Annotated in this window: 56 protein-coding genes, 1 other RNA gene and 12 pseudogenes (2 of these 69 cut by a window edge); 36 read left to right on the plus strand and 33 right to left on the minus strand. The window is 37.5% G+C overall.

The genetic code is table 11. The features are described 5' to 3' along the window. The 6 genes and pseudogenes from sctI to AC01GB_RS12770 all read right to left on the minus strand — a co-directional run. A protein-coding gene (gene sctI / locus AC01GB_RS12745) for a type III secretion system inner rod subunit SctI (RefSeq protein WP_474452103.1) crosses the window boundary here: on the minus strand, positions 1–284 show its 5' portion. The gene continues 136 nt to the left of window position 1, outside the view; only the first 284 of its 420 coding nucleotides appear in the window; its start codon is at positions 282–284; the stop codon falls past the left edge of the window. A gap of 366 nt (positions 285–650) precedes the next feature. Beyond that, the gene (gene sctF, locus AC01GB_RS12750) at positions 651–833 is read right to left on the minus strand and encodes a type III secretion system needle filament subunit SctF (protein WP_474452104.1); all 183 of its coding nucleotides are present in this window, start codon (positions 831–833) and stop codon (positions 651–653) included. Positions 834–922: 89 nt separating this feature from the next. Further along, positions 923–1,099, minus strand: a complete 177-nt coding sequence (locus AC01GB_RS12755) for an EscE/YscE/SsaE family type III secretion system needle protein co-chaperone (protein ID WP_474452105.1) — start codon at positions 1,097–1,099, stop codon at positions 923–925. 3 nt (positions 1,100–1,102) lie between these two features. After that, positions 1,103–1,219, minus strand: coding sequence for a hypothetical protein (locus AC01GB_RS12760; RefSeq protein ID WP_474452106.1), 117 nt, complete (start codon positions 1,217–1,219; stop codon positions 1,103–1,105). A 53-nt stretch (positions 1,220–1,272) separates the two neighbouring features. Continuing rightward, the gene (locus AC01GB_RS12765; RefSeq protein ID WP_474452107.1) at positions 1,273–1,815 is read right to left on the minus strand and encodes an EscD/YscD/HrpQ family type III secretion system periplasmic domain-containing protein; all 543 of its coding nucleotides are present in this window, start codon (positions 1,813–1,815) and stop codon (positions 1,273–1,275) included. A 46-nt stretch (positions 1,816–1,861) separates the two neighbouring features. Continuing rightward, a pseudogene (locus AC01GB_RS12770) lies at positions 1,862–2,128 on the minus strand (DDE-type integrase/transposase/recombinase); the annotation flags it as partial. Here AC01GB_RS12770 and AC01GB_RS12775 point away from each other — a divergent pair. The 3 genes from AC01GB_RS12775 (at position 2,124) to AC01GB_RS12785 (ending at position 3,049) form a co-directional block, all read left to right on the plus strand. Beyond that, positions 2,124–2,417, plus strand: coding sequence for a CesT family type III secretion system chaperone (locus AC01GB_RS12775; RefSeq protein WP_474452108.1), 294 nt, complete (start codon positions 2,124–2,126; stop codon positions 2,415–2,417). The pseudogene AC01GB_RS12770 and the gene AC01GB_RS12775 overlap by 5 nt on opposite strands. An 84-nt stretch (positions 2,418–2,501) precedes the next feature. Further along, positions 2,502–2,657 carry a hypothetical protein gene (locus AC01GB_RS12780; protein WP_474452109.1) on the plus strand — a complete coding sequence of 52 codons (156 nt, stop codon included), beginning with the start codon at positions 2,502–2,504 and terminating at the stop codon, positions 2,655–2,657. Continuing rightward, the gene (locus AC01GB_RS12785) at positions 2,654–3,049 is read left to right on the plus strand and encodes a YscW family type III secretion system pilotin (protein WP_474452110.1); all 396 of its coding nucleotides are present in this window, start codon (positions 2,654–2,656) and stop codon (positions 3,047–3,049) included. The genes AC01GB_RS12780 and AC01GB_RS12785 overlap by 4 nt, the downstream gene beginning before the upstream one ends. On the opposite strand, the gene AC01GB_RS12790 is transcribed toward AC01GB_RS12785, so the two are convergent. Next, positions 3,006–3,485, minus strand: a complete 480-nt coding sequence (locus tag AC01GB_RS12790; RefSeq protein ID WP_474452112.1) for a GNAT family N-acetyltransferase — start codon at positions 3,483–3,485, stop codon at positions 3,006–3,008. The genes AC01GB_RS12785 and AC01GB_RS12790 overlap by 44 nt on opposite strands. 922 nt (positions 3,486–4,407) lie before the next feature. On the opposite strand from AC01GB_RS12790, the gene AC01GB_RS12795 reads away from it, so the two are divergent. From AC01GB_RS12795 to AC01GB_RS12805, 3 genes and pseudogenes are all read left to right on the plus strand, one after another. Next, positions 4,408–4,563 carry a bactofilin family protein gene (locus AC01GB_RS12795; RefSeq protein ID WP_474452113.1) on the plus strand — a complete coding sequence of 52 codons (156 nt, stop codon included), beginning with the start codon at positions 4,408–4,410 and terminating at the stop codon, positions 4,561–4,563. Between the two features lie 6 nt (positions 4,564–4,569). After that, positions 4,570–4,860: a bactofilin family protein gene (locus AC01GB_RS12800; protein WP_474452406.1), complete on the plus strand. Its 291-nt coding sequence runs from the start codon at positions 4,570–4,572 to the stop codon at positions 4,858–4,860. Positions 4,861–4,927: 67 nt separating this feature from the next. After that, positions 4,928–5,490: pseudogene (locus AC01GB_RS12805) on the plus strand (GNAT family N-acetyltransferase). 57 nt (positions 5,491–5,547) lie between these two features. Here the strand turns inward: AC01GB_RS12805 and AC01GB_RS12810 are convergent. After that, a complete protein-coding gene (locus AC01GB_RS12810) occupies positions 5,548–5,769 on the minus strand; it encodes a DUF465 domain-containing protein (RefSeq protein ID WP_032116497.1) in 222 nt (73 codons plus the stop codon). Between the two features lie 280 nt (positions 5,770–6,049). On the opposite strand from AC01GB_RS12810, the gene eco reads away from it, so the two are divergent. Then, complete coding sequence (gene eco, locus AC01GB_RS12815; RefSeq protein WP_474452114.1) at positions 6,050–6,532, plus strand: serine protease inhibitor ecotin; 483 nt, start codon at positions 6,050–6,052, stop codon at positions 6,530–6,532. Positions 6,533–6,593: 61 nt separating this feature from the next. Here eco and AC01GB_RS12820 read toward each other — a convergent pair. After that, a pseudogene (locus tag AC01GB_RS12820) lies at positions 6,594–7,039 on the minus strand (universal stress protein). A 401-nt stretch (positions 7,040–7,440) separates the two neighbouring features. Here AC01GB_RS12820 and AC01GB_RS12825 point away from each other — a divergent pair. After that, the gene (locus tag AC01GB_RS12825; RefSeq protein ID WP_474452115.1) at positions 7,441–8,367 is read left to right on the plus strand and encodes a cation diffusion facilitator family transporter; all 927 of its coding nucleotides are present in this window, start codon (positions 7,441–7,443) and stop codon (positions 8,365–8,367) included. Between the two features lie 257 nt (positions 8,368–8,624). After that, entirely contained in the window at positions 8,625–9,650 is a 1,026-nt protein-coding gene (gene galE, locus AC01GB_RS12830) for a UDP-glucose 4-epimerase GalE (protein ID WP_474452116.1), read from the plus strand. Between the two features lie 280 nt (positions 9,651–9,930). Here the strand turns inward: galE and AC01GB_RS12835 are convergent, their stop codons facing one another. Continuing rightward, complete coding sequence (locus tag AC01GB_RS12835; protein ID WP_474452117.1) at positions 9,931–11,076, minus strand: S8 family serine peptidase; 1,146 nt, start codon at positions 11,074–11,076, stop codon at positions 9,931–9,933. Between the two features lie 373 nt (positions 11,077–11,449). Between AC01GB_RS12835 and AC01GB_RS12840 the strand changes: the two genes are divergently transcribed. Then, positions 11,450–12,139 (plus strand): AMP-binding protein, encoded by a 690-nt coding sequence (locus AC01GB_RS12840; protein ID WP_474452118.1) that lies wholly within the window; start codon positions 11,450–11,452, stop codon positions 12,137–12,139. 1 nt (position 12,140) lies between these two features. Further along, positions 12,141–12,563 carry a hypothetical protein gene (locus AC01GB_RS12845; RefSeq protein WP_474452119.1) on the plus strand — a complete coding sequence of 141 codons (423 nt, stop codon included), beginning with the start codon at positions 12,141–12,143 and terminating at the stop codon, positions 12,561–12,563. Positions 12,564–13,594: 1,031 nt separating this feature from the next. On the opposite strand, the pseudogene AC01GB_RS12850 reads toward AC01GB_RS12845, so the two are convergent. The 6 genes and pseudogenes from AC01GB_RS12850 to hypA form a co-directional block, all read right to left on the minus strand. Further along, positions 13,595–14,241: pseudogene (locus tag AC01GB_RS12850) on the minus strand (sigma 54-interacting transcriptional regulator); the annotation flags it as partial. Between the two features lie 4 nt (positions 14,242–14,245). Continuing rightward, positions 14,246–14,386 (minus strand): annotated as a pseudogene (locus AC01GB_RS12855) (hydrogenase expression/formation protein HypE); the annotation flags it as partial. Next, positions 14,383–15,504, minus strand: a pseudogene (gene hypD / locus AC01GB_RS12860) (hydrogenase formation protein HypD). The pseudogenes AC01GB_RS12855 and hypD, both read right to left, overlap by 4 nt. Next, positions 15,504–15,782: a HypC/HybG/HupF family hydrogenase formation chaperone gene (locus AC01GB_RS12865; protein WP_474452121.1), complete on the minus strand. Its 279-nt coding sequence runs from the start codon at positions 15,780–15,782 to the stop codon at positions 15,504–15,506. Before AC01GB_RS12865 ends, hypD begins: the two are co-directional and overlap by 1 nt. Then, entirely contained in the window at positions 15,773–16,645 is an 873-nt protein-coding gene (hypB, locus tag AC01GB_RS12870; RefSeq protein ID WP_474452122.1) for a hydrogenase nickel incorporation protein HypB, read from the minus strand. Before hypB ends, AC01GB_RS12865 begins: the two co-directional genes overlap by 10 nt. A 9-nt stretch (positions 16,646–16,654) precedes the next feature. Continuing rightward, positions 16,655–16,999, minus strand: coding sequence for a hydrogenase maturation nickel metallochaperone HypA (gene hypA, locus AC01GB_RS12875; protein WP_474452123.1), 345 nt, complete (start codon positions 16,997–16,999; stop codon positions 16,655–16,657). Positions 17,000–17,338: 339 nt separating this feature from the next. Between hypA and AC01GB_RS12880 the strand changes: the two genes are divergently transcribed. The 4 genes and pseudogenes from AC01GB_RS12880 (at position 17,339) to AC01GB_RS12895 (ending at position 19,220) form a co-directional block, all read left to right on the plus strand. Then, positions 17,339–17,641 carry a hypothetical protein gene (locus tag AC01GB_RS12880; RefSeq protein ID WP_474452124.1) on the plus strand — a complete coding sequence of 101 codons (303 nt, stop codon included), beginning with the start codon at positions 17,339–17,341 and terminating at the stop codon, positions 17,639–17,641. Between the two features lie 92 nt (positions 17,642–17,733). Continuing rightward, a pseudogene (locus AC01GB_RS12885) lies at positions 17,734–18,303 on the plus strand (4Fe-4S dicluster domain-containing protein). 36 nt (positions 18,304–18,339) lie between these two features. Further along, complete coding sequence (locus AC01GB_RS12890) at positions 18,340–18,816, plus strand: hypothetical protein (RefSeq protein WP_474452125.1); 477 nt, start codon at positions 18,340–18,342, stop codon at positions 18,814–18,816. Next, complete coding sequence (locus AC01GB_RS12895; protein WP_474452126.1) at positions 18,810–19,220, plus strand: proton-conducting transporter transmembrane domain-containing protein; 411 nt, start codon at positions 18,810–18,812, stop codon at positions 19,218–19,220. The genes AC01GB_RS12890 and AC01GB_RS12895 overlap by 7 nt, the downstream gene beginning before the upstream one ends. Positions 19,221–19,335: 115 nt before the next feature. Here the strand turns inward: AC01GB_RS12895 and AC01GB_RS12900 are convergent, their stop codons facing one another. The 5 genes and pseudogenes from AC01GB_RS12900 to smpB form a co-directional block, all read right to left on the minus strand. Next, entirely contained in the window at positions 19,336–19,809 is a 474-nt protein-coding gene (locus tag AC01GB_RS12900) for a hypothetical protein (RefSeq protein WP_474452127.1), read from the minus strand. Positions 19,810–19,890: 81 nt separating this feature from the next. Continuing rightward, positions 19,891–20,232 (minus strand): hypothetical protein, encoded by a 342-nt coding sequence (locus AC01GB_RS12905; RefSeq protein WP_474452128.1) that lies wholly within the window; start codon positions 20,230–20,232, stop codon positions 19,891–19,893. 244 nt (positions 20,233–20,476) lie between these two features. Beyond that, a pseudogene (locus tag AC01GB_RS12910) lies at positions 20,477–21,489 on the minus strand (phage integrase central domain-containing protein); the annotation flags it as partial. 197 nt (positions 21,490–21,686) lie between these two features. Continuing rightward, positions 21,687–22,049, minus strand: a transfer-messenger RNA (tmRNA) gene (ssrA, locus tag AC01GB_RS12915). A 57-nt stretch (positions 22,050–22,106) separates the two neighbouring features. Then, positions 22,107–22,589, minus strand: a complete 483-nt coding sequence (smpB, locus tag AC01GB_RS12920) for an SsrA-binding protein SmpB (RefSeq protein WP_474452129.1) — start codon at positions 22,587–22,589, stop codon at positions 22,107–22,109. A 157-nt stretch (positions 22,590–22,746) separates the two neighbouring features. Here smpB and AC01GB_RS12925 point away from each other — a divergent pair, with 157 nt between their 5' ends. Both AC01GB_RS12925 and AC01GB_RS12930 read left to right on the plus strand, forming a co-directional pair. Beyond that, positions 22,747–23,181, plus strand: a complete 435-nt coding sequence (locus AC01GB_RS12925; protein ID WP_474452130.1) for a type II toxin-antitoxin system RatA family toxin — start codon at positions 22,747–22,749, stop codon at positions 23,179–23,181. Continuing rightward, on the plus strand, positions 23,174–23,464 hold the full coding sequence (locus AC01GB_RS12930) for an RnfH family protein (RefSeq protein ID WP_032114780.1): 291 nt from the start codon (positions 23,174–23,176) through the stop codon (positions 23,462–23,464). The genes AC01GB_RS12925 and AC01GB_RS12930 overlap by 8 nt, the downstream gene beginning before the upstream one ends. A gap of 99 nt (positions 23,465–23,563) precedes the next feature. On the opposite strand, the gene bamE is transcribed toward AC01GB_RS12930, so the two are convergent. The 3 genes from bamE to nadK form a co-directional block, all read right to left on the minus strand. After that, positions 23,564–23,923: an outer membrane protein assembly factor BamE gene (gene bamE, locus AC01GB_RS12935; protein WP_474452131.1), complete on the minus strand. Its 360-nt coding sequence runs from the start codon at positions 23,921–23,923 to the stop codon at positions 23,564–23,566. Between the two features lie 113 nt (positions 23,924–24,036). Continuing rightward, entirely contained in the window at positions 24,037–25,680 is a 1,644-nt protein-coding gene (gene recN / locus AC01GB_RS12940) for a DNA repair protein RecN (RefSeq protein WP_474452407.1), read from the minus strand. 104 nt (positions 25,681–25,784) lie between these two features. Continuing rightward, the gene (nadK, locus tag AC01GB_RS12945) at positions 25,785–26,684 is read right to left on the minus strand and encodes an NAD(+) kinase (RefSeq protein ID WP_474452132.1); all 900 of its coding nucleotides are present in this window, start codon (positions 26,682–26,684) and stop codon (positions 25,785–25,787) included. 107 nt (positions 26,685–26,791) lie between these two features. On the opposite strand from nadK, the gene grpE reads away from it, so the two are divergent. Next, positions 26,792–27,400, plus strand: a complete 609-nt coding sequence (grpE, locus tag AC01GB_RS12950; RefSeq protein ID WP_474452133.1) for a nucleotide exchange factor GrpE — start codon at positions 26,792–26,794, stop codon at positions 27,398–27,400. Between the two features lie 38 nt (positions 27,401–27,438). Here the strand turns inward: grpE and ung are convergent. Next, positions 27,439–28,123 (minus strand): annotated as a pseudogene (ung, locus tag AC01GB_RS12955) (uracil-DNA glycosylase). Between the two features lie 334 nt (positions 28,124–28,457). On the opposite strand from ung, the gene grcA reads away from it, so the two are divergent. Continuing rightward, on the plus strand, positions 28,458–28,841 hold the full coding sequence (gene grcA, locus AC01GB_RS12960; RefSeq protein ID WP_474452134.1) for an autonomous glycyl radical cofactor GrcA: 384 nt from the start codon (positions 28,458–28,460) through the stop codon (positions 28,839–28,841). Positions 28,842–28,906: 65 nt separating this feature from the next. Here the strand turns inward: grcA and srmB are convergent, their stop codons facing one another. Both srmB and nadB read right to left on the minus strand, forming a co-directional pair. Continuing rightward, positions 28,907–30,235, minus strand: coding sequence for an ATP-dependent RNA helicase SrmB (gene srmB / locus AC01GB_RS12965; RefSeq protein ID WP_474452135.1), 1,329 nt, complete (start codon positions 30,233–30,235; stop codon positions 28,907–28,909). A gap of 175 nt (positions 30,236–30,410) precedes the next feature. Next, complete coding sequence (nadB, locus tag AC01GB_RS12970) at positions 30,411–32,006, minus strand: L-aspartate oxidase (protein WP_474452136.1); 1,596 nt, start codon at positions 32,004–32,006, stop codon at positions 30,411–30,413. A 257-nt stretch (positions 32,007–32,263) separates the two neighbouring features. On the opposite strand from nadB, the pseudogene rpoE reads away from it, so the two are divergent. The 11 genes and pseudogenes from rpoE (at position 32,264) to acpS (ending at position 41,692) form a co-directional block, all read left to right on the plus strand. Beyond that, a pseudogene (gene rpoE / locus AC01GB_RS12975) lies at positions 32,264–32,844 on the plus strand (RNA polymerase sigma factor RpoE). A gap of 34 nt (positions 32,845–32,878) precedes the next feature. Next, the gene (gene rseA / locus AC01GB_RS12980; protein WP_474452137.1) at positions 32,879–33,505 is read left to right on the plus strand and encodes an anti-sigma-E factor RseA; all 627 of its coding nucleotides are present in this window, start codon (positions 32,879–32,881) and stop codon (positions 33,503–33,505) included. Positions 33,506–33,510: 5 nt separating this feature from the next. Further along, positions 33,511–34,476, plus strand: coding sequence for a sigma-E factor regulatory protein RseB (gene rseB, locus AC01GB_RS12985; RefSeq protein WP_474452138.1), 966 nt, complete (start codon positions 33,511–33,513; stop codon positions 34,474–34,476). Further along, positions 34,469–34,927, plus strand: a complete 459-nt coding sequence (rseC, locus tag AC01GB_RS12990; RefSeq protein WP_474452139.1) for a SoxR-reducing system protein RseC — start codon at positions 34,469–34,471, stop codon at positions 34,925–34,927. Before rseB ends, rseC begins: the two co-directional genes overlap by 8 nt. A 247-nt stretch (positions 34,928–35,174) precedes the next feature. Beyond that, positions 35,175–36,971: a translation elongation factor 4 gene (lepA, locus tag AC01GB_RS12995; RefSeq protein ID WP_474452408.1), complete on the plus strand. Its 1,797-nt coding sequence runs from the start codon at positions 35,175–35,177 to the stop codon at positions 36,969–36,971. An 18-nt stretch (positions 36,972–36,989) separates the two neighbouring features. Then, entirely contained in the window at positions 36,990–37,958 is a 969-nt protein-coding gene (gene lepB / locus AC01GB_RS13000; RefSeq protein ID WP_474452140.1) for a signal peptidase I, read from the plus strand. Between the two features lie 199 nt (positions 37,959–38,157). After that, positions 38,158–38,863 (plus strand): annotated as a pseudogene (gene rnc / locus AC01GB_RS13005) (ribonuclease III). Further along, on the plus strand, positions 38,860–39,768 hold the full coding sequence (gene era / locus AC01GB_RS13010; RefSeq protein WP_474452141.1) for a GTPase Era: 909 nt from the start codon (positions 38,860–38,862) through the stop codon (positions 39,766–39,768). Before rnc ends, era begins: the two are co-directional and overlap by 4 nt. A gap of 11 nt (positions 39,769–39,779) precedes the next feature. After that, a complete protein-coding gene (recO, locus tag AC01GB_RS13015) occupies positions 39,780–40,493 on the plus strand; it encodes a DNA repair protein RecO (protein ID WP_474452142.1) in 714 nt (237 codons plus the stop codon). 87 nt (positions 40,494–40,580) lie between these two features. After that, on the plus strand, positions 40,581–41,312 hold the full coding sequence (gene pdxJ, locus AC01GB_RS13020) for a pyridoxine 5'-phosphate synthase (protein ID WP_474452143.1): 732 nt from the start codon (positions 40,581–40,583) through the stop codon (positions 41,310–41,312). Beyond that, positions 41,312–41,692, plus strand: a complete 381-nt coding sequence (gene acpS / locus AC01GB_RS13025; RefSeq protein WP_474452144.1) for a holo-ACP synthase — start codon at positions 41,312–41,314, stop codon at positions 41,690–41,692. The genes pdxJ and acpS overlap by 1 nt, the downstream gene beginning before the upstream one ends. On the opposite strand, the gene AC01GB_RS13030 is transcribed toward acpS, so the two are convergent. The 5 genes from AC01GB_RS13030 to AC01GB_RS13050 all read right to left on the minus strand — a co-directional run bounded on the left by AC01GB_RS13030 (position 41,689) and on the right by AC01GB_RS13050 (position 45,936). Next, positions 41,689–41,949 carry a YfhL family 4Fe-4S dicluster ferredoxin gene (locus AC01GB_RS13030; protein ID WP_032114763.1) on the minus strand — a complete coding sequence of 87 codons (261 nt, stop codon included), beginning with the start codon at positions 41,947–41,949 and terminating at the stop codon, positions 41,689–41,691. The two genes, acpS and AC01GB_RS13030, sit on opposite strands and share 4 nt — an antisense overlap. Before the next feature lie 421 nt (positions 41,950–42,370). Beyond that, complete coding sequence (locus AC01GB_RS13035; RefSeq protein ID WP_474452145.1) at positions 42,371–42,592, minus strand: hypothetical protein; 222 nt, start codon at positions 42,590–42,592, stop codon at positions 42,371–42,373. Positions 42,593–42,664: 72 nt separating this feature from the next. Next, a complete protein-coding gene (locus AC01GB_RS13040) occupies positions 42,665–43,231 on the minus strand; it encodes a sulfatase-like hydrolase/transferase (RefSeq protein ID WP_474452409.1) in 567 nt (188 codons plus the stop codon). 90 nt (positions 43,232–43,321) lie between these two features. Beyond that, positions 43,322–43,675, minus strand: a complete 354-nt coding sequence (locus AC01GB_RS13045) for a hypothetical protein (protein WP_474452146.1) — start codon at positions 43,673–43,675, stop codon at positions 43,322–43,324. A gap of 737 nt (positions 43,676–44,412) precedes the next feature. Next, complete coding sequence (locus AC01GB_RS13050) at positions 44,413–45,936, minus strand: phosphoethanolamine transferase (RefSeq protein ID WP_474452147.1); 1,524 nt, start codon at positions 45,934–45,936, stop codon at positions 44,413–44,415. 252 nt (positions 45,937–46,188) lie between these two features. Here AC01GB_RS13050 and tadA point away from each other — a divergent pair. Next, positions 46,189–46,672 (plus strand): annotated as a pseudogene (tadA, locus tag AC01GB_RS13055) (tRNA adenosine(34) deaminase TadA). A gap of 59 nt (positions 46,673–46,731) precedes the next feature. On the opposite strand, the gene mltF reads toward tadA, so the two are convergent. After that, positions 46,732–48,183 carry a membrane-bound lytic murein transglycosylase MltF gene (gene mltF / locus AC01GB_RS13060; protein ID WP_474452148.1) on the minus strand — a complete coding sequence of 484 codons (1,452 nt, stop codon included), beginning with the start codon at positions 48,181–48,183 and terminating at the stop codon, positions 46,732–46,734. A 266-nt stretch (positions 48,184–48,449) separates the two neighbouring features. Here mltF and purL point away from each other — a divergent pair, with 266 nt between their 5' ends. From purL to AC01GB_RS13085, 5 genes are all read left to right on the plus strand, one after another. Further along, the gene (gene purL / locus AC01GB_RS13065) at positions 48,450–52,340 is read left to right on the plus strand and encodes a phosphoribosylformylglycinamidine synthase (RefSeq protein ID WP_474452149.1); all 3,891 of its coding nucleotides are present in this window, start codon (positions 48,450–48,452) and stop codon (positions 52,338–52,340) included. Between the two features lie 867 nt (positions 52,341–53,207). Beyond that, complete coding sequence (locus tag AC01GB_RS13070; RefSeq protein ID WP_474452150.1) at positions 53,208–54,647, plus strand: sensor histidine kinase; 1,440 nt, start codon at positions 53,208–53,210, stop codon at positions 54,645–54,647. After that, positions 54,647–55,492 (plus strand): two-component system QseEF-associated lipoprotein QseG, encoded by an 846-nt coding sequence (gene qseG, locus AC01GB_RS13075; RefSeq protein ID WP_474452151.1) that lies wholly within the window; start codon positions 54,647–54,649, stop codon positions 55,490–55,492. Before AC01GB_RS13070 ends, qseG begins: the two co-directional genes overlap by 1 nt. Next, on the plus strand, positions 55,489–56,826 hold the full coding sequence (gene glrR / locus AC01GB_RS13080; protein ID WP_474452152.1) for a two-component system response regulator GlrR: 1,338 nt from the start codon (positions 55,489–55,491) through the stop codon (positions 56,824–56,826). The genes qseG and glrR overlap by 4 nt, the downstream gene beginning before the upstream one ends. A 29-nt stretch (positions 56,827–56,855) precedes the next feature. Next, positions 56,856–57,671 carry the 5' portion of an NAD+ synthase gene (locus AC01GB_RS13085; protein WP_474452153.1) on the plus strand. The gene runs 807 nt beyond the window's last position, so 816 of the gene's 1,623 nt are visible here — the first part of the coding sequence; its start codon is at positions 56,856–56,858; its stop codon lies beyond the right edge, outside the window.

Here is a 57,671-nt window from a genome sequence, read left to right on the forward strand (position 1 = left end):
TCTTCACTATTCATATTTTGCTGGAATCCAGTTTTTGCCCGGCTCATATTTTGGCGTACTGATTCTATTTGTTCAAAGAAATTGATTTCATTATTCGTTTGATCTTGCAGTTGTGGCAAATTGATTATTGATTGACTTAAATTTTTGATTAATCCATCAAGTAATATTTTCTGTTGGTTAGGTGCAATATTATCTGTAGTGGAAACAATATTATTGTGGTGATCGTCAGTTAATTGCACTATCGTTTTGAAATCATGTGGATAATAGTCATGGTTAATTTTCATATTAATTGCTCTGATAATTTTCTATTAATGCTAAAGCAAAATTAATTAAATCAGCATGTTGGTTTTTATTTATATTGAGTTTAGCCAAAAAGTTATTTTTTAATTTTGTTAAGCCTAGCTGATGAGCAGATAAAATAAAAAAAGGCATCAAATTTAGATATTCATATTGTTGTGCCAACTCTAAAATAGTTTGATACTGCTCCTGATGCAACAAAATAAGAATTTTTATCAGTAATGCTGATTAAAGATATTTTTTATCTAATTGCGTTAGCCAGCAATAAATATCATTAGCTTCCGTTAAATTCGCTTTTTCTAAGGCGGTAATTGCCAGCTCAATTGATAATTTTTCTAATTGCAGAGCTATGATTAGATTTTTTGTAAAATACCCTGGATCATATCACGCATCGATCGGGTAATGGTTGAATGCATATTGAACATCGCTGACCATTTATTAATTTTATTTTGTAATTCAGCAACTAGCGCTGGGTTGTCAGGGCTTGTGCCAAGCGCATCGATGGCGGTTTTGACATCATCTGATGTTGTTTCCATTTGTGTTTTTAGTTTTGGGCAACCTCATCAAGTGTAATGCTTTTGCCTGAATCAAAAATAGCGGCCATATCAACTCCATTTAATTTTTTCTAAAATAGTGATCCCTGCCAAATAGCGGTTTGCTGCTGAACGGCTTGGAGGTGCTCATCACGTGATAGTGGTTTATTAAGCTTTTTAAGGCAGTTATTTAGTTGGTCATAAAGATAATGTTGAATTTTATCATATTCAACGCTATCACTGATTCTTTCTTCCAGTTGGGTTAACATCATTTATTCCTTTAAGGTAATGATAATTTCCTGACTATTTTTCTTAAGTATAATTTTATTATCTTCAATCGCGTCAATTGTTTCTCCGGTTGGCAAGGTTGAATTTATTGAGTATTTCATGTTATTTCTTAGAATAATATAGGGAGCACGTCCCAGTGAAATACCTTTAATATCTAATCGAATTTCTTTTTTTTAATATTATTATCAGCTTTGATTAATTTAAGTTTATACCTCTGCTTAAATTCAATATTGAATGTTTGCTGTAATTCAATAAATTGTTGCCGCTGTTTTTCATTTAAATAGCCATACAATTCAATGATATTATTTTCTTTTTCATTATAAATAAGAACATTTATTAAATCATATCGCTCTAGTAATTCGACTAATTTTTTTAGGTGATCGTCGTTTATTTTGACATGATTATTAATTCCTTTTAAGCCGCTAATATCACGCTTAAGGATTGTGGCTAAATTACTCCAGGATTTATTATTAATAAAGCGTACTTCACCAAACAGATTTGTCCAACCGACTTTTTCGCTATTGCTTACTTCAACGTGATTATAACCCATAGTATGTAGGGTATATTTTACGCTTTGTTTAATCTCTTCAATCGAATATATATTCAATTGATGATTTAAGTTGTTATTATCCAAATAACGTTTTATCAGCAAACGTTGCTGGTTATTTTGTACATAACCACCCAAAATAAACGGCACTGTTGCAAATATCTGAACGTGGCAGCCTTATTTGTTGGTGAAGGTCTTACATTTCAAAAATCCTATTCACCAGACGCATCTCGTCCAGGGGATGGCCGAAGTAAAATGACTTAGCCTGACCTTTTACGTAGCGCCCGCATCACTTCAATCCCTTTTATCGTGGCATAGCGGTCTTCATCGATTTAAACTCCAGCGTGGAGCTGATTATCCGTTTCAGTTTGCCATGATCGCATTCGATAACGTTATTCCGGTACTTAATCTGTAGGTGCTCAACATCAGACGGACATTGAACTTCACGTTTGAGCTGAGTGAGCACACGAGCGATAGATATTGCTGATTTATCGGAAGTCAGTGAGGGAATTTTTCGTCAGTTGGCCAGTTTTAATCGCTATTGGTATCAATTTAATCTGCATTTTGGTTTAGATGAAACCAGCTTAAAAATCCAATTATATACTCAAATAACAATCTCCAATTTAACATTAGATAAATTGGAACATCAATTAACGTCAATACTCGATCATGCTGAATTTTGGCAGGAATTATTGTGTGAACCAGTAAAAAAGGCAGTTTACAAAGGACAATTTCAAGGAATGAAGGTGTAATCTATTGTGGAAATCAATAAAATATACTCATATCAATATCATAGTGATCTATCTATTTCGTCGATTCATTTTCATAGCAGAAAAATGACGCTAGGTGAATCGGCCAACCTAAGTAAATTGAATCAGCTAGAAGGATTAACGTGCATTTTTAAAATGGATTTATCGCAACAAGCGCATTTGGAGCGTTTAGTGCAGGGTGTTCATCGGCCTTTATCTGAATATGACATAACAGTGTCATGAAGCATTACGCTATATTGGTTGCTATATGCTGTTTGACCGGCTGTATTCATTATCAACCCAATGATCCGTTAAAAACGGTTGTAACGGGTAAAGTCACGCTTCCTGTGCGACTGTATAAAACAGCAGAGGTTAATATTCGCTTTTACGCCCAAAATAATGGGCGATTATTGCTAATTAATCAATTACAGTACCGTTTGGATTTACTGCCGCTTGCTTTTACTTTTACTGTTCCTGAAATCTACCAAGCTCAGCAAAAAATTTATCTACAGGCAACGTTAGCTTGGTCGGATAGTCAATTTGTTCAGGCAACTTACCAACAAGTCATCGATAATGAAAAAAAGCTTACTATCAATCTGCAGCCGAAACCCTATTATCCTGATTGTCAATATTAGTATCGACTAGTCGCATATGTAACAGCGGAAAAGGATTGCCTTCACCATCTAATTCAGAGCGATCATAAATCCGAAAACCATGCTGTTGATAAAAACCTATCGCTTGTTTATTTTGTTCATTAACATCGACTTCATTGACGGCAAAGTTAGTCACAGCATATTGCAGCAATGCTTTGCCAATAGCCTTACCGCGGGAAATGGGCGAGATAAATAGCATTTCTAACCGATTTTCTTTAGTCGCCATAAAGCCGGTAATACTGTTATGCTCATCCACTGACATGTAAACATCAATATTGGGTAAATAGTTATTTAAAATTAAGGGGCGTAATGTGGCTATCATTTTTTCTGGCAGGAAATCGTGGGTAGCGCGTACCGAATTTTCCCAAATTATGATTAATTGAGCAAAGTCGCTGCTGGTTGCCCGTTTAATATGCATATATTTTTCCTTGCTATAAAGTTAGTTATATTAAAGTCTATGATTTTGGTTTAAGGGCTATGAAGTTAAATTTTTCTCAATTGCGGCAACCGGGTTTTAAAAGCAGCAATCCAGCTATACCGAAATTTGACATTGACTGCAGCCATCATATTTTATTTCATCAGTGATTGGGTAATTTTCTACTAAAAATAAGAACGTTTGTTGTGAGAAAATGTTGGTAAACGTCTTATCAACACTGAATAATCCTCGCAGCAACCCGCTAGGCTAACATAACGATGTGACTTTAATACACGATAGTAGCTTGCATCTTGTTTATTATTGGCAATGGTGTTGACTTGACGAGAAGTAAAATATTGCTACTTAATTAGTATTATTTTAACTTTTTTTATTAACAAATCGGGCTAATTAGATCAATTTTTAGCTAATTTCACTAAAGCTAGCGGAATATAATAAATCTTTACGGCAAACTTGATATTTCATAGGACTAAATCATTGTATAGTGAGTGCCTTAACGGTATTCAGAGCTAAGTATGGCATAAGGATTTATGTGTATCCTAATAGGGAATGCGGATTTTTACTCTGTTTACCGTTAGTTTCAATTACGCCTTGGTCTGCTATTAATTTCAATATAAATTACCTTTCTGTTGTTTTAATCACTATATCAATACCAGAGCCAGTTGATATTCTATACTAGTAGTTCAGTTTAATAATTTTGGTTAGGTATCCTTGATGAGTTTATTAGATAAGAATGAAAACATTTAGTGTTAGAGAAAATTGTTGTCTGTATTTTATCTGGTTCCTATGGGTGCTAGTAGTGGTGTTGTATATAACAAATGTGATTGCAAAGACATGGTTTTTTGTTTTAGTTTTTTCATTCGTTCTTATCCTGCTATTTATCTTTATAAGAGTGAGGTTATTCACGATGTTTAGAAATAAAAAGTCAAATATTTCCAATACAGATATATTTGTAATGAAAAGTGATAAAAAAAGTGATCTTAAACAAAAAGAGGTAACAATTATTTCAGAAGAGAGTTTTTTTAAAGGTAACGTTACTATTTCAGGTGATATTCATGTTTAGGGACATATTAAAGGTAACGTCACAGTAACTGAAGGAACTATCCACATCATGCAGGGTGGAAAAATTGAAGGTGAAATTGAAGCGCCGGATATGATTATTGATGGTTTGGTTGATGGAGCTTGCTTGGGAAATAACCTGGATATTCTGGAACATGGTGAATTGCGAGGGATCAGTCGAGTCAGTCATATGTCAATTAAGCGTGGTGGTATATTCATAGGCCAATCTGAAAAAATTGAGCATCAATCGGAAAAAGTAATAAAATTAGAAGCCATTGAAGAGATACCTAAAAGTAAATGAGCATTTTTACTAACGTGATAGAATGCGGTGTTATATTGATAGTAAAATCTTTTTCAATTGGTAATGCATGGTTATTATCCTAAAGACTCCTCGTTTAATTTTAAGGGAATGGCGAGAAGCTGATCGGCTCCCTTTTTATCGTCTTAATAGTGATCCTGATTTTATACGTTATTTCCCACACTTACTTTCAAAAAAACAAAGTGATGCTTTCATTGAAAGTATTAGACAGAAATTTATCCAACAGCAAGGTTGGGGATTGTGGGCGGTAGAGTTGCGTGCACAGAAGCAATTTATTGGATTTGTCGGACTCAATATTCCCGCATATGATCTACCTTTTATGCCTTGTACTGAAATTGGCTGGCGACTAGCTAAGCCATTTTGGCGGCAAGGATTGGCTTATGAAGCTGCTCGTAGCGTATTAGATTTTGCTTTTTGCACCAAGAAATGCCGGAAATTGTCTCTTTTACCGCTAAAATTAATCGTCCCTCTGAAAATTTGATGAAAAAATTAACTATGGAAAAAGATGCGCATAATTTTTTACATCCGGCGTTACCATCGGCTCATCCCTTACAGGAACATATTCTTTATCGGCTCAATCATCAGCAGTGGTTAAAAAATAGCACTAATTGACAGCTAAACTATTTCGTTAGAGTTAATTCGCCTGCTATTCCAGCAGGCGAGGTGGTGTTATTTAAGCCTAATTTGTTGGTGAATAATACGCTGCATTTCATCTTTTATATGAAGTTTTTCTTTTTTTAATTTGATGACGTTATCATTATAGCCTGCGCCATTTGGGCCTTCTAATTCAGTGATCTGTTTATCCAGTTGATGGTGTTTTTCAAATAGTGATTGGAAGCGTGGATGAAAGCGTTTTAGGTGAGAAAATAACTCATGATCGGACAGCAACATATAACCTCCGGCAAAATTATTGAGGGTCAATTTAAGTATAACAATAATTAAAATTTAACAACTGCGAACAAAATAATTTACATTGTTAAATGTTATATATAATCATTTGATTTTTTATAATATTTACAAATTAATTGGTTGTTTTACTCTTTACGATTTTTTACTTTTTGACCCGACAGTTATACTAAAAAAGATGTTTGAATTAGCTAAGCATAAAAATTATTGTTAACAGTTATAGTTAATATCACTTTTATCACTATTTATAAAGTAGGATGTGGCAATGAATAAATATACCTTTCCATTACTGGCGATGCTCTTAACGACATCTTATGCGATGGCAAATGATAGTTTGTCCAAAATAGCACCATACCCGGCCGCAGCAAAAGGGATGCTCCGTTATGTTATTCAGCTAGACAAAAAACCGAATGAAAATAATTTTATGGTAGAACTGGTTATTGGTAAATCAATGCTGGTTGATTGCAATCAGCATTGGTTTGGCGGGGATTTTGAGAAAAAAGAACTTAAAGGTTGGGGCTATGACTTTTATGAATTAAAAAAAGTATCCGGTCCTGCAGCAACCTTGATGGCTTGCCCAGATAAAAAGCAATCCAAGAAGTTTGTTACCACTCATCTTGGGGAAGGTAATAATATCGTTCGCTATAATAGTAAATTACCGATAGTGGTATATGTTCCAAACGATATGACAGTTAAATATCGCGTGTGGTCAGCACCAGAAGAACTTAACAGTGCGAAGATCAAATAACGGTTTAATTTAACCAATAAACCATCTCCTGTGAGATGGCTAGGTGTGTGCTTGGTTTATTTTAGCGAGCGACTAAAACAGTCATTTTTGCATGACGAACAATGCTAGCTGCGGTTGATCCTAGCAGGTCACTGGTAAAATTGGGGCTATGAGAGCCAATAAGAATTAAATCAGCGTCAATATCTGATGCATAGCTTAAAATTTCCTCTTTTGTCGGGCCAAGGCCTATTTTACAAGTAATTTGCCCATTAGGAATGTTTACTTTCTTAATGATCTCTTTAAGTAGTTCGAGTGCAACTCGGCTGCGCTCTTCAGAATCCTGTTGGCTCTCTGGTAGGGCCGCAATTTCAATACCAAAAAATATTTCTAAATTGGCAGCACAGATAGGAAGTGGATTTCTGGTTTGCTAGGTTGATTAAATGAGACCAGTGTTTCAACATGCTTAATCACTTTTTGATTCAATTCATCTTCAACAATATCGATAGGAACTAAGATCTTATTATACATGATACCCTCGCATCATATTGTTATCTAATTATATTGTAGCAATAGTAAAAAATGATGTCGTGATATTTTTATTTGCACGTTATTTGGAATCATTAACTTAATATTTAAAATAAGCGTGTTATTTTAATCAATTATCCTAATTGAAAATAAATATTATTTCTATTTCATTATAGATAGTGGTAGAAATAAATAAGTAAATAATTATCAATTGTATTTTATTAAAGTAAATGATTATGAAAATGAAAAATCAAGACAAATATAATTTTTTATGTCATATTATAGGAAGGTAAATTAATATTTTTTTTGAATAAAATTAGAATTAATAATAACAATATTGTTTTTAAGGTTTACTATCATCTTTTCCTTATTTTATTAAAAATAATTAACTTTAGAATTTGATTATGACACAGACTAAACACCGCGAAGAAAAACACACACTCTTTGTTTCCGATGAGCAGCAAATAAAATTTAAAGCTACCAAAAAGAGCACGATCATTAGTATCATTGTCAACTTTTTTCTCTCTTTATGGCAAATTATTATCGGCTTTTGGGCACATTCTCAAGGTTTGATTGCTGATGGTCTTCACTCATTATCAGATTTATTGGCAGATTTTGTGGTGTTGATTGCGAATAAACATAGTCATAAACAACCGGATGCCGATCACCCTTATGGCCATTTTCGCTATGAAAATGGAGCATCTTTAGTACTGGGAACGATTTTGTTAGTGGTTGGCGGGGGCATGATATGGAAAGCGATTGAAAAAATGCTAAATCCAGCTGAAATTCCCGATGTACATATTATTGCTCTGGTTGTTGCGCTATTATCACTTATTGTTAAAGAAGGTCTATTTCGTTATATGCTTTTTGTGGCAAATAAGGTTAATTCAAGTATGTTAGTTGCTAATGCATGGCATGCACGTTCAGATGCAGCTTCATCTTTAGTAGTTGCCATTGGTATCATTGCTAGTTTATGCGGTTTTAAGATCTTTGATCCTATTGCGGCCTTAATTGTTGGTGTTCTGGTTATTAAAATGGGGGATAAGTTTACTTATCAAGCGTTTAACGATCTGATGGATAAGGGAGCTGATGAACAGACCCTAGCGGCTATCCGTAAACAGCTGTTGGCAATGGACGGTGTGATTGATATTCATGATCTTAAGACCCGTAAATCTGGTGATTATTTACTAGTTGATGTTCATCTTGAGGTTAATGGCCTTTTAACGGTAGAACAAGGCCATCAAATTGCTGTTTCAGCGCGAAAAAAATTACTTGAAAATCCCACTATCTTAAATGTCATGATCCATGTCGATCCGGTTGAAATGCAATAGCTCATTTCCTGATTGATAATAAATAGCAATCCGATAAATATCATTGCCGCAACTAAGCTTATTAGTTTCATAATAATAAATATTATCGCTAATTTTCTTTATCAAAGATTATATTATTGAATGGCGTGATATATTAGTTAGCTAAAATGTGATGTTTATCGATATATCATTGCTTACATAGCATAATATTATGTTCATGGCTTATTTGCTCATCCAGGCAATATCCTAATTTAATTAAGGTTGGAAAAGAGGTTAATGTGGAAATATTAGTAACAGGCGGTACGGGTTATATTGGTAGTCACACTTGCGTTCAAATGTTGGCAGAGGGTATGCAGCCTGTTATTGTAGATAATTTGTGTAATGCCAGAAGTGAAGTATTGGCGCGAATAGAAACATTAACGGGTTGTCGTCCGGTTTTTTATCATGGAGATGTACGTGATGAAAAATTATTAGACACCATTTTTTCCAACCATACTATTAAAGCCGTTATTCATTTTGCTGGCTTAAAAGCGGTTGGTGAATCGGTTACTAAGCCTCTTGAATATTATGATAATAATGTCAATGGCACGCTGGTATTAGCGCGTAGTATGCATCTGGCTGGTATAAAAAATATTATTTTTAGCTCTTCTGCCACCGTTTATGGTGATCCGGCAACGGTGCCTATCACCGAAGAGTTTCCGATTGGCAATACCACTAATCCTTATGGTAGCAGTAAATTTATGGTAGAGCGCTGTTTATCGGATTTCCAGTATGCCGATAATAGTTGCTCGGTTACCCTGCTTCGCTATTTTAATCCGGTTGGGGCACATCCATCCGGCACGATGGGGGAAGATCCGCAAGGTATACCTAATAATTTGATGCCTTATATTACTCAGGTAGCCATTGGTCGGCAGCAGAAATTGATGATTTTTGGTGATGATTATCCTACCCCAGATGGCACAGGAGTACGTGATTATATTCATGTCATGGATCTCGCTGATGGGCATATTGCGGCACTTAAATCAGTTGGTTTTGAGCCTGGTTTACACATTTACAATTTAGGCTCAGGTAATGGGACAAGTGTATTAGAGATGCTGAAAGCATTTGAAGAAGCTTGTGGTAAAAAAATCGCCTATGAAATCAGTCCTCGCCGACTAGGTGATATTGCTGAATGTTGGTCAAGCTCCGCTAAAGCTGAACGTGATTTGGGATGGAAAGCCACTCGCTCAATTCAACAGATGGCTGCTGATGGATGGCGTTGGCAATGTGAGAATCCACAAGGTTATGGTAAAAATAATAGCTAGATTGTGGTTTGATTTGTAATAGTAAACATCAATACCCAGCTTATTAGCTGGGTTTTTGTATATATTATTTATAAAATTGATAATTGCTATTTGTATTATAAGTTATAACGTTTTCTCTTTTCTTCTTACTAATTGAGATTGATTAAATTATTATATTAGGTGACTATAGTTACTTATTAATTTTTTTTAATAACAAATTTTTATAAAAATATTTATTTTATTATTGTTTTTACTCTGAAAGTAAATAAACAGCATTGATAGACCACCCAATGAGGTGGCCTTATAGGTAAGTCATATTATATCTTAGGCAAGTTATCCAATAGGTTATGATTTTTTGTTGTTGTAATGCATTAATTGCATTACGAATATTTGGCAGCGGTCCAATATAGTTATTAATAAAACCATGTCGTTGTGGTGTGCCGGTCTCTATCAACAGACTTCGCATTTCACGTGGTGTGAGAACCTGGCCATTCTGTTGTTTATACCATGATTGAATGCCAATTGCTGCTGAAGCGACAATTGGGGTAGCGGCTGAGGTGCCATCAAAGTTACTAGCATAATTATTATTAGGACCACCATCATATAAAGTACCAAAGCCGGTTGTTACGACACTATCACCCCAGACCTGGACATGGATCATCGTTTTGCCATAAGTTGAAAATGAACGACATATTTGATTTTTAAAGCCAGCACCAACCCGAATAGCGCCGTTATCACCGTGATCGCGATATTGTGCATAATAATCATCATCCAGATTTTCACCGCCATTACCTTCCGCAGCAATAATAATACCGGCATCGGTGGCCGCTTTAGTGATATCCCAGACCGATTGGCAATAATCAGCAACTTGAGTTGTATCATCATCTGGTTTGGTTTGGATAGATAACTCGTAAATAAAAATATCACCCGCTCTTAAATGTTGTAATCCTCTTATGATCCCGCCCGCGGCATCATAAGGTTTAACAGAAATACCATAAAGTGCATCAGCATCATGTACCATTCCTTTTACACCAAAGCCCAGATCTTTTGCATACATAACACCCGCTACGGCAGTACCATGATTAATTTCATCCTCATCGCTGACAACCAGTGAAATAAAATTGTCTCTTTTCAAATTAATATGTTCGTAATTAAAAGCTGCTTCAATATTAGCAATACGGATACCTTTACCTGCCACGCCAAGGGACCAAGCATATTCCATATCAATGCCTGTCCATAGTTCTCTTATGCCTAATTTGTATTCTTGTAATTTAGTAAAATCGGGTGTTTCGGTATCATTTAGTTGTTCAGAACCTGACAAAATTGATGAGGCTCGTTGTGTGCATTCTAGTTCAGCATATTCGATAAAGTCATAGCCGTTAATCGCTTTTAATAATTGTTGTTTTTCGTTGGGAAGTAGCGATTCCAATCCTTTAATATAAAACATGCCACTGAGGCTAGCAAAATTAATGTTATTTATTTGACCTTGAGTTTGTAATATTTCATCAGGTACGACAGGAGTATAAACAAATTGGTTAAATAATTGATTTTGTAAAGCTAATGGTTTTAATAGTAATTTATTATTTTTTCTAGATTGGATAACATCTTGGTTAAACTTAATAATTATTTTATTTTTTCATATAAAACTCCTATTGTTGGAAGCAATCTCTATTATAAGTTGATGGTATGATAGAGTATTTAACACACCAAAATTACCAGGTATATTTAAATATCATTAATATTAAAAATATTTTTATTATATTAAATTAAAAATAAAATTTAATATAAATTAATGACACAATAATTTATGGAGAGAAAAAATGTTATCTATATATAAAGAGGAAATGGTATGGAATAGCGTAAAAGATAAAATAGCTACCCTGTTTCAGTTAGCTAAAAATGATCAAAGCCTCCATCTTCTTAATGAAGAAAATAGTTATCTTATTGGATTTACCAGTGGAAGCAGTGGTAAGTTGAAGATATGTCTTTATCGAGCTAATGGCGAAGTTTTCGGTGCAGAGGGATGTAAAAAATATAATATATTTTCCTCGACCGATAATTGCGCTAATCTTTTTACGATTAATCTGTTTTTTTCCGCTCATTGCTTATTTAGTAATATTGGGAGTGCCTGTGGTGCGAATATGATTTCGGTTGGTGATGTTAATGTATTAGCTGATGAACATTTTGATGCATTAACTGATATCAAGGTCAATGTTCTAATGGGTATTCCCTGTGAAATCATTCAATTTATTCAAACAATGAAAAAGAAAAATAAATATTTACCTATCCATAATGTTATTTTCTCAGGTGAAGCGATGAAAGCATATCAAAGAGACATAATAAAGAAAACATTTGGTAATGATGTGCTTATCATTGGTATTTATTCTTGTTCAGAAGCGGGTATTATGGCTTTAAGCCTGGATACAAATAACCACAATTATGAATTTATGACAGAATCAATTTTTTATCGAACGCTATCAGGATCAATTATTAATAACCAGTCTCGATAATATGAATGTTATTCCATTATTACGCTATAACTATGATGATACTGCCGATATTAGTCTACAAGATGATATTGTTCAATTATCAAATATTAAAAGAAATAATATTAGTTTTAATTTTATGGGTTATGTTATTGAATATGAAACGATTGTTGAGATTGTCGATAAGTTTTATTCAAAGGATATTAATATACAAATCCATTTATCAGTGGCAGAAGACACCAGAGAAGTCATTACGGTATGGGTTCCTACAGGTATTTTTTCTGCTCAACAGATACAATTATTGGCAAAAGAATTAGGAGATATTCCAGATGTTTACGAATCTAGTCAATTAAATCAAGGGTATTTGTTGGTAAAAGAGGTTGACCCAATACAATATATCCGTTCTGTTAGAGGTAAAGTTCTTTATATTGTCGATAATAGAAATTAACAAATTAAATGAAAATAACTGAATGTTTAATATAAGAAACCATCAAATCTTTATCTGATGGTTTCTTATATTAAAGGTTTTATTAAATAAATTTAATAAGATATGTAAATAAATATAAAGCATTACTGGATATTAATTATCTTGCGTAAATTAGCTAAACTTTATTGCAAGTCTTTTAAAATCAGCAGTTAATCAATGCTAAATTTATCCTGCGTTATTTCTAGTGTTAGGAATATCAGGGCATAAGTCATGATCTTTGTTACAATCAATATCCTCGGTTTTGTTACTGCTAGTTATAAGGTTATTAACCGTATTTGCGAATAGTAAACTTTTTCAGGAACTGCTCGACACTAGTGTTGGCACATATAACGTAGAATAGTAATAGTGTTATAGTGATGAAAATTCGAAGAGGTATTTTCATAAATTATTCTCATAAAAAATTAAATGGTTATAATATTTTATGAATTATTCTCTGAATTTGCTTACCAGTGAATACTGAGTAATAAGGCAATAAAAAAGTAAGTAAAATAGAAAATCACGCTATTTAATTTATAAATTATCGATGTTTTATCTACATTAAATTACAATTTTAATCCTATCACATGAACCGCTTGCCTTACTTTGCCATTAATCTTTTCGATACAATTTTACCCCCCTCTTTTGCTGCTGTACAGTGAATGTACTCTTTGTTTGGATGCTAATTGGCAATGAAAAACAGCAGAAATTTGATAACAGAGAGCAATAAGTGTGTTATTAAAAAATTTCATCAATGACCTCAACTATGAAGTGATAAAATTAATATTAATAATACGCTCACAATTTAACATTTCAATAATATTTTAGTTGGTTAAATTTCAACAATCGAAGAATAATGGTATTAAGTTAGCTATTATTAATAGCTAGACGAAATGGCATGCAATTTGTTATGACTTATCATATTGAAGTTAAAAGGCAAAATAAGTTTGCTACGGATTGTTGTTTATATTGCTGTAAGATTGATGAACGGCCTTAATTGTTAAACAAAAATAGCATTAGAAAAGGTTATTTTTATCAATACCAAGGCGCTTCATGTGTGATAATAATGTTGTCCGTTTTAGCCCCAGTCGTAGCGCTGCGCCTTTAGGGCCGGCAATAACACAGTTTCTTTTAGGACACGGATAATACGTTGATACACATCTTCTACAGGATGAAATTCACTATTTACGCTCTTTACCGGAATTTTTGTTTCACTGGCATTGAAATCCATTTCCGCTAATGAGAGCTGAAATACATTGCCTCGTGTCAATAAAACGACACGTTCAATCACATTTTCTAGCTCTCGCACATTTCCAGGCCAATCCATTTTACTTAATAGCTGTAAAGTTTGCGCAGGAATGCTGTCAATATTGCGTCCGAGGTGGTTGGCAATTTTAAAAGTAAAAGCTTTCATCAGTAATGGAATGTCTTTTGGCCGCTATCGTAATGGGGGCAGATAGATAGGAAAAACATTCAGTCGATAATAGAGATCGGCCCTAAATTCACGATCGGCAACCATTTGCCTAAGGTCACGGTTAGTGGCGGCAATAAGACGTACATCTGTGTGAATGAGCCGGTTACCACCCAGGCGTTCAATTTCTTGTTCTTGTAATACCCTCAACAGCTTAGGTTGAAGTTCTAGTGGCATATCGCCCACTTCATCGCTGAGTCAATAGATGCAATGGGATCCGAGCCTGATCTTCTTGTTCATTGAGTAAGGGGTTGGCAAAGGCTTGGATAAAAAGCTGATTGATGAGTTGCTGCATAGCTTGCCCACCACTACCACGGGCGAGAGTCACCGTTTTCATATTTGATACTCCTGAGAACGATACTGATACCAAGCACTGCAAGCACCTTCGGACGAAACCATCAAGGCTCCTAATGTATTTTGGGGATTACATTGTCGGCCAAAATGTGGACATTGCGCAGGCTTACAGCGCCCGGTTAGTACTTCGCCACAATAGCTCTGTGGATCATCGTAATCCTCAACTGGAGATAAGCAAAAATGCTGCTCAGCATCAAATTGCTGGTATTTAGCGTTAAGGTAAACGCCGGAATGTTCTATCATACCAAGTCCACGCCATTCGCTAGCTCCCTTAATGCAGAATACTTGTTTCATTATTGCCTGTGCTTTACTATTTCTTGTATCAGGTACTACACGGCGATACTGATTTTCTACCCGACTATCGCCGGCTATTTTTTGTTCAATTAACATTAATACACCTTGTAGCAGATCAATTGGCTCAAAACCTGCGACAACAAGCGGGCGTTGATATTTTGTGGCAAATAAAGTTGTAAGCGTGAATACCAATAATCATACTAACGTGTCCAGGCGCTAAAAATGCATCAATACTATTATCAGGTTGCTGTAATAAATTTTTTAGTACCGGGATCACGGTTATATGCTGACAAAAGAAATAAAAGTTATCAATGTTAGCGGCTTCTGCTTGTTTTATGATAACAGCGGTTGTTGGCATGGTGGTTTCAAATCCGAGACCAAAAAGTACTACTTTTTTGGTCAGATTTTGTTGGGCAAGTTTTAGCGCATCCATTGGTGAGTAAATAATACGTATATCTGCTCCGCCAGTTCTGGCTGCTAGCAATAAGCCATTTTTCCCCGGTACGCGCATAGCATCACAAAAGTGCAGAATATGACTTGCGGTTGGTTGGCAATTTCCAGGCAGCTATCTATACGTGCCATCGGCAGTACACAAACTGGACAGCCTGGGCCATGGATAAACTCGACATTTTTCGGTAATAGTTGATCCAGACCAAATTTAAAAATAGCATGGGTGTGCCCGCCGCAAACTTCCATAATGCGAAAAGGTCGTTGCTCGCTGTATGGCAGATGTCTGGCTCGTTGGTTAAGGATCTCAATTAGCGGCATTACTTTTTGTCGAGTGCGATATTCATCAACGAAACGCATTACCTTTTCTCCTCACCATATAGCAAGATACCAACATCGGGTTCTAGGTCGTACATATTTTGCAATGCCGCCAGTGTGTCCAATGCTGCATGTTCATCGATCACGTTCATGGCAAAACCAACATGGACAAGCACCCACTGGCCAAGGCGGCTATTACCATTTTCGTCGTATTTCCCGACTAGTGTCAGGTCAACATCACGTATCACCCCACCGATCGCTACTCTGGCTAACATGCTGTCAGTTATTTGACTAATTTTGCCAGGAATACCTATACACATCGCTGCTTCTCCAACCACGCTAGCCAATTTTCCATGCCCTGACCAGTGGTCGCTGATACCACGAAAATTTCAATTTCTGGATTCACTTGACGGGCACTAGCTAAACATTTTTCCACATCAAAATTAAGATGGGGCAGTAAGCCCACTTTATTCAACAACATCAATGAGGAGGCTGCAAACATATGCGGATATTTGAGTGGTTTGTCTTCGCCTTCCGTTACCGATAATACGGCCACTTTGTGATGTTCGCCTAAATCAAACCCGGCAGGACATACCAAATTGCCAACGTTTTCGATAAACATAATACCACCTTCAGCAAGAGGAAGTCGTTGCATGGCATCAAAGATCATCTGTGCATCAAGATGACATCCTTTACCGGTATTCACCTGAATAGCAGGGGTACCTGTGGAGCGGATCCTTTTTGCGTCGTTAGTAGTTTGTTGATCGCCTTCAATCACTGCGCAAGGAATGTGATTTTGTAACTGCTTAAGTGTTTCTGTCAGTAGGGTAGTTTTGCCTGAGCCTGGACTGGAAACCAGATTTAATGCTAGCTGCTTGTTGGTCAGGAATTGACTGCGGTTACGCTGCGCCAATCGGTTGTTTTTGTCCAGTACGTTAATTTCAATTTCCAGCATTTTTCGCTGACTTAAACCGGGTGCATGGGTGCCAGCTTCACCTTGTCCATAATCCAGTTTACCGCCTAGGAAAGCGCTAGTAAGAAGACTAGTTTTATGAACTGCTTTTATTTGTAATGATTGGCGCGGCGCAGGAGAAAATGGTGCGCTGCGAAAAGCAGAATGTGGGTTGCGTTCATCGCCTTCAATATATTGTTTGCCTTGTTCGCAACCGCAGATGGTGCACATGGTTTACTCCTATTCTATTTCTAGCCGCATGATTTGTAGTCCATCATCCGCAACAATATGGAGATTATGGCTATTACAGTTGGGACAGAGCCTGACACGATGGGTTAATAGTTGTATGTATTGCTTACATTTACGACACCAGCATTCTGCTTGCTGTTGTTCTAAATGAAGTTCACAACCTTCAGCGACAGTATCCTGGTAGACTAACTCAAAGCAGAATTGCAGCGCGCTGCTTTCTATACAGGCAAATGCACCAATTTTAAACCACACTTGGGTGACCCGTTTGGCGTTGCTTTGTGCTACTTGTTGCTCAATAAGTTCTAATGCCTGCTGGCAGAGGGTTATTTCATGCATAAATCCTCCATCGTCTGTTTGCATTGATTAATGCAATATGGATGCCAGTGCATAGCAATAGCATGCTTTTTATTGGCATAAATGGGAGGATTAAAAAAGCGCTATCTAGCGGTTATATCGCTGGCAAACTTATTTTGTTGCTAGGAATTATCAAAGAACAAATAAGCAGAGAAAGGGTCGCGAGGAGCTGCTGACATTTCATATCGATAATGTCTAAATAACAACATAATTGGGCTGGTTTTGGTTGTTTTATTATTTAATTATATGAAATTAAAATAATTATATTTTGGCATGAGATCTGCTTAGTAAAGTTATTTTTTATAAATTGAGTCAATCACTATGCGCTTTTCACAATTAAGTCAGAAAACTGATGTTATGACTGAACACGCTCTTATGCGTTTGGTTCCAAGCTATTACTACTGTAGCGGTTATATTAGACGACAATTGATCTCCGTTGCAAAAACAGAGCTCCATCTATTTATCTTTTGTGGTCTCTGGCAGGGATTAATTTACCGTTTATTTGCTGGCATTTTGATTCTTATCATCGCGCTATTCGCAGCTATTAGTCATACTTTGCCGCATATCATTGAAACCGGCGAAGCCTGGCCAGCTTTGTTGTTATCAATAATTATGTTTAGTTAGCTTACTGCGGCCTAAATAGGTTATTGGAGAATGTTGAAAGTGACTATTTTGGCACAGTTTCGTCAAAAATGACTATCACCACGGGATCACCGGTGAATCGTTTTGTTATTGCTGACTCTACGCTTTGCATTGGCTGTCGTACTTGTGAAGCTTCTTGCTCGGAAAATCACCGCATACAAGGGCTACAAACACAAGCGCGTCTTAAAGTGATGCGAAATGAAAAGAGTCTGCCCCCAACTTTGTCACCAGTGTGAAGATGCGCCTTGCGCACAATTTTGTCCAGTTAATGCCATTAACCGCATCAATAATGCTATTCAATTAAACGAAAGTTTGTGTGTTAGTTGTAAATTGTGCGGTCTCGCATGCCCGTTTGGTACTATCGAATTTTGTGGCAGTCGCCCACAGGGTATTCCTACTAATAGTAATACGCCAATTGCCCCGCCTGCACCACCGGAACTAGCTCGTATTAGTCAGTTTTTAGACTGGATACGGGGGTTCGTGCCATCGCCGTTAAGTGTGATCTGTGCTATTTCGATCAACGAGGTCCGGCTTGTGTCCGTACTTGCCCGGCTAAAGCGCTACGTCTGGTTGATAACCATAGTATTGCCAACGCCAATAAACGTAAGCGTAAGCTGACTATCCAGATGGAGTTAGGCGACTGACTTGTCGTTAATGAACAGCCAAAATGGAGGGCTGTAATGAGTGTCGAGATATTGTTTAACACGGCAATTTTTACCTTTGTTATAAGCGGTTTATTAGCCACATTACTGCTGTTCAATAAGCTGTTAAGTGGTTTAATCGCTGGGCTTGGTGGTGTTTTAGCTAATCTTGCAATGCTATTGGCCGGCGGACAAGTGCTTTTAGGCATTGTCAGTGCCAGCGATTTTATGTCACCTATCGGTAATTGGTCACTAAATATCACCGCACTTAATGCATGGTGGCTAGTTGTTTTTGGCTTACCAGGAATTTTTATCAGTTTGTTTAATATCAGTTGGCATCGACATGATGAAATGCAAGCTAATGGGTTGTTAGTCAATTTATTGTTGGCTGCCGCAACCTCGGCGGTGGCTGCGGGTCATCTTGGTATGTTGGTGATGATGGCAGAAATTATGACGCTATGTGCGCTGTTTCTAACTGGTTGCCATCAATCGAGTAAAGTGTGGTTTGTGTGCTAGGGCGGCTTGGTACTCTGCTACTGGTTATTATGTGCGTCATCATCTATCGAACTTATGGCACCTTAAATATCGCCCAGTTGCGTCTGCTAATGGTAACGCTATCAATGAGTAGTGGAATCTGGTTGTTGGTGCTGATTGGCTTTGGGTTATTAGCCGGTATTATTCCTCTGCATGGTTGGGTTGTGCAAGCCCATACTAATGCTCCTGCGCCAGCTGCCGCGTTATTTTCTGCTGTGATCCTAAAAGTTGGCGTCTATGGCATTGTGCTGCTTTCGTTACTCAGTGCGACATTCCCATTATGGTGGGCAATTATCGTGTTATTGCTCGGTATGATCACGGCATTTGCTGACTTACGCAACTGTATGAAAACCTACCTCAGAAGCGGGCAGGCGTGGCGGGGATAGCATTGCGCGCCAATGAGGCATGTTAATTTTATTTGGTCTTTAACACAAATGATTACTTGACACATACCATTGGTAGCCTCGCACGTGGGTCACGTAGAAATCAATTAGTTTGGAGCTACTTTGTTAGTTGCCCCAAAAAATAATAATCACTTGATCGTATCTGGTCCTTACTGAGAAATGCTGATTTGTAATCAATCATTGAACTAACGATGGCACAGCCTCCGCCAATAGCCGCTAATATGCTACCTATATTTGAAGGCAACACTCCAGAGTAAAGCCCAAAGGCTACAGCTCCAGAACCAAAAATTAATTTATCACGAAAATTATTTCTCTTTTTTATTTGGTAGTCTTTTAGTTTTTTATTAATTAGATTTATTTCAGGTAAAACTGTATTTCTAAGAGTTTCAGGGAAATATTCTTGTTTTTGCTTCAGGGCGTCGATTAATAATTTATTTAATTTATCTCTGTAAACTTTAAATGATTCATCCTCTCTTTCTCTCAGTTTTAATATTTCCAATGGGTCTCGACAATGAATGGTAGGTAAGTAATGATTTACTGATTGATTGAAGGTGTTAGCATTTATAGACATTGTCTCAGCGTTCAGTTTGCCAGTAATTTTAATTTTTTCTTTGTTATCGAGTAAAAGTGATGAGTTGTAGAAGTGCGAAATTCACTCTTGTTCAATTATGTCGTTCACCAAAGGATATACAATTGATTGAAGAATATTTTCTTGTTCTATTTCCTCGCGGGAAAATGTGTGCTTAGTATTTTTTTCTGCCAATTTTCTAAGGTGTTTAGATTTTGGTTTTTTATAAAAGTGTAGATGTGTGCTCCCGTGGTCGATAATGTTTCCTTTACCAAGTATTTCAATGAAAATCTCACTATTATCAAATTTATCAAGTGAGATAGTGCAGTTTGATAATAAATGGTCATTAAAAATAGCAGTTAACTCTTGTTCTTTTCTAAGGATTTTCTCAGCTAATGGTTCGTGATGATGAGAACATAGTGTCATATACCCACTTGAGTATTTTATAATCCCTAGGGAGAGGTAGGGTTTCAAGTAAAAGTATTGATAGAGCGCTGTTAAAAGTTCTGTCTTTATATGGTTAATATGTAAGTCATCCCATGAAAAATAAAGTGGCTCAAAAGGATTGTTAATATATATTACATCAGCATATAAAGATGCGAAAGAAACTAACTCATCTAGTTTATGGAGACGACAATCTAAACTAGCACAGTTAGTTGCCCCTCCACTTGGATGTGCTTGCTATGGAACGCAAGCCATGGGCTACAAGCTTTCCACTATAACCAATTCGCTTAAGCGCAGCATTAGCTGTTTGGCTATTCATCGGCTGCTTTGGATTATTCCTACTTGGGAACACATGTTCTCGATGGGCACTAATAGGTTTCATTGCTTCCAAAATTTCTAATGGCTGAAGTGATAAAGGAACTCATGTTTAGCCTACATCTGTTCGGCAGGAATGATCCATAGCTTTGCATCGAGATCGATCTCTGCCCATCGGGCACCGGAAGCCTCAGATGGTCGCACGAGTGTGAGGAGCTGCCATTCAATCAGGCAGCGAGTCGAAACGGAGAGGTTTGACATAACCAAAGAGCGCATGAGTTTTGGCAATTCTTCTGGCCGCAGCGTCGGCATGTTTTGCTTTTTGGGCTTCTCAAAGGCCATTCGAACACCGGATGCTGGATTGGCATCAATCAGACCAGTGTTTACGGCATAAATCATTATCTCGTTAATGCGCTGCACCAGTCGGCGCACTGTCTCGAGTGCTCTACGTGCTTTGATTGGCTCAAGGGCTTCAACCAGTGTTCGGGCTTTGATTTGTTGGACAGGAATCTCACTGATGGCTGAGAATACGTCTTTTTCCAGTGAGCGCCATATATCTTTAGCGTAATCAGGGGTAAGGCTTTTGCTTTTGAGCTGGAACCAGTTAGCGGAGACCGTCCAAAAAATGCTGTCCAGAGCGATTTGCTGCTGTTCCTCTACTACCTCGGCCTAAACCTGAGAGTTCGATGTCATTAGCCAGTAAGGCTAGGTAATCAGCTCTTATCCCCCGCGCATCAGCAAGTGAAAGGGCGGGGAAAGCACCGAGCTCCATTATTGTCCGCTGATAGCGAAAACGCCAGAGTTTCTTGCCGCTGGTTTCCACTATCAGGAAAAGCCCATCGCTATCATGCGGCGTCAGATCCTTCTCTAATGCTTTAGCGCGCTGAACTTCGGTGTTGGCAGGGGCCGTGTTATCTGTGCCACTATGGCCGATTCTTCATGAATTGGTATACGCTCTTAGGTATACATCCTACCGTATACCTAAGAGCGTATACCAATAATCACTGGATTTAGCTGGATGTTCTCGGACAACGACAGACACAAAAAAGCCTGCAGGGCTTGCGCCGTACGGGTTTTTAGGACTTCATCGGATGACTCTGGTAATCACCGATGGAGAATTTTGGTGGAGCTGGCGGGAGTTGAACCCGCGTCCGAAATTTCTACATCCTAGGTACTACATGCTTAGTCTAGTCTTTACATTCGCCAGCTAGCTGTGGACAGACACACTACTAACAGACTAGCCTGATTAAGTTTAACGCTTCAACTCCAGGCTAGGCATCCACGCGATCTCTTTTAGGTTTGACCTCTCTTGATCCCCGTCCTAAGAGCCGAGGCTAGGGAGAGAGGGCTCTGCGCAGGTTATTAAGCTGCCAGTGCGTATTTATCGTCGTTTGCGACTATTTTTTGCGGTTTTTTACGAGGCCAACCGCCCCTCGGCATGCACCTTGGGTTTCGCAAATCCCGTCGAATCCAGAATCAGCCCCAAGTTTATTACTTCAATTATATCAGAAAAAAACTTAATAATGCTAGCACTTAGGTCATTATCGACCTGCGTTTTTCATAATTCTCGCTTTGTCTAACTTCCATTCGCGATCTTTAATGTCAGAACGCTTGTCGTGCTCTTTTTTACCCTTGGCGACACCAATTTTGACTTTACACCAGGCATTTTTCCAGTAAAGGGATAATGCTACCGCTGTGTGGCCTTTGCGATTGATTTTACCAAATAGCGAATCTAGTTCACGCTGATTTAGCAATAACTTTCGGGTGCGCATTGGATCACAAACCACATGGGAGGAGGCTACATTTAGCGGGGTAATTGTTGCACCAAAAAGATAAGCTTCACCCTCTTTCAGTAAAACATAACTGTCGCTAATATTGGCTTTACCTGCGCGTAGTGCTTTGACTTCCCAACCCTGCAAAGCTAATCCCGCCTCAATTTCTTCACTGATGAAGTATTGATGGCGTGCGCTTTTATTTAACGTAATCGTTGCCGAACCGGGCTTGTGTGCTTTTTTCTTTGTCATAATTGGCGATTATACTGTATGTATAAATAAATGGCACGGTAAGGATCTATTATTTGGTGTTAAGTGAGCATTTATTACACTAAGTTGTCGTGCAGAATTTTTATTTAAGTGTATATCAATGTTATTATTGTTTCTTATTTATTTGGTGAGAATGGTTATGACGCAAATTAGTCGATCTGCATTAGTGCCTTATAGTGCGGAGAAAATGTACAATTTAGTTAATGATGTAGATTCATATCCACAATTTTTACCAGGTTGTGTGGGCAGTCGGGTGCTGAATCATGTTAATAATGAAATGACTGCGTCGGTTGAGGTTGCTAAAGCGGGTATTAGTAAAACTTTTATTACCCATAATATATTGCAAGATAATAAGAGTATTCAAATACAGTTGGTAAAAGGGCCATTTCGTAAATTAATGGGTAATTGGTTATTTACACCTTTAAACGAAAATGCCTGTAAAGTGGAATTATATCTTGATTTTGAATTTACTAATAAATTGATTGAGTTGGCTTTTGGTCCGATTTTTAAAGAGCTGGCTGGAAATATGGTGCAAGCTTTTACTCAACGTGCCCACGAGGTTTATCGTGGTTGAAATAAATATTGAGGTGGTTTATGCATTGCCAGATAGGCAATTTCTGTTGCATGTCAAGCTAGCAGAAGGTGCGAGTGTTGAAGAGGCAATTATGCAATCAGGTATTTTGTCACTTCGAGATGACATTGATTTGAGTAAAAATAAAGTCGGTATTTATAGTCGACCGGCTAAATTATCCGATATCTTATCTGATGGTGATCGGGTTGAAATTTATCGTCCATTACTTGCTGATCCGAAAGAGATACGTCGTAAACGGGCAGAAAAAGCCAAACAAAAATCTTAATAACCTGTTTGTAATGAGCTAGGTTGACCGCCAATTTAAATGTCGCCTAATTGGCAGTCTATTAATATTTAAATAAATATTAATAACGTGATGTAGCATCTACATAAGTGTTGATGCTTTTTGTGCTGCTAAGGCATCGTTATTTTTAATGTCAACTAAAATCCCATTGCGATCAAAAGTGAGTGTTAGTGTTTGCTGTTTAACTTTTTCATGTCCAGGCTGTTGACGGAAAATATAATACCAAACTTGCTGGCCAAACGGTTCCTTTAGCATTGGTGTTCCTAATGTATAGGCTACTTGCTGTTGCGTCATTCCTTTTCGGATTTTTGCAACATCACTGGCAGAAAGATAGTTGCCTTGATTAATGTCAGGACGGTAAACAAGCCGTTCTGCTATAGAACAACCCGCTGTTAAAACAACAACAGACATAGCCGCAGCAATTAACAGTTTACAACGCATGGTCATATATTCCTTTAAGAGTCAGAATATCGATAATAATCGACATTGATGAAATTGAAAACCTTTCCTCATTTTTCTATGACCTATACTATACAATAAAGTTGAGGATGTTTTTAAGTAGCAAGTAGATCTTTTGCGCTAGCCAGGATGTTTTTTGTTACTTCACTACCACCCAGTAAACGGGCAATCTCTTGTAAGCGAGTTTTTTTATCTAATAATTGCATTTGTGTTTCTGTTTCACAGCCATTGGTCTGTTTACTCACATAAAAATGGTGATGTCCACAGGCTGCAACTTGAGGTAAATGGGTAACACACATAACTTGAGTTGACTTGCCTAATTCACGTAACAATTTTCCAACCACCGCGGCGGTAGCACCGCTAATACCCACATCAACTTCATCAAAAATAAGTGCGGGAGTATCCATTTTTTTGGCTGTAATGACTTGTATGGCCAGCGCGATGCGTGAAAGTTCTCCACCTGAAGCAACTTTTATTAATGCTTGATGTGGTTGCCTAGGATTGGTTGTCACGTTGAACTCTACTTGGCTTGCTCCATCAATTTGTAAATGTTCAGGATTAAAATTTACATCAACCGTAAAATAGCCATGAGGCATTGAAAGTTGATGCATACTGTTGGTGATTAATTGACTTAATTCACTGGCATATTGTTGCCGTATTTGATGGAGTTTGCCGGCTATTTCTAATGCATATTGATGTTGAACTTCGACCTGACTAGTTAAGTGGTCACAATCATCTTGCTGCTGATTTAGTTTTTCTTGTTCTGCCAGTAGTTGTTGGTGTAATTCAAACAATAATTCGGGCGCAACCCGATGTTTACGGGCTAAATTGACATATTTCGCGATGCGTTGTTCTAATTCGAATAGTTGTCTAGGATCTAGCTCCGTTCGATCACCATAATGACGCAATTCATTACTCACTTCATTAATTTGGATCGATGCCTCTTCAAGCATATCAAGTAAATGACTGAATTGATTACTAACAGAAGCAAGCTCATTAATTTCTTGCTTTACATGATTTAGCATACTGATAATATTTTGTTCCTCATTGTCATTAAGAATTTGTAATGCATTTTGACTCAAGGAAAGAAATTGTTCACGATTTGCTAGCTGTTTATACTCTTGCTCTAATTTTTGATATTCATCAGCTTGTGGTATCAATTCACCCAATTCTTTAAGATGATATTCAATAAGTTGTTGGCGCGACAGGCGTTCAGTTGCTTGTTGTTGAAATTTCGTTAGTTCTTGGCAGCTTTGATGCCAATTTTTCCAGGCCGATTTCATTTCAGCCAAGAGAGTGGTTTGGTTAGCGTAAGTATCCAACAGAAATTTTTGATGCTGATTATCTAATAATAATTGGTGAGCGTGCTGGCCATGTATTTGAATAATTAACGTCCCTAGTTCGCGCAATTGTGATAAGGGAACCGCTGTGCCGTTAATAAAACCACGTGATCGTCCATCAGCAGTGATGGTTCTGCGTAGCAAGCATTCATTATGGTTATCTAACTGATAATTTTTAAGCCAATCTTGCGCTGAAGGAGTATCAGTAAGAGAAAAATAGGCACAGATATCGGTACGAGAAGCACCAGGGCGAACAATATTGGTATCCGCTCGGTTGCCTAAACATAAACCTAATGCATCAATTGCAATTGATTTGCCAGCCCCTGTTTCACCGGTAATAGCACTCATACCAGGATGAAAATCAATTTCTAGTTTGCGGACAATGGCAAAATTATTGATGGTTAATTAAATAAGCATGTGCTTCTCCTGTATGTAAAAACACAACTGTTAATAAATACAGTATAGGATGGTTTTTTATACAGTAAAATGGTAATTAAAAAAAATTAAAAGGTTTTCTTTGACCAACCTAATTTTGAACTTAATGTATTGAAATAATTATAATCTTTTAGGTGGATGAGATTAAGTTTTTTATTACTTCGTTTGATTAATACTTCATCATCATCTTGGATAGGTAAAATAATTTGGCTGTCACAGCTGATTTCATAATTGATGTTTTCTTGTCTAAATTTTAATTTAATACTACTATCGCTGCTGATGACTAATGGACGCGATGAAAGGGTGTGAGGGAACATAGGGACTAGCGCGATAGCCTCAAGATTTGGAGTGAGTATCGGGCCACCGGCAGAGAGTGAATAAGCGGTTGAGCCAGTTGGTGTAGAAATAATTAGCCCATCGGAACGTTGAGAAAAGGCAAAGCGATCATCAATATAAACTTCAAATTCAATCATGTGAGCCACTTTGCCGGGGTGCAAAATGACCTCATTAATTGCCGTACTCATGCGAGGTTTGTGATTTTTTTTGCTGATTTGAGTTTCCAGTAAGAAGCGTTGTTCTTCATAGAAATGGCCAGCTAATACTTTTGTTAGCTGTTGTAGCGCGTTATCTGGCCCAAGATCAGTTAAAAAACCAAGGTTACCGCGATTGATGCCAATAACTTTATTTTCATAGCGTGATAGAACACGAGCTGCGCCGAGCATATTACCGTCACCGCCAACAACAATAATTAAATCAGCTGTTTTACCAATTTCTGTTAATCCACCAATGGTGGCATTTTTTAGTTTAAGCTGTTGAGCAATTTGTCGTTCAACAATAACTTTATATTTTTGCGCTCGTAGCCAATTATAAAGTTGTTCATGAATTGCCAATGCCTCTGGATGTCGAGGATGACCAACAATACCAATATATTCAAATAATGCCTTTTTTGCTGCTTTTCCGGTCAGCATGGTTTATTTCCTCTTATCAAGTTGGCGTGTTCTCTTGAATCCCAAACTTTTATCCCCATAATAAGCTAATAATCTGGATTAATGCTAAAAAGAATGTGGAGATACTCATGAGTAGTAAAGATCATAAAGTGCATGATGAGCAAGCCTCTAAACAAAAAGAATTAAAAAAATCACAAAAAAATGAGGCAACAGAACAAGCAATTGAGACCGAACAACCAGTGAGTTCTACTGAAGAAGTATTAATTGATCCACGCATTACTGAATTAGAGCAGCAGTTGCTTGAAGCGCAAAAACGTGAGCGTGAAGCGTTGCTACGCGCTAAGGCTGAAGTGGAAAATATCCGCCGCCGTACTGAGCAAGATGTTGAAAAAGCACATAAGTTTGCCCTAGAGCGGTTTGCCAATGAGTTGTTACCCGTTATTGATAATCTGGAAAGAGCAATCGAACTTGTTAATCGGGAAAATGCCGAATCGATGTCAATGCTTGAAGGACTTGAATTAACTTTAAAATCTTTTTTAGCTACTGTTGGCAAATACGGTATTAAGGTGGTAGCGGAGAAGAATGTTGCTTTCAATCCAGAGCTGCATCAAGCCATGACGATGATCGATTCAGAAGAACATGAACCTAATCAAGTTATTGATGTTATGCAGAAAGGTTATTCTTTAAACGGTCGCTTACTACGCCCGGCGATGGTGATTGTGTCAAAAGCAAAATAAACTGAAATAATGCCACCCATATGGTGGTGGCATTTAGTTTATTGCTTTGGAATGATCGGTGTCCAGTCTATGGGGCTTAATCCTTGTTTTATGAGTATTTCATTGGTTTTGGAAAAATGTTTGCATCCAAAGAAACCTCTATGGGCCGAGAGTGGTGAAGGATGAGACGCTTTAAGCACAAAATGTTTTTGGTTATCGATAAATTGGCCTTTTTTCTGCGCATGGGATCCCCACAATAAAAAAACCACGCCAGCACGGTGTTGATTAATTGCCGCTACAACCTTATCCGTAAATGTTTCCCAGCCAAGATGGGCGTGAGAATGAGCTTTGCCTTGTTCAACGGTTAAAACCGTGTTTAATAATAATACCCCTTGTTGTGCCCAACTGACGAGATAACCATGATTGGGGTATTGGAAATCGGCAATGTCTTTTGCCAGTTCTTTGTACATATTAACCAGTGAAGGTGGTGCAGGAATACCTGGCCGAACTGAAAACGAGAGTCCGTGCGCTTGATTCGGTCCATGGTATGGATCTTGTCCTGAGGATCACAACTTTTACTTCGCTGAGTTCGGTGTAACGGAAAGCGTTGAAGACATCTTTTTGTGGTGGATAGATTGTTGTGCCATGTTGACGTGTTTTGGCAACATAAGCCAGGGTGTTACGGAAGTAATCTTGTTCTTTTTCTAGGCCGATGACATCGTGCCAGCTGGGCAAAGGGGCCATAACAATTCCTTTAGATTTTGATTAATATCATGTTTAACTTAACATCTACGTTATGTGAGGTAAATTTTAAAACGGAAATCGCTTATTTTTCATTATATATTTTGATATTAAAAATATTTTCTAAAAAATATAAATTTTTTTAAATGAAAAATTGATTTAAAACAGTAACCTGTCGATAATATTATTAATAACGCTTTGAAATTATTGATTAATGTCAATGAATTGCTGATATTTAATTGATATATATTTTATAGAAATAATGGTTATAGCAAATAGCCAATTTGAAAATAATTTCAAATTGTTATTTCAATCTTGTTCGAATTTGGAGGTCGACATGGTTATTGGAATTCAGATTACTAAGGCAGCTAATACAGCACTATTAAATTCCTTTTGGTTATTAGACGACGAAAAAAATGAAGCTCGCTGTATTTGCGCTAAAACTGATTTTAATGAAGGACAAATTGTTGCTAAGGAGTTGTTAGGTTCGTTTGAATATCGCGAAATTCCCCTTGAGGTTAAACCGCAGGTGTCAGTAGAAGGCGGACAACATTTAAATGTTAATGTTCTGACTCGGGAAACATTAGAAGATGCGATTGAAAACCCAGAAAAATATCCTCAATTAACCATTCGTGTTTCAGGCTATGCGGTGCGTTTTAATTCTCTAACCCCTGAGCAACCACGCGATGTTATTACGCGTACTTTTACGCAAAGTTTATAATAAAATAGTGCTAAATTAATTTTGGTTATTTCACCAAATAAATCAATAAATAGTTTAAATATTTATTATTTGTTATCAGTTTGCTTTACTGATGGTTGACGACGTTTGCCAATATTTTTACTGTCGCGATGGCGTTCTTTGGTTTTTTTCTTTTTTTGTTGGTCAATTTTTTTCTTTTCTTGTCGTTTTAGCTGGATTTTTTTCGACGGTTTGGGTTTACGTAGTGAATCTTCAGCCGGCGCTTTGGTGGTAGGCCGAAGGCTATCGATGACGCGTCTTTTTAATGGTTCTTTAAGATAACGGTTGATTTTACCTAATAGCGGTTGATCATGGGCTTCTACTAAGCTAATTGCAATTCCTTTTCGCCCCGCGCGTCCGGTTCTGCCAATTCGATGCAGATAAACATCAGCAGTACGCGGTAAGTCGAAATTGAATACGTGACTAATATCGTCAATATCAAGGCCACGTGAGGCAACATCGGTCGCGACTAAGACGTTAATTTGCCCACTATTTAGGCGTTTAACCGCTTCAGTCCGCTTTGCTTGAACCATTTCTCCTTCAAGTAACCAGGTTTTTATTTTGGCTTGCTGTAGCCATTGAACTAACTCATGTGCTCTTTCGCGTTTACGGACAAAGATAATAGATTTAGTGGCATCGGGTTGTTTTAACAGATGGCAAAGTAGCGCAGTTTTATGTTCGAGGTTATCAGCGCGATAATAGTATTGTTGGATCTTTTTTCGTTCACGCCTTGAAGGATCAGCATCAATTTCATAAGGATTATTTAGTAATCGATTAGCAAAATCGTGAATAACATCACCCGCTAGTGTTGCTGAAAATAGCATAGTTTGTTTGCGCCAGCGTGTTTCACCGGCAATGGTTTCAATGTCGTTGGCAAATCCCATATCAAGCATTCGATCAGCTTCATCTAAAATTAACGTTTCGATCGCCCGACAATCAAAATTTTCTTCTTTGATATACTGTAGTAAGCGTCCTGTGGTTGCGACCACAATATCTTGATTTTCACTAAAAATTTCAGCGTGGTTAATATAAGATACCCCGCCAGTAATGGTTGCGATATCAAGATGGGTGTATTTGGCTAATTCTTTTGCTTGTTCAGCTACTTGCATTGCCAGTTCACGGGTTGGCGCTAATATGAGAATACGCGGTGGTCCAGATCGTTTACGTGGAAAATCAAGTAAATGTTGGATCACCGGCAGTAAGTAAGCGGCAGTTTTTCCTGTTCCTGTAGGCGATGAACCTAAAATATCGCGTTCTTCCATAGCTGCAGTGATAGTTGTAAGCTGAATGGCTGTCGGGCGGTCATAGCCTTTATCATCCAGTGCATTGAGAAGACTTTGGTCTAACTCAAGTTCAGAAAATGTGGTTGCAGTCATTGTATACCTCTGGTTAGGCAATGGATTATAAACAGAACGCCCAAATTGTTCATCTATTAAAATGTTTTGTTGAATGTTTGAGTGATGATATAAATAATTATTAGTAATTAATGGCAATTCGGTAGCATTTTTTCCGTCATATATGAAAAAGGGTTAATTATATTCCTTTCTCTAGTTATTTAGTTGATGGGGTCAAAATAGTCGGTTTAGCATCTGGTTGCTGTTGCGGATAATCTAATGTGTAATGTAATCCACGGCTCTCTTTACGATCAAGCGCACAGCGGATCATCAATTCAGCTACTTGCACAAGGTTACGTAGTTCCAATAAATTATTTGATAAACGGAAATTTGAATAGTATTCCTCTATTTCTTGTTGTAGTAAATGGATGCGCCGCAATGCACGGCTCAGTCGTTTGGTCGTTCTGACAATTCCCATATAATCCCACATGAACAGTCTTAATTCATGCCAGTTATGTTGAATAACAACTTGTTCATCTAAATTATGACATTGATTTTCATTCCATTTGGCGAGTGTAGATGGCATATCAATTTGTTCGATATGTTGTTTTATCTGTTTTGCCGCAGACCATCCATAGACGAGACACTCTAATAATGAATTGGATGCTAATCGGTTGGCACCATGTAACCCGGTATAACTGACTTCACCAATAGCATATAGGTATCGAAGATCGGTTTGACCATAATTATCCACTATAACACCACCGCATGTATAATGCGCCGCTGGTACAATCGGAATTTGCTCATTGGTAATGTCGATACCTAATGTGGCTAATTTATGATAGATAGTTGGAAAATGTCGTTTTATCTTGCTTGCCGGCTGATGGCTAATATCAAGAAACATACAATCTGCCCCCAAGCGTTTCATTTCATGATCAATGGCCCGGGCAACTATATCACGAGGGGCGAGTTCCGCTCTTTTATCAAAATCAGGCATAAAGCGGCTGCCATCAGGTCGCTTCAGATAGGCACCTTCACCTCGTAACGCTTCAGTTAGTAGAAAATTGCACGCTTGTGGATGGTAAAGACAAGTCGGATGAAACTGATTAAATTCAAGATTGGCTACACGACAACCGGCTCGCCAGGCCATTGCAATTCCATCGCCTGATGAAATATCAGGATTGGTAGTATATTGATATACTTTTGCGGCTCCTCCGGTTGCTAAAACCGTCACTTTTGCATGGCAAATAACGATTTGTTGTTGATTGAGATCCCAAATGTAAGCACCGATAATTGTTGCTGAATCTTTATCTGAACGGATCAAATCGATGGCGTTATGCTGCTCCTTAATCGTGATATTCGGATGCTTGATGGCTTTTTCAACCAAGGTGGTTTCTACTTGGTTGCCTGTTGCATCGGCATGATGAAGAATACGGCGATGGCTATGGCCACCTTCTTTCGCAAGATGATATTGTTCTTTACCGGCCAAATTTAGCTCTTTATCAAATAAAACACCTTGATCAATAAGCCATTGGACAGAATGGCGGGCATTGCAGGCGACAAATTCAACGGTTTTTTTATCACACAGCCCGGCACCGGCAATTAGAGTATCATCAACGTGGGCTTCTATACTATCGGTTTGATCAAAAACCGCTGCAATTCCACCTTGAGCATAGTAAGATGCGCCTTCAGTTGAAATGTTTTTACTAAGTATCGTTATTTGGTATTGTGGCGCTAATCGAAGTGCTAACGATAGACCGGCGATGCCACTACCAATGATTAAAATATCCGTATAATGTTGTGTTGATGGCATAATATTTTATTATTAAGGTTTCGGAATAGAGTAAATTACCATGTTAGCCTATTCTTTTATTTAGAGTAAATACAATGGCCTTGAAAGAACTTTTCTTATAGTTTAGTTTAGATTAGATTAAATATAAATAATTTAAATTGACTTGGAACTTTGCGAGTTTTTGTCACTCAAAAAAATGCTTGCTTACAAATGAGAGAAAACATGGCGGGTTCAAATAAGGAAAATATGAGGCTTATTTTCGAGAGAAGTGATCTCGAATGAGCGAGCAGTTAACAGACCAAGTGCTGGTTGAACGGGTACAAAAAGGGGATAAAAAAGCTTTTAATTTACTGGTTATCAGATACCAGAATAAAGTTGTGAGCCTTGTTTCTCGTTATGTGCCGCAGGGAGATGTACCGGATGTAGCTCAAGAGGCATTTATTAAAGCTTATCGCGCTATCAGTTCATTTCGTGGTGAAAGCGCATTTTATACTTGGCTTTACCGGATCTCTGTAAATACAGCAAAAAATTATCTTATATCCCAAAGACGTCGACCGCCATCGAATGATTTGGATGTAGTTAATGCAGAGAATTTTGAGGCTTCTAATGCATTAAAAGAAATTTCGAACCCTGAGAATTTAATGTTGTCAGAAGAATTGAGAAAAGTAGTCTTCCGGACTATAGAGTCACTTCCTGAAGATTTACGTCTGGCAATTAAGCTTAGGGAGTTAGATGGACTAAGTTATGAGGAGATAGCGCTTATTATGGATTGTCCTGTTGGTACAGTTCGGTCGCGTATTTTTCGAGCAAGAGAAGCTATTGATAATATAATAAAGTGCAACCGCTAATACGAAATTAAATGTGGTTCACATTTTACTGAAGGGTACTTTGGCATGCATAGAGAGAGACTTTCCGCTTTAATGGATGGGGAGATCTTTGATTCAGAATTGATCCATACCATTTTACAAGATGTTTCGTTACAGAAACTATGGGAGAGCTACCATCTTATCCGCGACAGTTTGAGAGGCGATATCAATGAAGTTATCCATCTTGATATTACCGACAAAGTAGAGCAGGCGCTGGCAAGTGAGCCTATACAAATTGCGCCTCATGTAATACCGGAGTCACAACCTGTGCCTGCTAGCTGGTGTTTAATGCCTTTTTGGCGTAAGCTTCGCCCTTGGGCTAACCAGATGACGCAAGTTGGTGTCGCAGCGAGCGTTGCCGTAGCTGTTATTGCAGGTGTTCAGAATTATAATACGTCTAGCATAGAAACTGATGTCAAATCTGACTCACCCATATTTAATATGGTACCTATCATGGGATCTGCGTCGCCTGTGAGTTTAAATGTATCTAATGATCAATTGTTTGCTCATCCACAAACCGAGCAGCTAGAACAACGTAATCGCCGACTTGGTCTGATGTTACAACAATATGAGCTTGATCGTCGTTCAATGCTGAATCAAAGTGTAACATCATCTTCACCAGTAGCAGAAAAATCTTACTCAGGAGCAGAATAGTAGTAATGAAGCATTGGTTATCCGCCCTATTTTTTTTACTGGGCGGTTTATTGTTGCCTTTACATTCCTATGCGAAAGAATTATCGGCTGAAACTTTATTAACTGATATGGGTAATGCAGTAAAGTCTTTACCCTACGAATTATCATTTATTATTGTCAATCCACAAGGTATAACGCCGATCAGATATCGTCATGTCATTATTGACAATAAACCAATTGCTCAAATGATGCAGATGGATAATTCTCGTCGTGAAATTATTCAGAAAGGTAATCAAGTTAGCTACTTTGAGCCAGGATTTGATTCTTTTAGCTTAGAGGGCGCTTATATCGTTGATTATTTGCCGTCGGTTGTTTTTGCTAATTTTACTAAACTGCAATCCTATTATAATTTCATTAAGTTAGGCAGAACAAATATTGGTGATATAAGCTGTCAGGTTATTCGTGTTATACCGAAAGATAATTCACGTTTTAACTATATCTTATTAATTGATGAAAAAAGCAAGTTACCATTGCGCATTGATCTTTTAGATAGTAAGAATGAAATATTAGAGCAATTTAGAGTTGTCTCTGTGGCTTTTAATAGTCAAGCGTTGCTGAAATCAATGCATGTGATCGCATCGTTGAATATGCCTCCCTTATTACTTATTCCCAAATCAATCACTAAGCGATTTAACTGGCAAATAAACCAACTGCCGTTGGGATTTGAAGAAATTTCTCGTAGTTGTAAAGAGATTGCTGCTAATGAATCTTTAGAGGCCATGTTATTTAGTGATGGGTTATTTAGTTTTTCTATTAATGTTACTAAAGCAGGTGAGCGTCAACTTAGTGAAAAACCATTTCGTAAAGGTGGTTTGACTATTTATACGGTGATAAAAGGACAATACGAAGTGACGGTTATTGGCCAGTTACCATTGTTAACCGCTAGCCAGATTGCAGCTAATTTTAGTTTTAAAGAGGCAAGTAATGGTTAAAGAGTGGGCAACGGTTGTGTATTGGCATAATGGTCGAGCTGTGTTGCGATATGGTTCTAATTCCGGTTGTGGTAGTTGTGCTGCTCGCTCAACTTGCGGATCTTATATTCTCAATAAAATAGGACCGAAAACTGAGTATCAATTAGAACTTGAGGTCAGTCAGCCTCTGATAGTTGGTCAGAAAATTGAAGTCGGGATCCCTGAAGCCAGTTTATTACGTTCCGCAATGCTTGTTTACCTTACCCCATTACTTGGCCTTTTTATCGGCAGTGGGGTTATGCAATTTCTTTTTTTAAATCAATTTATTATCTTTTTAGGTGCAGTTATTGGTGGCAGTGTTGGCTTTTTTCTGGCAAAAAAAATTGCGCATTATTGGGAAAAAGAGACGCTATATCAACCGATCATTTTACAAATAGGTTTACCGCCTGATGAATTAAAACAGCAAGTATGAATGACATAGTAAGCCTAAATGCCTATCATTAGTAATTACATATCGTCACTAATCTATGCCTATAACCGCCTTATTTCATAAAAACGACTTTTTCATTATCAATGATTCTTTGAGTTGTTTGTCGCTTATATGTAAAATGCATTCCTAAGATTGTTATAACAGCTTTTATTAGTTTTAGCTTTGTAGGGCTAAGCTATTGCTAAAACTGATTTTGTAAGGCCATTTAGAAGAAGATATAACCTTGAAAATCAAACATATAAGAAATTTTTCCATCATCGCTCACATTGATCATGGTAAATCAACTCTGTCGGATCGTATTATCCAGATCTGTGGTGGTCTTTCTGATCGTGAAATGGCAGCCCAGGTATTAGATTCTATGGATTTGGAGCGGGAACGAGGGATCACAATAAAAGCGCAGAGTGTTACCCTGAATTATAAGGCCAGTGATGGTGAAACTTATCAGCTTAATTTTATTGATACACCTGGCCATGTTGACTTCTCTTATGAAGTATCCCGTTCATTAGCTGCTTGTGAAGGGGCATTACTGGTTGTTGATGCAGGGCAAGGTGTGGAAGCGCAAACCCTTGCTAATTGCTATACCGCTATTGAAATGGATTTAGAAGTTGTTCCTGTACTTAATAAAATCGATTTACCTGCTGCAGAGCCTCATCGGGTAGCTAAAGAAATTGAAGATATTGTTGGCATCGATGCTCATGATGCTGTTCGATGTTCGGCAAAAACTGGATTAGGGGTACAAGACGTAATTGAGCGGCTGGTTAAAGAGATCCCACCACCAGAAGGTGATCTGGCAGTGCCTTTGCAGGCATTAATTATTGATTCGTGGTTTGATAATTATTTAGGTGTTGTTTCGCTGGTACGGATTAAAAATGGTACGCTTTGTAAAGGTGATAAAATTAAAGTGATGAGCTCTGGCCAACTTTATAATGTTGATCGCTTAGGAATTTTCACACCCAAACGAATTGATCGTCAACAACTAAATTGTGGTGAAGTCGGTTGGCTGGTCTGTGCCATAAAAGATATTCACGGCGCGCCGGTTGGCGATACATTAACTGGCGCTCGTCATTCTGCAATACAGGCGTTGCCTGGTTTTAAAAAAGTAAAACCGCAGGTTTACGCCGGTTTATTCCCCATTAGCTCTGATGATTATGAAGCATTTCGTGAGGCTTTAGCTAAATTAAGCTTGAATGATGCTTCGTTATTTTATGAACCAGAGAGTTCAACTGCATTAGGTTTTGGATTTCGGTGTGGTTTCCTTGGTCTACTTCATATGGAGATTATCCAGGAGCGTTTGGAACGTGAATATGATTTGGATCTTATTACAACTGCGCCTACAGTTATTTATGAAGTTGAGTTAACAAATGGTGATGTCATCTATGTTGATGGTCCCTCTAAATTACCAGCACTTAATAATATAAATGAATTACGCGAACCAATTGCAGAATGTAACATGCTAATGCCTAAGGAATATCTTGGTAATGTTATTACGTTCTGCGTAGAAAAACGCGGTGTTCAGACTAATATGGTTTACCATGGTAGTCAGGTCGCATTAACCTATGAAATTCCTATGGCTGAGGTGGTGTTAGATTTCTTTGATCGCTTGAAGTCTACTTCACGAGGATATGCTTCATTGGATTATGGCTTTGTCCGCTTCCAGGCGGCTGATATGGTGCGTGTAGATGTGTTAATTAATGGCGAAAGATTGGATGCCTTAGCATTGATTACCCATCGTGCAAATGCATCATATCGTGGTCGTGCGCTAGTTGATAAAATGAAAGATCTGATCCCGCGCCAACAGTTTGATATTGCAATCCAGGCTGCAATTGGTACCCATATTATAGCGCGTTCAACGGTGAAACAATTACGTAAAAATGTATTAGCTAAATGTTATGGTGGTGATGTTAGCCGTAAGAAAAAATTACTACAGAAACAGAAAGAAGGTAAGAAACGTATGAAGCAGCTTGGTAATGTTGAATTACCACAGGAAGCGTTCCTTGCTATTCTTCACGTAGGTAAAGATAACTAACCGTTGTAAGGAGTCATAATGGCTAACACTTTTTCTTTGATCTTGACGCTGGCGACCTTGATTACAGGGATTATCTGGGGTATTGATCGTTTTAAATTAGCACCTGTTCGTAAGAAAAAAATGGCGCAGCAGCAAAAAGTTACTGAAGGAAGCGTAGAGCAGACGCATTTAGCTGAAAGTATTCATAAACCATCATGGGTTGATACTTGTTCATCTATTTTTCCGATATTAGCGATTGTATTAGTGATACGTTCGTTTATTTATGAGCCATTTCAAATCCCGTCAGGTTCAATGATGCCTACCTTATTGGTCGGTGATTTTATACTAGTAGAAAAGTTTGCTTATGGATTACAAGATCCTGTTACCCAAACGACATTATTGGAAACAGGAAAACCTAAACGTGGTGATATTGTGGTATTTAAATATCCTAAGGATCCTAGTGTAGATTTTGTTAAACGTGTTATTGGTCTACCTGGTGATAAAATTGTTTATGATACTGAACAAAAAGAGTTACGTATATATCCGAATTGTTCAATTTCAAACTGTGTTCGAGCGTTACCAATTATCTATTCTTCATTAAAAGAGAGTGAATGGTCTTTATTTTTTAATATTGACTCTATGGTCGAAAGTCAGAAAGGAAGTTATCGAATTCCATTGGGCGAACCAGTACCAAGTAACGCATTACGTCAAGCGGAAAGAATCGAAAAATTAGATGATACTAGCCATGAAATCTTAGTGATCCCACAAGTATATACCCAGTCACGTTACCAACAGCCCGGTTTACCAGACAATGAATGGATTGTTCCCCCTAAACACTATTTTATGATGGGAGATAATCGGGATAATAGTGCAGATAGTCGTATGTGGGGTTTTGTGCCAGAAGAAAATTTAGTTGGGCGTGCAGTTATTATCTGGTTTAGCCTTGATAAGCACGAGGGTGAATGGCCAACTGGAGTGCGTTTAAGTCGTATTGGTGCAATTAACTAATAAAATAATGAGATAAACTAATCATTAATGCTAAATTGATTGATATCGTAATCGATATAGAATATAGCACGATAATCAAAAATGATGGTTTTTTGAACGATATCAGGAAACCTGCCAACGCAACAGTTTTGTAAAAATTTATTTTGCAGATCTGTTGCGTATGCTTTTTGTAATTTGATAATGAAATAATTGGTAGCACATGAATTCTTCTTTAATTGAGTGGTCAGAGCGACAAGAAATTAAACAGCTACAGGGTAAGCTTGGCTATACTTTTAAACAAATTGAATTATTAAAGCAAGCGTTAACTCATCGTAGTGCCAGTAGTAGTCACAATGAGAGATTGGAGTTTTTAGGCGATTCAATTCTTAGTTTTGTGATTGCCAATGATCTTTATCATCGTTTTCCTAAGGTTGATGAAGGCGATATGAGTCGTATGCGAGCAACATTGGTCAGGGGTAATACACTGGCTGAGCTTGCACGAGAGTTTGATTTGGGAGAATGTTTGCGTTTAGGGCTAGGTGAATTAAAAAGCGGTGGTTTTCGTCGAGAATCAATATTAGCAGATACTATCGAAGCGTTAATTGGCAGTATTTTTTTAGATAGTGATATTCAAACGACTGAACAAATTGTTTTAGCTTGGTATGACACTCGATTAATAGAAATTAGCCCCGGTGATAAACAAAAAGATCCTGAAAACACGTTTACAAGAGTATTTACAGGGACTCCATTTACCTTTACCAAGTTATTTGGTAGTTCAAGTTCGTGGTGAAGCGCACGATCAGGAATTTACTATTCATTGTCAGGTTAGTGGTATAAATGAACCGGTTGAAGGAGTGGGTTCAAGTCGTCGTAAGGCTGAACAAGCCGCAGCTGAACAGGCATTAAAAATATTGGAGCTTGAATGAGCAAACAGAAAACCTATTGTGGATTTGTAGCCATTGTAGGACGCCCAAATGTGGGTAAATCAACATTATTGAATCAATTACTCGGGCAAAAGATTTCTATTACTTCACGTAAACCACAGACAACCCGTCATCGCATCATGGGCATTGAGACAGAAGGTAATTATCAAACAATTTATGTCGATACTCCAGGATTGCATGTAGAAGAAAAGCGCGCAATAAATCGTTTAATGAATCGGGCAGCAAGTAGCTCAATTGGTGATGTGGAACTGATTATTTTTGTTGTTGAAGGCACACATTGGACAAACGATGATGAGATGGTAATAAATAAGCTGCGTCATTTGCCTTGTCCGGTATTATTAGTGATTAATAAAATTGATAATGTGGTGGATAAAACCCGTTTGCTGCCCCATATTGAATTTCTTAGCAAGCAAATGAATTTTCTGGATATTGTGCCAATTAGTGCAGAAAAAGGTGCCGGTATCGATATTATTACTAAAATTGTCCGTCAACATATGCCAGAAGCAGCACATCATTTTCCAGCGGACTATATCACCGATCGCTCACAACGTTTTATGGCTGGTGAAATTATTCGTGAGAAGTTAATGCGTTTTCTCGGCGATGAGCTCCCTTATTCGGTCACAGTTGAAATTGAGCAATTTGTGGTAAATGAACGCGGTGGCTATAACATTCATGGCCTGATTTTGGTTGAAAGCGATGGCCAGAAAAAAATGGTTATTGGCAATAAAGGTAGCAAAATTAAGAAAATTGGCATTGAAGCTCGGATGGAGATGGAAAAACTTTTTGCTACTAAGGTTCATCTTGAACTTTGGGTGAAAGTTAAAGCCGGATGGGCTGATGATGAACGTGCACTGCGTAGTTTAGGCTATATGGACGATCTTTATTAAGGCGGGTTTCCGTGGACGGTTGGCAACGTGCATTTGTACTTCATACTCGCCCTTATAGTGAAACGAGTTTACTGTTAGATTTTTTCACCGAAAATGAGGGCCGTATTCGACTATTAGCCAAAGGTGCTCGTAGCCGTCGATCTAATTTAAAAGGCTGCTTACAACCTTTTACGCCATTGCTGATCCGTTGGGGAGGCAAGGGAGAAATGAAAACGTTGCGTGGAGCAGAACCTATTTCTCTAGCGCTACCATTTACCGGTACCGTACTGTATAGCGGTCTATATGTTAATGAATTGCTTGCGCGAGTTTTAGCCCAAAATATCCCTTATCAAACCCTATTTTTTGAATATCTTACTTGTTTGCAGATATTGGCTGGTAGTGAATATACGTCGGAACATGCATTGCGCCGTTTTGAATTATCATTGCTATCTCATTTAGGTTATGGTGTTGATTTTTTACACTGTGCCGGTAGTGGTGAGCCGGTGGCAGATAGCATGACTTACCGTTATCGAGAAGAGAAAGGTTTTATTGCCAGTTTGGTTATTGATCACTTAAGTTTTACCGGTAAGCAGCTTAAGGCATTTGCCGCTAGTCAGTTTCCTGATGTCGATACATTAAGAGCGGCCAAGCGTTTTACCCGTATTGCGCTAAAGCCTTATCTGGGGGGAAGTCCATTAAAAAGCCGTGAGCTTTTTTACCAGGTCATATTGCCTAAAACGCGTTGAAGCGAGGTTATTAAAACCTCTTTGAATATATTATGATTGCATGGATAAACGAAATTCAAACTATGAAATGGATAACAGGAGTTAAATATGGCAGAGTTATTATTAGGCGTTAATATTGATCATGTTGCCACGGTGCGAAATGCGCGGGGAACACAATATCCTGATCCACTACATGCAGCATTTCTTGCTGAACAAGCTGGGGCTGATGGGATCACTGTTCATTTGCGTGAAGATCGCCGTCATATTACTGATCGTGACGTTAAGTTACTTCGCCAGACGTTACAAACCCGGATGAATTTGGAGATGGCAATAACGGATGAAATGGTCAATTTTGCCTGTCAGATCAAACCTCAATCTTGCTGCTTGGTACCAGAGCGACGTGAAGAAGTTACGACGGAAGGTGGGCTTGACGTTGTTGGACAACAAGCATTAGTCGCAACGGCGGTCAAACGATTAACCAAAGCAGGTATCACGGTTTCTTTGTTCATTGATGCTAAAGAACAACAAATTGATGCAGCAGTGGAAATTGGCGCGCCCTTTATTGAAATTCATACTGGTGCCTATGCTGATGCTAAGAGCGAGTTAAAGCAGCAAGAAGAGTTTAAACGTATCAAGCAGGCGATAAGTTATGCCACTGCAAAAAAACTTAAGGTCAATGCGGGTCATGGGTTAACTTATCATAATGTTCAACGTATTGCTCAATTGCCTGATATATATGAACTTAATATTGGCCATGCGATTATTGGGCGAGCACTTTTTAGTGGCATGGCGACAGCTGTGAGTGATATGAAGAAAATTCTTCGTGAGGCGCGTTGTTAATGGCGATTATTGGATTAGGTACTGATCTGGTCGAAATTGTACGTATTGAGCAAATTATCAAGCGTTTAGAGGAACATCTGGCGAAACGTATATTGTCCGCGCAAGAGTGGCGACAATATCAACATCATTCTCAGCCAGTCCGTTTTTTGGCTAAGCGTTTTGCGGTCAAAGAAGCAGCAGCAAAAGCTTTAGGCACGGGGATCCGAAACGGTTTAGCGCTCAATCAATTTGAAGTTTTTAATGATCAATTAGGTAAGCCAGGGCTTAATTTATTAGGACAAGCAAAAATATTGGCTGATTCTTTAGGTGTACAAAATATCCATGTATCATTATCTGATGAACAAAATTATGCTTGTGCCACTGTGATTATGGAAAGTTAAATTTTATCGGCATGATGTAATAGGACAAATTTATCCCATAATTGTTCTTCTGTTTCAGGATTATCAGGATCTTTTAAAATGGTATTGTTGATCGGACAAACAGATTGGCAAGTTGGCTTATCATAGTGGCCAATGCATTCAGTGCAAAGATTGGGATTGATTTGGTAAAATTCTTCTCCCATTGAAATCGCTTCATTTGGGCATTCTGGTTCACACATATCACAATTGATACAGCGTTGAGTAATTAATAAAGACATAGCAATATGTTATAAGTAATTTGAGTAAATATAAGTAAATTATGCATTAAAAACATAATCTTATCTGTAACTGATGATTTTGTACAGTATATCTTTTCTATTGAAAAACCCAATTCAGTAATACAAAGCTGCAACCCAGATCGATTTTACTCTCTTAACAATGATAAGGATATGAGCATTACGTTGACTGTTTGTTCAAAAAGCACTTCAATAGCAGCTAGAACAGTACACAAACAAAAAAACTGAGTGTTGGTACTTTGATATAAATCTTTTATGTAAACTCATAGCTAAAATCTGTGTTGCAGCAGCTAAATCTATTTTAAAATACTTTGCTAAATCGTGTTGATCTAAAAACCCAAAATAATATAATCTAAGGCTGGATTTTAAGTTGAAATCCAGCAATATTGTTGCTAAGTAATTGTTATTCTATCAAGGAAAAAGGTAAAATATTTTCATTAGCTGTTAGCACTCGATCATATTCTCTTTCGCTTCTAAGAATATTTTTATCAATGTCATAGCCAAACAGTTCGGATAAAATATACTTATTCATCAAACCACTTAAGTATTCGTCTTTATTACGAAAAGATTCGATAAAAGCACAATTAAAATGTTTATTGGTCGATTTATACATAAAGGGGATCAAATATTGTTCCTTCCTTTTTCCAGTCCATGATCAACATTGACTATCTCGCCATGATCTGCGGTATAAATTAAATTAAAATCTATTTTTTGCATAAATGATATTCATTATATCATTTATGATCCTGTAAGTATGATGAATAGTGAGATCATAATCCGCTGCTTTTGGTAAAGCTTTTTTATCTATTGCATCATAGTTGTCATAGGGTAAATGATTACCATAAAGATGAATAATGATAAATCTTTTTTGTGCATTATCAGATAACACTTTTGCTAGCAGGTTGGCTAATTTATTATCGTTATAATTGGTTAGCCTTAAATCATCACTTTTTTGAGCGATAAAACCAAATTTTGAACCATGCAGACCTTGTATTTCTTGGGAACCTAACCAATATGTTTTATATCCATTGGCTTTTGCCATTTCAATAATAGATTTATTGTTGAACAGGTTTTCTTCATTTTCCGGTGTGTGAAAAGCTAGTGTCATTGACACTGAATCTCGGGTTATCGGTGAACTGGAATGGGCGTTATTTAAGATGCAGCTATCTTCGGTTGAAAATATTTTTGTCATATGTGGCGTTGTATCTAAATGATAGCCATATGCACTATAACGGGAGTAGAGTGAGTCTTCCCCATGATTAATATAATATTTTTATTATTATTATTGTCTTTTTTAGATAATATTGCATGATTAAATTTTTCAATTTCGGCTGTATTTGCATATTTATTATTTTCATATGATGAAATAAATAAATAAATAAATAAATAAATAAATAAATAAATAAATAAATAAATAAATAAATAAATAAATAAATAAATAAATCACGTCACCAAATACTAAAGGTATTTTATGATGAAAAAAATCCCGAGCTGTTTTTTTATCTTCTTTGATATTAGAAATTAATCTGTTTTCATCTTTGATATCTAAAACCACCAGGATCATTGAAAGTGCTGTAAACGATAATGCTGAATACAATAATAGAGAGGTATTTTTTAAATTTTTCTTAATTCTTGTTATTAGATAAAATAAAAAAGCAGTAAAAATTAATGTAGGAAAAATTAACTTTAGCATTAAACTGCCTGACATAAATAGAGCTTCATTTATGTTGGTTTCAAGGATGGAATGTAGAACAGAGGTTATTATATTTACGTTAAAATTTAACGAATATATAACTTTTATATTTATAAAGAATAAAAAAAAGTAATCCAATTAGTTTTGGTAATTTATTCTTACTTATTATTAATAAGAAAGTAATTAAGAGAATAATAAAACTAGATATATGTGGTAGCCTTGAATCTTCTTTGAAAACAAAAACATTTAATAAAAGTGAGAATATAAATAATATTATTATATAGTTAAAGTATTTTTTTGCGGTTTTCATATAATTAATTTATTAATCTGCAATAAAAATGAAGATATATAACTTTTCAGCTAGCGGTATTGAATATATCTTTAATTTGTTTTAATAGCAGGTTGGTATTCCTATGTATGCTTGGTATTTTTTTGTGTTGCTAAATAGAGCGAAATTGCGAATAAGTAACGCCAATTCAAAAAATTAAAAGATAACACAAAACTATGTTACAATTATTTTAAAACTATTTAAAGTTATTATATATCATAATTGATACAGCGATAAGTAATTTATAGTGACATTTTAAGCTCTATTTAAAATATTGCTTATATCATTAAATTAGTCAAAAAACTGCATGTATTATTAAGCTAAAGCCGTGAATAAACGCAGTATATTTTATGCCTCAGATAAAAAATTATCACGCTATAACCACAATATTTGCCTTATTCGCTGTTTGCTATTTGGCATAATGTCATGGCGCCATATCTGACGGTAATTTTGTATAGTCAATTCGTTTATTATTACAGTCAATAACACTATTTTGTTGATGACAAATATCGTTTGAAATCATATGACAAGAATGGTCAATACTGGCATCGTCAATGCCTGACCATTTAGAAAATAGAGTTAAAAAGTTAATTCCACTTCTAGCAGCAGTAATGTACTGCCGGTCGTTAGAATTATAAGAACTAATAAATAGTGGTACTTCATAATCCTGACGGTATTGATCATTATGGGTAAGTTTTAGGTCACTCGGGTTATTTTTATTGACGAAACCGAGGCCATGATCAGAAAAATAGATCATTGTCCATTTTGATTGGCTGTCGGTTAAATATTGATGAATTGTTGCTAACAGTTGATCAGTATTTTTTATGCTCTGTATATAGCATGAAATCTCTTCACTTTTGTAAAAAGTTTCATAGTGATCATTAGTCCTTGCGCAAGCGCGAGGATGACTACCAATTAAATGAACAATAATGAATTTTTTGGCCTGAGGAGCTTTGATTGCTGTTACAATTTGTGGCAGTAATTCATCATCATTGGTCTCTTTACTATTATAACTTGCTCTTTTCAGAAAAAACGAATGATCTGCTTTTTTCCCTATAGAAGCAATCGGTGTGTCGTAGATACCAACAGCTCCCTGATTTGACAACCAATAGGTAGTAAATCCCCATTTTTTTGCCAGCGCAATAACGCTATTGGCTAATTTGGGCGCTTGGGTCAGGGAACTGGTTAATGATGGAATAGTTGATGAAGCGGCTGAAATATAATGGTTGAATACAATACCATTAGCGCTATCCATAAATGGGGTATTATTAATTGGAAAGCCATAAACGTGCATAAAATCGCGTCTAGCACTTTCACCAATCACCATAACATAGGTATCAAATGGCGTGGCACTATTGTTTGGCTGGAAGTCATCTGTTTGCGCAAATAAATTAAACAGTTTATTGGTTTCTTCCTTGGCACTATTAAAGTCTTTGACAAATTTGATTTCTGGATAACCGCTATTTAAAATATCGAATTCACCCGTTTCTTTATAATCTTTTATTGGGCCATATAGAAGAAACGCCAAAAAGGTAATAAAAGCACCAATCTTTGTTTTGTTACCGGTTTTAAGCTTAAATGTTGTACAGAAAAAGCCGAACAGTAAAATAAATAATGATCCAACATAAAGATAGTATGGAATATTACTAATAAATTCTATTGCTTCATTTAAATTGGTATAAGTAACTGATGTTGCTATGGTTAGTGAGGGAGTACCATAAAGTACCCTAATCGGAAAATATAGCGCTGCAATAATGGTGAATATAATAATGAATCCACTATATATTATTCGTAACTGATTGATAACGATTAGCAATGCGACGATACCAGCTGTATAGTTTAGTCTTGGTGGGTAACCCATAGCGTAATGAATTAGGCTGAATAATATAATAAGTAGCGATATTTTCAGCGAATAATTTCGATTATCATTTATTAATTTTTTTATCATTTATTATATCCTATTTAGATCAGTGACTACCCTTAATGCAACAATACACTGAGTTAAATTAGTTAATTTTATTAATAATATAAGTGATTTTTTGGGTGGTTTATTGATGTTATTTATTATATGAGATGGCTATGAATTAGTATTAAAGAGTTATTAAATCATAAGTTGATATTATATTATAATTATTTTTGCGATTTAAATTAATATTTGAGGTTTTTATTCGTGGATCAAGCCCAAAAAGATGTTTATTGGATGCGAAAAGCTATTTTACTAGCCAAAAATGGTCAAGAAAAAGGTGAAATTCCTGTTGGCGCGGTATTAGTACATGAAGATGAATTGATTGCAGAAGGTTGGAATCATCCTATTTTGTCTCATGATCCATCTGCTCATGCGGAAATTTTAGCTTTGCGGGCAGCGGGTCAATCTTTACAAAATTATCGCTTACTCAATACGACGCTTTATGTGACACTCGAGCCTTGTATTATGTGTGCCGGAGCTATGATCCATGCGCGCATCGGTCGTTTAGTATATGGCGCCTCTAATCAAAAAACTGGTGCTGCTGGTTCAATTATTGATTCTTTTTAATCATCCGGATATGAATCATCGTATTCTGGTATTGGGAGGGGTTTTGGCCGATGAATGTTCGACGATGTTAAGCGGTTTTTTTCAACAGCGTCGAGCAGAAAAAAATTGGCCAGGAAAGGGTAGCGTTGATAAATTAAATCTGCCTAAGTAGCTTAGTAAGGCGGCTTAGGCAGAAATAGAAGCTAATACTGTTTGTAATGATTAGCTAAATTAGTCACTACTTTTTTCTTTGCTGCTGGTTCTAGAGAATAATAGCGGATCCCTTGCAGCGAGCTGCATATTTTGATTCATTTCCTTATTCTGTAGGTAACCCACCAAACTTTGGTGATAACGGCGGATATTTTCCACATAGCGATAGGCTTCATAGCCACGTGCATAACCGTAGGTTAATTTAGCAAAATATTTTTTTTTGCTAAGTAGCGGCAGTCTGGCTTTTACATCTAACCAACTGTCAGGATCTCCGCCTTGTATGCGTGTCAGTTTCCTGGCATCAAGCATATGTCCCAACCCCATATTATAGGCCGATAAGGCAAACCAAATACGATCATCAGGCGCAATAGTAGTTGGTAAGCGCAAAATCAGATATTGCAAGTAAGCGGCGCCACCTTTAATACTTTCCTCTGGATCCAGCCTATCTGACACACCCATAGTTTGTGCAGTAGGTACTGTTAGCATCATTAAACCACGAACACCGGTGGGTGATGTGGCTAGTGGATCCCAGTGTGATTCCTGCCAGGAAATTGCTGCTAGTAGACGCCAATCTATATCTTCTGCATATTTTTTAAATAGATGCTTATAGGTTGGCAAAGTTTTATTAATTGCAGTAATAAAAGAAAGCGTATCAAAATAGTCAAAAGTAGCAACATGGCCAAAATATTTTTCATTTAAACGTGTTAAAAGTTCTTCTTCATTACTTTTATTGAAGAAGTCTAACATTGCTGCATTTAGACTATTATCTTTTGAGCGTTTCATATACCAATTAAGGCTATGATCGTCGCTAACATTAAAAGCGATAGCAATGTTTGGATGAATACGTTGCTGCATAGCGACGACAATAGAATTTTCTAAGGTATAATCAATTTTCCCTTCAGAGAGCAGTTGCAATAACTCAGTCGCATTATAATGACTGGTTTCTTCCCATTGAAGATTTGGATATTTTTGCTTCAACTGTTGCAGCGTATTAGCGTTTACTGAATCAGTGGCAACGACAAACTTTCCTTTTACATCATTCAAAGAGCGTGGATGACTTACCCCTTTGCGATAAATTAGCTGCTGGGAAACGGTATAGTAGGCAGGGCCAGGCTGTGCTTTATCGAGGCGCTTCTCATTATAAAGAAGCCCTGCAGTAATAAAGTCACTATTACCGTTTTCAAGGTCATTAAAAAGTTGATTGATATTTGAACGTACATTGATACGTAGCTTTACGCCAAGGTAATCGGCAAAGCGTTTAGTCAGTTCGTAATCAAATCCGCTTGCTTCTTGCTTATCGTTAAAGGACATAAGGGGTGAATTAATGGTACTTACACGTAATTCACCGCGAGAAATAATTCTCTTCACCTGGTCTTGCTGCTGGTTGGGCCACTCAATATTAAGTGTAATGACACCAACAGAAATTATAGAGACAATAACGATAATAAGATAATTAATTCTGATATTGATCAAATGGTTATATCTCGTTAGTTAAACATATTTTCTTAATTAAAATGACCAAATTATGGCCAATTTTTTAAGAGCCCGACATTTTGCTTAACAAAAGTAGAATTTGCAACTTAATTTAATATATTTTACATATATTTAACATTTTCAGATGTGTGATAAATGTGCACGCAAACGGTTTCGTAACGGTTCATGATGCTTTATAATAGCCTTCCAGTTTTCCTGATACATATCCTTCAGGCCAGCTTTATAAGTTAAGAGAATCTATTACTATGGAAATTCTGCGTGGCTCACCCGCTTTATCGACATTTCGCATTACTAAGCTTCTTTCCCTATGCCAGCAGCAGCAACTACCGGTTACTGACATTTATGCTGAATATGTACACTTTGCTGAACTTGGTGCGCCATTAAATCAGGATGATCGACAAAAACTAAGTCAATTGCTTCATTATGGTCCTTCATTAACTGAGCAACAGCCTTCTGGCCAGTTACTCTTGGTGACTCCTCGACCAGGCACTATTTCACCCTGGTCTTCAAAGGCAACGGATATTGCTCATAACTGTGGATTACAGCAGGTTATCCGGCTTGAGCGTGGAATTGCTTATTATATTATTTATTCCTCGCCATTGGATATATCACAATTGGATGATTTATCTGTCATTTTGCATGATCGGATGGTTGAAACTATTTGGACTTCTTTCGAGCAAGCAAAATCACTCTTTATGCACCATAAGCCGGCACCGATGGTGACGATAGAAATATTAAAAAACGGTCGTCGTGCACTTGAATTGGCAAATATTGAATTAGGCTTAGCGTTAGCTACAGATGAAATTGATTATTTAATGGATGCCTTCCAAACATTAGAACGGGATCCAACGGATGTTGAACTCTATATGTTTGCGCAAGCTAATTCAGAACATTGTCGCCATAAAATATTTAATGCCAGTTGGGTTATTGATGGTAAATCACAACTTAATTCTTTGTTTAGTATGATAAAAAATACTTATCAACAAACGCCAGATTATATTTTATCAACTTATAAAGATAACGCTGCCGTAATGGAAGGATCGAATATTGGGCGTTTTTTTCCTGATCCAGTAACCGGCAAGTATGATTATCATCATGAAAATGCTCATATTTTGATGAAAGTAGAGACTCATAACCACCCAACAGCTATTTCTCCTTGGCCTGGTGCTGCCACCGGTTCAGGTGGAGAAATACGTGATGAAGGGGCAACAGGGTGTGGTGCAAAGCCTAAAGCCGGTTTAGTTGGATTTGCTGTTTCTAACTTACGTATTCCAGGTTTTAAACAACCTTGGGAACAAAATTTTGGCAAACCACAGCGTATTGTTAGTGCGCTTAATATTATGCTTGATGGGCCATTGGGTGGCGCCGCTTTTAATAATGAATTTGGCCGACCCGCTTTATTAGGTTATTTTCGCACTTATGAAGAGCTAGTGAATAGTCATAATGGAGTAGAGTTACGTGGTTACCACAAACCGATTATGTTAGCAGGCGGTATAGGTAATATTCGGGCAGAACATATTAAAAAGGGCAATATTCCAGTTGGCGCTAAATTAATCGTATTAGGTGGCCCATCGATGAATATTGGGCTGGGAGGTGGCGCCGCTTCATCGATGACTTCAGGGCAGTCTGATATTGATCTTGATTTCGCTTCGGTGCAACGTGATAACCCTGAAATGGAGCGTCGTTGTCAAGAGGTTATTGATCGGTGCTGGCAGTTGGGAACTGATAACCCAATCCTATTTATTCATGATGTTGGCGCTGGTGGGCTTTCTAATGCTATGCCTGAGTTAGTGAATGATGCTGATCGAGGCGGAATATTTGAACTACGTCAAATATTGAATGATGAACCAGGCATGGATCCTCGTGAGATTTGGTGTAATGAATCTCAAGAGCGCTATGTATTAGCTGTTTTACCTGAACAACTTCCCCTATTTGAGTCTATCTGTCGTCGAGAACGCGCGCCATATGCTGTTATTGGTGAAGCGACGGAAAATCGCGATCTTGTTCTTAATGATAGTTATTTTACTAACCAGCCTATTTGCATGCCGCTAGATATTTTGTTAGGTAAAATGCCTAAAATGCTACGTGATGTTAGTTCTCAATTTGCTGCCGGTAAGCCGATTAATCGAGGAATGATAACCTTAACCGAAGCAGTTAAACGGGTATTACATTTGCCAGCTGTAGCAGAGAAAACTTTTCTGATTACTATTGGTGATCGCAGTGTTACCGGAATGGTGGCTCGCGATCAAATGATTGGTCCTTGGCAGATCCCGGTTGCTGATTGTGCGGTCACGACAGCTAGTTTAGAAAGTTATTATGGCGAAGCTATGTCGATCGGTGAGCGATCACCCATTGCGCTATTGGACTATGCGGCATCTAGCCGGATGGCGGTTGGAGAAGCTTTGACCAATATCGCTGCTGCTTATGTTCAGGACTTAAAACGGGTGAAGCTTTCCGCTAATTGGATGGTAGCAGCGGGACATCCTGGTGAAGATGCCGGTTTGTATCAAGCGGTGAAGGCTATTGGTGAAGAGCTATGTCCGGCATTAGGTTTAACCATCCCGGTTGGTAAAGATTCGATGTCAATGAAGACCACCTGGCATGATGGCGAAGAGATTTGTGAAATGACGGCGCCGCTTTCTGTGGTTATTACCGCTTTTTCTCGGGTTGAGGATGTTCGTCTGACGGTTACACCTGAACTGAAAAGTGATCAAAATAATGCATTATTATTAATTGATCTCGGGCAAGGTCATAATGCATTGGGAGGTTCAGCACTTGCACAGGTATATCGGCAAATAGGTGATCATGCCCCGGATGTCCGTGATGCTAAATTATTAACCGGTTTCTTTAATGCAATTCAGGCGCTTATAAAAGAACAAAAATTATTAGCTTACCATGATCGTTCCGATGGTGGCCTATTTGTTACATTAGCAGAAATGGCATTTGCCGGTCATTGTGGTTTAGATATTGATATCAGTCATTATGATAAAGATATTCTTGCTGCTTTATTTAGCGAAGAATTAGGGGCAGTCATCCAGGTCAAGCAAGCGGATAGGGAAATGGTGGAAGCATGTTTGGCCGAGCATGGATTGGCTGGGTGTGTACAGTATCTTGGTACGGCAATTAAAGACGATATTGTTACTATCAATAGTCACGGTAGAAAAATTTACCGTGAAAAACGTAGCCAATTGCGTTTATGGTGGGCTGAGACTACCTGGCAAATGCAACGTTTACGTGATAATCCTGCGTGTGCAGATCAAGAACACCAGGCTAAACAAGATCTGACAGATCCTGGATTGAATGTAAAAATAAACTTTGATCCAGCAGATGATATTGCAGCGCCTTATATTATGGCAACCCCGTCACCTAAAGTGGCTGTTTTACGTGAACAGGGTGTCAATTCCCATGTTGAAATGGCGGCCGCATTTCACCGTGCAGGTTTTACTGCCATTGATGTGCATATGAGTGATTTGTTAGCAGGCAGAGTAACACTCGCTGATTTTCAGCTATTAGTTGCCTGTGGCGGCTTTTCTTATGGTGATGTATTGGGGGCGGGAGAAGGCTGGGCAAAATCAATTTTATTCAATTCACGCGTACGTGACGAATTTGCGGGCTTTTTTACTCGTTCTGATACTTTATCATTAGGCATATGTAATGGCTGTCAAATGATGTCTAATCTCAATCAGTTGATTCCAGGTGCTGAACATTGGCCACGATTTGTACGTAATCGTTCAGAACGCTTTGAAGCGCGTTTTAGTTTGGTAAAAGTGATGGAAAGTCCTTCACTATTTTTACAAGATATGGCTGATTGTCAGCTACCAATAGTGGTATCTCATGGTGAAGGTCAAGTTGAAATGCGAGATATTGCGCATCTTGACCAGTTGGAAAAAAATCATTTAGTCGCGCTACGTTTTGTTGATAGTTATGGTCAGGTTACTCAGCAGTATCCAGCAAATCCAAATGGATCGATTAATGGTATTACTGCATTGACCAGCTTAGATGGGCGGGCGACTATCATGATGCCGCATCCGGAGCGAGTATTTCGTACAGTTACCCATTCATGGCATCCGCCAGAATGGGGCGAAGATAGCCCCTGGATGCGTATTTTTCGTAATGCGCGGCGGCAGCTGGGTTGATATTGATATAAATATTTTTCCCTATGGCTAATTCAAGTAATAAAAACTTGGTTAGTCATAGGAGATAAAATGTAGTTTTAGTTTTTGCGCGGTTGATTGAAAATAAGTAAAAAATAAATTTCATTATGAGCTAAATTTAGCTGAAATTTGATGTTGATTATTATTTAAATTTGCTTATTAAATCTTATAACTGTCGTCAATTAGCTAAGTGATAAAAATAAGTTGTCTCTAATTGGAGACATTTAATTATATGATTTTTTTGTTAGTATTTTATTCATCCAATGAAATGTCTCTAATTGGAGACATTTTTATTAAAAATCATGGCATTAAATTTAATGAAAAACCATTTTAAATGCTTAAGAAATTTATTTTATATTAAATTTTAATAAGTTAATAAAATTTTTAAAAAGTTGGCATATAAGGTGCATATTATATTGGGCAGTCGCTCATTCAACTTTTTATGTTGGTCCCAATATAGAGGGATGCACACCACATAAGCCAGGAATGATGCCAAAAGTCAGGTGCCTACCGTCCATCAGCATGATATTTGCTTATAAACAAGCTTTATCAAACATCGGGCGACACGTGGAGTGAGGCACCATCTATTAAAAATTCGCTGCTCTCCTCGCCAATATCGGTGGGGCGCAGTGAATTATTTAATAAAGTATTTATTGCTGCTTAAGCGCATGAATATTATTTACTCTCCTTGCCTTATTTCCTTATTAATTAAAATGTTACCCTCAATTTTGGTGATTAAAAGACTGTTTTTCACATAATAATCAAATTAGAAATTTTTTATTAAATCGGCAGGCAAATTCACTATCGAATATAAGTTCTGTTACCATAATAGTATGAATAGGTAATGAAATGATTTCTTTGAATAAGTGGCATTCTTTTCCGCGTTCACTACGCCAACTGGTGGTGATGGCTTTTTTATTGGTTCTTTTGCCATTATTAATATTGGCATACCAGGCCTATCAAAGTTTAGATCAATTGAGTAATCAAGCGGCTGATATCAACCGTACCACTTTGCTTGATGCTAGGCGCAGTGAAATCATGACGAGTACTGCGCTTGAAATGGAGCGTAGCTATCGTCAATACTGTGTGTTAAACGATCAAACTTTTGCTGCTCTATATAAGAAAAAACGGCAAGAATATAGTGAGATGCTAGCTCGCCAAATGACTATTTTGCCTGATAGAAACCAAATCACGACTATTCAAACCTTACTGGAAGATCTCTCCGATTTAAAATGCGAAAATAACTCACCTATCCCGGCAATGGCGACGGCACTTGAACGTTTTTCGGTTACCAACAATCAGTTAGTACAATTAACACGTGATGTTGTATTTGGACGAGGTACGCAATTGCAGAATGCAATTGCTGAAAAAGGTCAATATTTTGGTTGGCAAACGCTAATTGTGTTTTTATTGAGTGTATTATTAGTTGTGTTGTTTACTAGAATGATTATTGGTCCGGTTAAAGCTATTGAGCGTATGATTAATCATCTTGGGGCAGGAGGAACACTTTTCAACAGACTTGAACGTTTTAAGGGCCCTAGTGAGTTACGTTCATTAGCTCAGCGTATTGTTTGGTTAAGTGAGCGACTGAGCTGGTTGGAATCACAACGGCATGAATTTTTACGTCATATTTCTCATGAATTAAAGACACCTTTAGCCAGTATGCGTGAAGGGGCTGAACTATTAGCCGATGAAGTAGCAGGGCCTTTGACTTTAGATCAACGAGAGGTTGTCGCTATTTTGGATAATAGTAGTAAACATTTGCAACAACTCATTGAGCAATTATTAGACTATAATCGTCAGTTAGCCGATGGGCCAGCACTGATTCAGCAAATTGATTTAACCAAGTTAGTGGCAAATGTGGTTTCCTCACATAATCTAACGGCTAGAGCTAAAAATATTCAAACTGAAATTGAGTTAAATATTACTCATTGTTGTGCAGAGCCAACTTTTTTGGCAAGAGTGATCGATAATCTCTATTCTAATGCAGTGCACTACGGTTCTGAATCGGGTAAGATTTGGATAATAAGCAATGAAACTGATGATAAACTCCAAATCGATATCGCTAATACAGGAACACCTATCCCAGAATCTGAACAAAATATGATTTATGAACCTTTTTTTCAGGGATCTTTATTGCGTAAAGGGTCAGTAAAAGGGAGCGGGTTAGGATTAAGCATTGCCCAAGATTGTATTAAAAGAATGAATGGTCAATTGTTGCTTATTGATTGTCAGTTTGCTGATGTTTGTTTTCGTATTGAGCTACCACTAACCACAGAGTATGAATAATGCCAAATTGGTCTAATTACAACGCCCTAATAGCCGCAGGGATAATGCGGAAAACATGGCATATTGCATCTGCGAAGCTAAGTTGTGGGGGATTTTTTTCCACTAAATGGAAAGTAAAGTTAACAACACTTCTTTTACCTTTTTTATTAATAGCTTGTAGTAAATATCACCATCCAGTACCACTGGATATGATAAATGAATCGATACCAATAGAGGAACGTATAACAGATTATCGCTATGTTACTTGTGAAAAAATATGGAATATAGATAGTGAGAATGCTTCAGATAATCCGCTTTACTGGATGAGAATTGTTGACTGTGCTAATCGATTGAATAAAGAGCAAGCAGCTTTGATGGCTAAAACGATTCAGTTAATTAATTGGCAAAATGTTTTTCGACATAATATTTTACTCGATGTTGCAGAGCCAACCGTCACTGCCCGGCGTCAAATGATTGATAATTTGAATATTTATAGTTTGCAGTTCCCTTCACCTATTCGCCCATTGTTAGAATTATGGCGTGAAAAGCAAATTCAGATTGTTAATGTTGAAGAAGTAAATGCTAAATATTTACGTTTACAACAAGAGAGCGATAATAAACTAGATTGTTTAGCTGAACAAAAGGCTCATCTAACCTATGAATTAAATATTGTCTCACGTAAGTTGGAAAATCTGACCGATATTGAACGACAACTTTCTTCACGCAAACAGCAGGAACAAGCTGTTTCAAGTGGAAAAATGGATAAAAGCATTACCAATTCAACAGCAAATAGCGCAGAGCCGAAAACGACAGATGTGATTAAAGAGTCTCATCAGTTTGATAAAAGGGGAGAAAATCCCCAATGACAGTGCATAAATCAGCCAATCTATTATTGGTAGATGATGATCCCGGTCTATTGAAATTATTGGGTATGCGTTTGACTAGTGAAGGATTTAAGGTGGTTACCGCAAAAAATGGTGTGGATGCCTTGAAAATTCTAGCAAAAGATAAAATTGATCTGGTTATCAGTGATTTGCGTATGGATGAAATAGATGGCATGGCACTTTTTGCGGAGATACAGAAACAGCAGCCAGGCATGCCGGTCATTATTTTAACGGCGCATGGTTCAATCCCTGATGCGGTAGCGGCAACACAAAGAGGGGTATCGAGTTTTCTCACTAAACCGGTTGATCGTGATGCCCTCTATAAAGCGATTGGTGAAGCCTTGGCTATGTCAATTTCCGTTTCTGATGAAAATTGGAGTGAGGAAATTGTCACTCGTAGCCCGATAATGCTTCGTTTATTAGAACAGGCACGTATGGTGGCGCAATCTGATGTTAGTGTTTTAATAAATGGGCAAAGTGGTACTGGTAAAGAAGTGTTGGCACGAGCAATTCATCGTGCTACTCCTAGAGCTAAAAAGCCCTTTATTGCAATTAACTGTGGGGCTTTACCTGAGCAGCTTTTAGAATCGGAGCTGTTTGGTCATGCCAAGGGCGCTTTTACCGGTGCGGTTACACATCGTGAAGGTCTATTTCTCGCTGCGCAAGGTGGGACACTATTTCTCGATGAAATTGGTGATATGCCTTTGTCTCTTCAAGTGAAACTATTGCGGGTTTTGCAAGAACGTAAAGTGCGGCCTTTAGGCAGTAACCGTGATTTGGATATTGATGTTCGAATTATTTCAGCGACCCATCGTGATTTACCAAAGGCAATGGAAAAAAATGAATTTCGGGAAGATCTCTATTACCGTTTGAATGTGGTAAATATCAAAATTCCTACCCTTAATGAGCGTTCGGAGGATATCCCTTTATTAGCAAATCATTTGTTAAAGGAATCAATAAAGCGTCATAAACCTTTTGTGCGTAGCCTATCGAGGGATGCAATGAAATGTTTAATGGCGGCAAGTTGGCCGGGTAATGTAAGGCAATTAGTTAATGTTATTGAGCAGTGTGTTGCATTAACAACCGCGCCGGTTATTAGTGAAGCATTAGTCATTCAGGCGCTGCAAGGCGAGAATACAGCATTACCTACTTTTGTTGAGGCTCGCAATCAATTTGAGCTTAATTATTTGCGTAAATTGTTACAAATGACAAAAGGTAATGTTACCCATGCCGCGCGTATGGCAGGTCGAAACCGAACGGAGTTTTATAAGTTATTAGCCAGGCATAAACTGGATGCTAGTGATTTTAAAGAATAATTTTTATTATGTCTGGAGAATGAAATTTTATGAACCGAACGCTGAATATTGCACTAGCACAATTAAATTGGCTGGTAGGTGATATTGAAGGCAACTGTGAACGCATGTTGCAGGAAGCTAAGGCTCAACAGTTACAGGGGGCAGATCTTATTCTGTTTTCGGAATTAGCTTTAACTGGCTATCCGCCCGAGGATTTACTTTTTCGGCCGGATTTTTACCAACGCTGTAGCAAACAGCTTGATCGTCTGAAAGACGCTAGTCAAAATATCGCCACTGTTGTTGGTCATCCATGCTGGCAAAACGAAAAATGTTATAATGCATTGTCATTTTTCTGGCAGGGGCAGTTAGTGGCGCAATATTTTAAGCAACAATTGCCTAATTATGGTGTTTTTGATGAAAAGCGTTATTTTCATTCAGCTAACGAAACTTGTGTAATACCATTTAAAGGTTATAAGTTAGGTTTTTTAATTTGTGAAGATGTCTGGTTTGATGAGCCAGTTGATGCAATTAAAGCCCAAGGAGCTGATGTCCTCATTATCATTAATGCTTCACCTTACAATCATGAAAAGCCCCATATTCGTTCAACATTATTAAAATCACACTGCCAAAGAACCCAATTACCAATTGTCTATTTAAACCAGGTTGGTGGACAAGATGAGTTCATCTTTGATGGCGGATCAAAAGTATTCAATGGCAAGGGTGATATAACGCATTATTTAGCGCAGTTTGCTGAGCAAGTTCTCCAGTGTAAATTTAATGATGATGAACCATTGCCAGTGGCTAATTCAGCAAAAACTTTATCACCAATAGCCCAGGTTTATGAAGCATTAGTCATGGCAACCCGT

Source organism: Candidatus Arsenophonus phytopathogenicus (genome assembly GCF_056113345.1).

Bases quoted from the DNA above. Each gene is read 5' to 3' on its own strand.
- sctF (WP_474452104.1), bottom strand. From the start codon at position 833: ATGGAAACAACATCAGATGATGTCAAAACCGCCATCGATGCGCTTGGC.
- AC01GB_RS12755 (WP_474452105.1), bottom strand. From the start codon at position 1,099: ATGTTAACCCAACTGGAAGAAAGAATCAGTGATAGCGTTGAATATGAT.
- AC01GB_RS12760 (WP_474452106.1), bottom strand. From the start codon at position 1,219: ATGAAATACTCAATAAATTCAACCTTGCCAACCGGAGAAACAATTGAC.
- AC01GB_RS12780 (WP_474452109.1), top strand. From the start codon at position 2,502: ATGACGCTAGGTGAATCGGCCAACCTAAGTAAATTGAATCAGCTAGAA.
- AC01GB_RS12785 (WP_474452110.1), top strand. From the start codon at position 2,654: ATGAAGCATTACGCTATATTGGTTGCTATATGCTGTTTGACCGGCTGT.
- AC01GB_RS12790 (WP_474452112.1), bottom strand. From the start codon at position 3,485: ATGCATATTAAACGGGCAACCAGCAGCGACTTTGCTCAATTAATCATA.
- AC01GB_RS12795 (WP_474452113.1), top strand. From the start codon at position 4,408: ATGTTTAGAAATAAAAAGTCAAATATTTCCAATACAGATATATTTGTA.
- AC01GB_RS12810 (WP_032116497.1), bottom strand. From the start codon at position 5,769: ATGTTGCTGTCCGATCATGAGTTATTTTCTCACCTAAAACGCTTTCAT.
- eco (WP_474452114.1), top strand. From the start codon at position 6,050: ATGAATAAATATACCTTTCCATTACTGGCGATGCTCTTAACGACATCT.
- AC01GB_RS12825 (WP_474452115.1), top strand. From the start codon at position 7,441: ATGACACAGACTAAACACCGCGAAGAAAAACACACACTCTTTGTTTCC.
- AC01GB_RS12835 (WP_474452117.1), bottom strand. From the start codon at position 11,076: ATGTTTTATATTAAAGGATTGGAATCGCTACTTCCCAACGAAAAACAA.
- AC01GB_RS12840 (WP_474452118.1), top strand. From the start codon at position 11,450: ATGTTATCTATATATAAAGAGGAAATGGTATGGAATAGCGTAAAAGAT.
- AC01GB_RS12845 (WP_474452119.1), top strand. From the start codon at position 12,141: ATGAATGTTATTCCATTATTACGCTATAACTATGATGATACTGCCGAT.
- AC01GB_RS12865 (WP_474452121.1), bottom strand. From the start codon at position 15,782: ATGTGTATAGGTATTCCTGGCAAAATTAGTCAAATAACTGACAGCATG.
- hypB (WP_474452122.1), bottom strand. From the start codon at position 16,645: ATGTGCACCATCTGCGGTTGCGAACAAGGCAAACAATATATTGAAGGC.
- hypA (WP_474452123.1), bottom strand. From the start codon at position 16,999: ATGCATGAAATAACCCTCTGCCAGCAGGCATTAGAACTTATTGAGCAA.
- AC01GB_RS12880 (WP_474452124.1), top strand. From the start codon at position 17,339: ATGCGCTTTTCACAATTAAGTCAGAAAACTGATGTTATGACTGAACAC.
- AC01GB_RS12890 (WP_474452125.1), top strand. From the start codon at position 18,340: ATGAGTGTCGAGATATTGTTTAACACGGCAATTTTTACCTTTGTTATA.
- AC01GB_RS12900 (WP_474452127.1), bottom strand. From the start codon at position 19,809: ATGTCTATAAATGCTAACACCTTCAATCAATCAGTAAATCATTACTTA.
- AC01GB_RS12905 (WP_474452128.1), bottom strand. From the start codon at position 20,232: ATGACACTATGTTCTCATCATCACGAACCATTAGCTGAGAAAATCCTT.
- smpB (WP_474452129.1), bottom strand. From the start codon at position 22,589: ATGACAAAGAAAAAAGCACACAAGCCCGGTTCGGCAACGATTACGTTA.
- AC01GB_RS12925 (WP_474452130.1), top strand. From the start codon at position 22,747: ATGACGCAAATTAGTCGATCTGCATTAGTGCCTTATAGTGCGGAGAAA.
- bamE (WP_474452131.1), bottom strand. From the start codon at position 23,923: ATGCGTTGTAAACTGTTAATTGCTGCGGCTATGTCTGTTGTTGTTTTA.
- nadK (WP_474452132.1), bottom strand. From the start codon at position 26,684: ATGCTGACCGGAAAAGCAGCAAAAAAGGCATTATTTGAATATATTGGT.
- grpE (WP_474452133.1), top strand. From the start codon at position 26,792: ATGAGTAGTAAAGATCATAAAGTGCATGATGAGCAAGCCTCTAAACAA.
- grcA (WP_474452134.1), top strand. From the start codon at position 28,458: ATGGTTATTGGAATTCAGATTACTAAGGCAGCTAATACAGCACTATTA.
- srmB (WP_474452135.1), bottom strand. From the start codon at position 30,235: ATGACTGCAACCACATTTTCTGAACTTGAGTTAGACCAAAGTCTTCTC.
- nadB (WP_474452136.1), bottom strand. From the start codon at position 32,006: ATGCCATCAACACAACATTATACGGATATTTTAATCATTGGTAGTGGC.
- rseA (WP_474452137.1), top strand. From the start codon at position 32,879: ATGCATAGAGAGAGACTTTCCGCTTTAATGGATGGGGAGATCTTTGAT.
- rseB (WP_474452138.1), top strand. From the start codon at position 33,511: ATGAAGCATTGGTTATCCGCCCTATTTTTTTTACTGGGCGGTTTATTG.
- rseC (WP_474452139.1), top strand. From the start codon at position 34,469: ATGGTTAAAGAGTGGGCAACGGTTGTGTATTGGCATAATGGTCGAGCT.
- lepB (WP_474452140.1), top strand. From the start codon at position 36,990: ATGGCTAACACTTTTTCTTTGATCTTGACGCTGGCGACCTTGATTACA.
- era (WP_474452141.1), top strand. From the start codon at position 38,860: ATGAGCAAACAGAAAACCTATTGTGGATTTGTAGCCATTGTAGGACGC.
- pdxJ (WP_474452143.1), top strand. From the start codon at position 40,581: ATGGCAGAGTTATTATTAGGCGTTAATATTGATCATGTTGCCACGGTG.
- acpS (WP_474452144.1), top strand. From the start codon at position 41,312: ATGGCGATTATTGGATTAGGTACTGATCTGGTCGAAATTGTACGTATT.
- AC01GB_RS13030 (WP_032114763.1), bottom strand. From the start codon at position 41,949: ATGTCTTTATTAATTACTCAACGCTGTATCAATTGTGATATGTGTGAA.
- AC01GB_RS13045 (WP_474452146.1), bottom strand. From the start codon at position 43,675: ATGTCAGGCAGTTTAATGCTAAAGTTAATTTTTCCTACATTAATTTTT.
- AC01GB_RS13050 (WP_474452147.1), bottom strand. From the start codon at position 45,936: ATGATAAAAAAATTAATAAATGATAATCGAAATTATTCGCTGAAAATA.
- purL (WP_474452149.1), top strand. From the start codon at position 48,450: ATGGAAATTCTGCGTGGCTCACCCGCTTTATCGACATTTCGCATTACT.
- AC01GB_RS13070 (WP_474452150.1), top strand. From the start codon at position 53,208: ATGATTTCTTTGAATAAGTGGCATTCTTTTCCGCGTTCACTACGCCAA.
- qseG (WP_474452151.1), top strand. From the start codon at position 54,647: ATGCCAAATTGGTCTAATTACAACGCCCTAATAGCCGCAGGGATAATG.
- glrR (WP_474452152.1), top strand. From the start codon at position 55,489: ATGACAGTGCATAAATCAGCCAATCTATTATTGGTAGATGATGATCCC.